At 45.2% G+C, this 54,681-nt stretch carries 72 protein-coding genes and 1 other annotated feature (1 of these 73 only partly in view); of the genes, 69 read left to right on the top strand and 3 right to left on the bottom strand.

The window, feature by feature from the left end:
* The 3 genes from radA to pssA all read left to right on the top strand — a co-directional run.
* Positions 1 to 1,225, top strand: the 3' portion of a protein-coding gene (gene radA / locus ACFQZT_RS09475) for a DNA repair protein RadA (RefSeq protein ID WP_379298980.1). It extends 143 nt beyond the left edge of the window; 1,225 of the gene's 1,368 nt are visible here — the last part of the coding sequence; its start codon lies beyond the left edge, outside the window; its stop codon occupies positions 1,223 to 1,225.
* Positions 1,226 to 1,265: 40 nt separating this feature from the next.
* Complete coding sequence (disA, locus tag ACFQZT_RS09470) at positions 1,266 to 2,345, top strand: DNA integrity scanning diadenylate cyclase DisA (RefSeq protein ID WP_379298978.1); 1,080 nt, start codon at positions 1,266 to 1,268, stop codon at positions 2,343 to 2,345.
* Between the two features lie 85 nt (positions 2,346 to 2,430).
* Entirely contained in the window at positions 2,431 to 3,180 is a 750-nt protein-coding gene (gene pssA / locus ACFQZT_RS09465; RefSeq protein WP_379298976.1) for a CDP-diacylglycerol--serine O-phosphatidyltransferase, read from the top strand.
* A gap of 78 nt (positions 3,181 to 3,258) precedes the next feature.
* Here the strand turns inward: pssA and ACFQZT_RS09460 are convergent, their stop codons facing one another.
* Positions 3,259 to 3,654 (bottom strand): DUF1573 domain-containing protein, encoded by a 396-nt coding sequence (locus tag ACFQZT_RS09460; protein ID WP_379298974.1) that lies wholly within the window; start codon positions 3,652 to 3,654, stop codon positions 3,259 to 3,261.
* Positions 3,655 to 3,808: 154 nt separating this feature from the next.
* Between ACFQZT_RS09460 and ACFQZT_RS09455 the strand changes: the two genes are divergently transcribed.
* From ACFQZT_RS09455 to ACFQZT_RS09145, 63 genes are all read left to right on the top strand, one after another.
* Positions 3,809 to 4,876: a PIN/TRAM domain-containing protein gene (locus tag ACFQZT_RS09455; protein WP_379298972.1), complete on the top strand. Its 1,068-nt coding sequence runs from the start codon at positions 3,809 to 3,811 to the stop codon at positions 4,874 to 4,876.
* A 69-nt stretch (positions 4,877 to 4,945) separates the two neighbouring features.
* On the top strand, positions 4,946 to 5,653 hold the full coding sequence (ispD, locus tag ACFQZT_RS09450; protein ID WP_379298986.1) for a 2-C-methyl-D-erythritol 4-phosphate cytidylyltransferase: 708 nt from the start codon (positions 4,946 to 4,948) through the stop codon (positions 5,651 to 5,653).
* Complete coding sequence (ispF, locus tag ACFQZT_RS09445) at positions 5,650 to 6,135, top strand: 2-C-methyl-D-erythritol 2,4-cyclodiphosphate synthase (protein ID WP_379298970.1); 486 nt, start codon at positions 5,650 to 5,652, stop codon at positions 6,133 to 6,135. The genes ispD and ispF overlap by 4 nt, the downstream gene beginning before the upstream one ends.
* A 44-nt stretch (positions 6,136 to 6,179) precedes the next feature.
* The gene (gltX, locus tag ACFQZT_RS09440) at positions 6,180 to 7,634 is read left to right on the top strand and encodes a glutamate--tRNA ligase (protein WP_379298968.1); all 1,455 of its coding nucleotides are present in this window, start codon (positions 6,180 to 6,182) and stop codon (positions 7,632 to 7,634) included.
* A 334-nt stretch (positions 7,635 to 7,968) separates the two neighbouring features.
* The gene (gene cysE / locus ACFQZT_RS09435) at positions 7,969 to 8,643 is read left to right on the top strand and encodes a serine O-acetyltransferase (RefSeq protein WP_379298965.1); all 675 of its coding nucleotides are present in this window, start codon (positions 7,969 to 7,971) and stop codon (positions 8,641 to 8,643) included.
* Positions 8,624 to 10,024 (top strand): cysteine--tRNA ligase, encoded by a 1,401-nt coding sequence (gene cysS / locus ACFQZT_RS09430; RefSeq protein WP_379298963.1) that lies wholly within the window; start codon positions 8,624 to 8,626, stop codon positions 10,022 to 10,024. The genes cysE and cysS overlap by 20 nt, the downstream gene beginning before the upstream one ends.
* The gene (locus tag ACFQZT_RS09425) at positions 10,021 to 10,443 is read left to right on the top strand and encodes a Mini-ribonuclease 3 (RefSeq protein WP_379298961.1); all 423 of its coding nucleotides are present in this window, start codon (positions 10,021 to 10,023) and stop codon (positions 10,441 to 10,443) included. The genes cysS and ACFQZT_RS09425 overlap by 4 nt, the downstream gene beginning before the upstream one ends.
* Before the next feature lies 1 nt (position 10,444).
* Positions 10,445 to 11,185, top strand: coding sequence for a 23S rRNA (guanosine(2251)-2'-O)-methyltransferase RlmB (gene rlmB / locus ACFQZT_RS09420; RefSeq protein WP_379298959.1), 741 nt, complete (start codon positions 10,445 to 10,447; stop codon positions 11,183 to 11,185).
* Between the two features lie 5 nt (positions 11,186 to 11,190).
* A complete protein-coding gene (locus ACFQZT_RS09415; RefSeq protein WP_379298957.1) occupies positions 11,191 to 11,703 on the top strand; it encodes an NYN domain-containing protein in 513 nt (170 codons plus the stop codon).
* Positions 11,704 to 11,821: 118 nt separating this feature from the next.
* Entirely contained in the window at positions 11,822 to 12,466 is a 645-nt protein-coding gene (sigH, locus tag ACFQZT_RS09410) for an RNA polymerase sporulation sigma factor SigH (protein ID WP_028557511.1), read from the top strand.
* Positions 12,467 to 12,718: 252 nt separating this feature from the next.
* Positions 12,719 to 12,868: a 50S ribosomal protein L33 gene (gene rpmG / locus ACFQZT_RS09405; protein ID WP_134756045.1), complete on the top strand. Its 150-nt coding sequence runs from the start codon at positions 12,719 to 12,721 to the stop codon at positions 12,866 to 12,868.
* Between the two features lie 19 nt (positions 12,869 to 12,887).
* Positions 12,888 to 13,100: a preprotein translocase subunit SecE gene (gene secE / locus ACFQZT_RS09400; RefSeq protein WP_379298955.1), complete on the top strand. Its 213-nt coding sequence runs from the start codon at positions 12,888 to 12,890 to the stop codon at positions 13,098 to 13,100.
* Between the two features lie 24 nt (positions 13,101 to 13,124).
* Positions 13,125 to 13,658 (top strand): transcription termination/antitermination protein NusG, encoded by a 534-nt coding sequence (nusG, locus tag ACFQZT_RS09395; protein WP_188178396.1) that lies wholly within the window; start codon positions 13,125 to 13,127, stop codon positions 13,656 to 13,658.
* Positions 13,659 to 13,766: 108 nt separating this feature from the next.
* Complete coding sequence (rplK, locus tag ACFQZT_RS09390) at positions 13,767 to 14,192, top strand: 50S ribosomal protein L11 (protein WP_188178395.1); 426 nt, start codon at positions 13,767 to 13,769, stop codon at positions 14,190 to 14,192.
* Between the two features lie 113 nt (positions 14,193 to 14,305).
* The gene (gene rplA / locus ACFQZT_RS09385) at positions 14,306 to 14,998 is read left to right on the top strand and encodes a 50S ribosomal protein L1 (RefSeq protein WP_379298952.1); all 693 of its coding nucleotides are present in this window, start codon (positions 14,306 to 14,308) and stop codon (positions 14,996 to 14,998) included.
* Positions 14,999 to 15,052: 54 nt separating this feature from the next.
* Positions 15,053 to 15,208 (top strand) — a sequence feature (ribosomal protein L10 leader region).
* Between the two features lie 69 nt (positions 15,209 to 15,277).
* Positions 15,278 to 15,787 (top strand): 50S ribosomal protein L10, encoded by a 510-nt coding sequence (rplJ, locus tag ACFQZT_RS09380; protein WP_379298950.1) that lies wholly within the window; start codon positions 15,278 to 15,280, stop codon positions 15,785 to 15,787.
* 51 nt (positions 15,788 to 15,838) lie between these two features.
* Complete coding sequence (gene rplL / locus ACFQZT_RS09375; RefSeq protein WP_379298948.1) at positions 15,839 to 16,201, top strand: 50S ribosomal protein L7/L12; 363 nt, start codon at positions 15,839 to 15,841, stop codon at positions 16,199 to 16,201.
* 150 nt (positions 16,202 to 16,351) lie between these two features.
* Positions 16,352 to 16,951 carry a class I SAM-dependent methyltransferase gene (locus tag ACFQZT_RS09370; protein WP_379298946.1) on the top strand — a complete coding sequence of 200 codons (600 nt, stop codon included), beginning with the start codon at positions 16,352 to 16,354 and terminating at the stop codon, positions 16,949 to 16,951.
* Positions 16,952 to 17,305: 354 nt separating this feature from the next.
* On the top strand, positions 17,306 to 20,842 hold the full coding sequence (gene rpoB / locus ACFQZT_RS09365) for a DNA-directed RNA polymerase subunit beta (protein WP_379298944.1): 3,537 nt from the start codon (positions 17,306 to 17,308) through the stop codon (positions 20,840 to 20,842).
* Positions 20,843 to 20,912: 70 nt separating this feature from the next.
* The gene (gene rpoC, locus ACFQZT_RS09360; RefSeq protein ID WP_379298942.1) at positions 20,913 to 24,533 is read left to right on the top strand and encodes a DNA-directed RNA polymerase subunit beta'; all 3,621 of its coding nucleotides are present in this window, start codon (positions 20,913 to 20,915) and stop codon (positions 24,531 to 24,533) included.
* A gap of 179 nt (positions 24,534 to 24,712) precedes the next feature.
* The gene (locus tag ACFQZT_RS09355; RefSeq protein ID WP_379298940.1) at positions 24,713 to 24,964 is read left to right on the top strand and encodes a ribosomal L7Ae/L30e/S12e/Gadd45 family protein; all 252 of its coding nucleotides are present in this window, start codon (positions 24,713 to 24,715) and stop codon (positions 24,962 to 24,964) included.
* Positions 24,965 to 25,123: 159 nt separating this feature from the next.
* Positions 25,124 to 25,543 (top strand): 30S ribosomal protein S12, encoded by a 420-nt coding sequence (gene rpsL, locus ACFQZT_RS09350; RefSeq protein ID WP_379298938.1) that lies wholly within the window; start codon positions 25,124 to 25,126, stop codon positions 25,541 to 25,543.
* Between the two features lie 44 nt (positions 25,544 to 25,587).
* A complete protein-coding gene (rpsG, locus tag ACFQZT_RS09345) occupies positions 25,588 to 26,058 on the top strand; it encodes a 30S ribosomal protein S7 (RefSeq protein ID WP_134756067.1) in 471 nt (156 codons plus the stop codon).
* Between the two features lie 38 nt (positions 26,059 to 26,096).
* Positions 26,097 to 28,172, top strand: coding sequence for an elongation factor G (gene fusA / locus ACFQZT_RS09340; RefSeq protein WP_379298935.1), 2,076 nt, complete (start codon positions 26,097 to 26,099; stop codon positions 28,170 to 28,172).
* A gap of 38 nt (positions 28,173 to 28,210) precedes the next feature.
* On the top strand, positions 28,211 to 29,401 hold the full coding sequence (gene tuf, locus ACFQZT_RS09335) for an elongation factor Tu (RefSeq protein ID WP_379298933.1): 1,191 nt from the start codon (positions 28,211 to 28,213) through the stop codon (positions 29,399 to 29,401).
* A 304-nt stretch (positions 29,402 to 29,705) separates the two neighbouring features.
* Positions 29,706 to 30,014: a 30S ribosomal protein S10 gene (gene rpsJ, locus ACFQZT_RS09330; RefSeq protein WP_028557496.1), complete on the top strand. Its 309-nt coding sequence runs from the start codon at positions 29,706 to 29,708 to the stop codon at positions 30,012 to 30,014.
* A gap of 45 nt (positions 30,015 to 30,059) precedes the next feature.
* Complete coding sequence (gene rplC, locus ACFQZT_RS09325) at positions 30,060 to 30,683, top strand: 50S ribosomal protein L3 (RefSeq protein ID WP_379298931.1); 624 nt, start codon at positions 30,060 to 30,062, stop codon at positions 30,681 to 30,683.
* 16 nt (positions 30,684 to 30,699) lie between these two features.
* Positions 30,700 to 31,326: a 50S ribosomal protein L4 gene (rplD, locus tag ACFQZT_RS09320; protein ID WP_379298929.1), complete on the top strand. Its 627-nt coding sequence runs from the start codon at positions 30,700 to 30,702 to the stop codon at positions 31,324 to 31,326.
* Positions 31,323 to 31,613, top strand: a complete 291-nt coding sequence (gene rplW, locus ACFQZT_RS09315) for a 50S ribosomal protein L23 (RefSeq protein ID WP_188178383.1) — start codon at positions 31,323 to 31,325, stop codon at positions 31,611 to 31,613. The genes rplD and rplW overlap by 4 nt, the downstream gene beginning before the upstream one ends.
* A 30-nt stretch (positions 31,614 to 31,643) precedes the next feature.
* Positions 31,644 to 32,474, top strand: coding sequence for a 50S ribosomal protein L2 (gene rplB, locus ACFQZT_RS09310; RefSeq protein WP_379298928.1), 831 nt, complete (start codon positions 31,644 to 31,646; stop codon positions 32,472 to 32,474).
* A 48-nt stretch (positions 32,475 to 32,522) separates the two neighbouring features.
* A complete protein-coding gene (gene rpsS, locus ACFQZT_RS09305) occupies positions 32,523 to 32,801 on the top strand; it encodes a 30S ribosomal protein S19 (protein WP_188178381.1) in 279 nt (92 codons plus the stop codon).
* A 30-nt stretch (positions 32,802 to 32,831) separates the two neighbouring features.
* Positions 32,832 to 33,164, top strand: coding sequence for a 50S ribosomal protein L22 (gene rplV, locus ACFQZT_RS09300; RefSeq protein ID WP_379298926.1), 333 nt, complete (start codon positions 32,832 to 32,834; stop codon positions 33,162 to 33,164).
* A 13-nt stretch (positions 33,165 to 33,177) separates the two neighbouring features.
* Positions 33,178 to 33,840 (top strand): 30S ribosomal protein S3, encoded by a 663-nt coding sequence (rpsC, locus tag ACFQZT_RS09295; protein ID WP_188178379.1) that lies wholly within the window; start codon positions 33,178 to 33,180, stop codon positions 33,838 to 33,840.
* A 3-nt stretch (positions 33,841 to 33,843) separates the two neighbouring features.
* Positions 33,844 to 34,278: a 50S ribosomal protein L16 gene (gene rplP / locus ACFQZT_RS09290; protein ID WP_188178378.1), complete on the top strand. Its 435-nt coding sequence runs from the start codon at positions 33,844 to 33,846 to the stop codon at positions 34,276 to 34,278.
* Positions 34,268 to 34,465 carry a 50S ribosomal protein L29 gene (rpmC, locus tag ACFQZT_RS09285; protein WP_134756089.1) on the top strand — a complete coding sequence of 66 codons (198 nt, stop codon included), beginning with the start codon at positions 34,268 to 34,270 and terminating at the stop codon, positions 34,463 to 34,465. The genes rplP and rpmC overlap by 11 nt, the downstream gene beginning before the upstream one ends.
* Before the next feature lie 26 nt (positions 34,466 to 34,491).
* Positions 34,492 to 34,755 (top strand): 30S ribosomal protein S17, encoded by a 264-nt coding sequence (gene rpsQ, locus ACFQZT_RS09280; RefSeq protein WP_188178377.1) that lies wholly within the window; start codon positions 34,492 to 34,494, stop codon positions 34,753 to 34,755.
* Between the two features lie 36 nt (positions 34,756 to 34,791).
* Complete coding sequence (gene rplN, locus ACFQZT_RS09275) at positions 34,792 to 35,160, top strand: 50S ribosomal protein L14 (protein WP_188178376.1); 369 nt, start codon at positions 34,792 to 34,794, stop codon at positions 35,158 to 35,160.
* 39 nt (positions 35,161 to 35,199) lie between these two features.
* Complete coding sequence (gene rplX / locus ACFQZT_RS09270; protein WP_223193041.1) at positions 35,200 to 35,553, top strand: 50S ribosomal protein L24; 354 nt, start codon at positions 35,200 to 35,202, stop codon at positions 35,551 to 35,553.
* Positions 35,554 to 35,585: 32 nt separating this feature from the next.
* Positions 35,586 to 36,128, top strand: a complete 543-nt coding sequence (rplE, locus tag ACFQZT_RS09265) for a 50S ribosomal protein L5 (protein ID WP_379298921.1) — start codon at positions 35,586 to 35,588, stop codon at positions 36,126 to 36,128.
* 38 nt (positions 36,129 to 36,166) lie between these two features.
* Positions 36,167 to 36,352 (top strand): type Z 30S ribosomal protein S14, encoded by a 186-nt coding sequence (locus ACFQZT_RS09260; protein WP_113022649.1) that lies wholly within the window; start codon positions 36,167 to 36,169, stop codon positions 36,350 to 36,352.
* Between the two features lie 32 nt (positions 36,353 to 36,384).
* On the top strand, positions 36,385 to 36,783 hold the full coding sequence (rpsH, locus tag ACFQZT_RS09255) for a 30S ribosomal protein S8 (RefSeq protein WP_029196454.1): 399 nt from the start codon (positions 36,385 to 36,387) through the stop codon (positions 36,781 to 36,783).
* A 29-nt stretch (positions 36,784 to 36,812) separates the two neighbouring features.
* Entirely contained in the window at positions 36,813 to 37,355 is a 543-nt protein-coding gene (gene rplF / locus ACFQZT_RS09250; RefSeq protein WP_379298918.1) for a 50S ribosomal protein L6, read from the top strand.
* A 62-nt stretch (positions 37,356 to 37,417) separates the two neighbouring features.
* The gene (rplR, locus tag ACFQZT_RS09245) at positions 37,418 to 37,786 is read left to right on the top strand and encodes a 50S ribosomal protein L18 (protein ID WP_379298916.1); all 369 of its coding nucleotides are present in this window, start codon (positions 37,418 to 37,420) and stop codon (positions 37,784 to 37,786) included.
* A gap of 29 nt (positions 37,787 to 37,815) precedes the next feature.
* A complete protein-coding gene (gene rpsE / locus ACFQZT_RS09240; protein ID WP_235120097.1) occupies positions 37,816 to 38,313 on the top strand; it encodes a 30S ribosomal protein S5 in 498 nt (165 codons plus the stop codon).
* 11 nt (positions 38,314 to 38,324) lie between these two features.
* Positions 38,325 to 38,513 carry a 50S ribosomal protein L30 gene (gene rpmD, locus ACFQZT_RS09235; protein ID WP_163953700.1) on the top strand — a complete coding sequence of 63 codons (189 nt, stop codon included), beginning with the start codon at positions 38,325 to 38,327 and terminating at the stop codon, positions 38,511 to 38,513.
* Between the two features lie 36 nt (positions 38,514 to 38,549).
* Positions 38,550 to 38,990: a 50S ribosomal protein L15 gene (gene rplO, locus ACFQZT_RS09230; RefSeq protein WP_379298913.1), complete on the top strand. Its 441-nt coding sequence runs from the start codon at positions 38,550 to 38,552 to the stop codon at positions 38,988 to 38,990.
* Positions 38,990 to 40,294, top strand: a complete 1,305-nt coding sequence (gene secY, locus ACFQZT_RS09225) for a preprotein translocase subunit SecY (RefSeq protein ID WP_379298911.1) — start codon at positions 38,990 to 38,992, stop codon at positions 40,292 to 40,294. Before rplO ends, secY begins: the two co-directional genes overlap by 1 nt.
* Positions 40,295 to 40,379: 85 nt before the next feature.
* Positions 40,380 to 41,030: an adenylate kinase gene (locus tag ACFQZT_RS09220; RefSeq protein WP_379298909.1), complete on the top strand. Its 651-nt coding sequence runs from the start codon at positions 40,380 to 40,382 to the stop codon at positions 41,028 to 41,030.
* Positions 41,030 to 41,782 (top strand): type I methionyl aminopeptidase, encoded by a 753-nt coding sequence (map, locus tag ACFQZT_RS09215; RefSeq protein ID WP_379298906.1) that lies wholly within the window; start codon positions 41,030 to 41,032, stop codon positions 41,780 to 41,782. Before ACFQZT_RS09220 ends, map begins: the two co-directional genes overlap by 1 nt.
* A 9-nt stretch (positions 41,783 to 41,791) precedes the next feature.
* Positions 41,792 to 42,097: a hypothetical protein gene (locus ACFQZT_RS09210; protein WP_379298904.1), complete on the top strand. Its 306-nt coding sequence runs from the start codon at positions 41,792 to 41,794 to the stop codon at positions 42,095 to 42,097.
* Positions 42,098 to 42,099: 2 nt separating this feature from the next.
* Positions 42,100 to 42,318 (top strand): translation initiation factor IF-1, encoded by a 219-nt coding sequence (infA, locus tag ACFQZT_RS09205; RefSeq protein WP_009676800.1) that lies wholly within the window; start codon positions 42,100 to 42,102, stop codon positions 42,316 to 42,318.
* A gap of 107 nt (positions 42,319 to 42,425) precedes the next feature.
* Complete coding sequence (gene rpmJ, locus ACFQZT_RS09200) at positions 42,426 to 42,539, top strand: 50S ribosomal protein L36 (RefSeq protein ID WP_003333770.1); 114 nt, start codon at positions 42,426 to 42,428, stop codon at positions 42,537 to 42,539.
* Positions 42,540 to 42,557: 18 nt separating this feature from the next.
* A complete protein-coding gene (gene rpsM / locus ACFQZT_RS09195; RefSeq protein ID WP_379298902.1) occupies positions 42,558 to 42,926 on the top strand; it encodes a 30S ribosomal protein S13 in 369 nt (122 codons plus the stop codon).
* Between the two features lie 18 nt (positions 42,927 to 42,944).
* Positions 42,945 to 43,340 carry a 30S ribosomal protein S11 gene (gene rpsK / locus ACFQZT_RS09190; RefSeq protein WP_188178365.1) on the top strand — a complete coding sequence of 132 codons (396 nt, stop codon included), beginning with the start codon at positions 42,945 to 42,947 and terminating at the stop codon, positions 43,338 to 43,340.
* 126 nt (positions 43,341 to 43,466) lie between these two features.
* Positions 43,467 to 44,411, top strand: a complete 945-nt coding sequence (locus tag ACFQZT_RS09185; RefSeq protein WP_379298900.1) for a DNA-directed RNA polymerase subunit alpha — start codon at positions 43,467 to 43,469, stop codon at positions 44,409 to 44,411.
* Positions 44,412 to 44,435: 24 nt separating this feature from the next.
* On the top strand, positions 44,436 to 44,801 hold the full coding sequence (gene rplQ / locus ACFQZT_RS09180; protein ID WP_379298898.1) for a 50S ribosomal protein L17: 366 nt from the start codon (positions 44,436 to 44,438) through the stop codon (positions 44,799 to 44,801).
* A 95-nt stretch (positions 44,802 to 44,896) separates the two neighbouring features.
* Positions 44,897 to 45,658: a tRNA pseudouridine(38-40) synthase TruA gene (truA, locus tag ACFQZT_RS09175; RefSeq protein ID WP_379298896.1), complete on the top strand. Its 762-nt coding sequence runs from the start codon at positions 44,897 to 44,899 to the stop codon at positions 45,656 to 45,658.
* A 171-nt stretch (positions 45,659 to 45,829) separates the two neighbouring features.
* On the top strand, positions 45,830 to 46,267 hold the full coding sequence (rplM, locus tag ACFQZT_RS09170; RefSeq protein WP_379298894.1) for a 50S ribosomal protein L13: 438 nt from the start codon (positions 45,830 to 45,832) through the stop codon (positions 46,265 to 46,267).
* Positions 46,268 to 46,288: 21 nt separating this feature from the next.
* Positions 46,289 to 46,681: a 30S ribosomal protein S9 gene (gene rpsI / locus ACFQZT_RS09165; protein ID WP_379298892.1), complete on the top strand. Its 393-nt coding sequence runs from the start codon at positions 46,289 to 46,291 to the stop codon at positions 46,679 to 46,681.
* A 261-nt stretch (positions 46,682 to 46,942) separates the two neighbouring features.
* Positions 46,943 to 47,635 carry a phosphoadenylyl-sulfate reductase gene (locus ACFQZT_RS09160; protein WP_379298890.1) on the top strand — a complete coding sequence of 231 codons (693 nt, stop codon included), beginning with the start codon at positions 46,943 to 46,945 and terminating at the stop codon, positions 47,633 to 47,635.
* Positions 47,636 to 47,673: 38 nt separating this feature from the next.
* Entirely contained in the window at positions 47,674 to 48,846 is a 1,173-nt protein-coding gene (gene sat / locus ACFQZT_RS09155) for a sulfate adenylyltransferase (RefSeq protein WP_379298888.1), read from the top strand.
* A gap of 71 nt (positions 48,847 to 48,917) precedes the next feature.
* Positions 48,918 to 49,673, top strand: coding sequence for an N-acetylmuramoyl-L-alanine amidase CwlD (cwlD, locus tag ACFQZT_RS09150; protein WP_379298886.1), 756 nt, complete (start codon positions 48,918 to 48,920; stop codon positions 49,671 to 49,673).
* A gap of 62 nt (positions 49,674 to 49,735) precedes the next feature.
* Positions 49,736 to 50,827, top strand: a complete 1,092-nt coding sequence (locus ACFQZT_RS09145) for an Mrp/NBP35 family ATP-binding protein (protein WP_379298884.1) — start codon at positions 49,736 to 49,738, stop codon at positions 50,825 to 50,827.
* 41 nt (positions 50,828 to 50,868) lie between these two features.
* Here ACFQZT_RS09145 and gerD read toward each other — a convergent pair whose 3' ends face one another.
* Positions 50,869 to 51,618, bottom strand: a complete 750-nt coding sequence (gene gerD, locus ACFQZT_RS09140; protein ID WP_379298882.1) for a spore germination lipoprotein GerD — start codon at positions 51,616 to 51,618, stop codon at positions 50,869 to 50,871.
* A 136-nt stretch (positions 51,619 to 51,754) separates the two neighbouring features.
* On the opposite strand from gerD, the gene ACFQZT_RS09135 reads away from it, so the two are divergent.
* Complete coding sequence (locus tag ACFQZT_RS09135) at positions 51,755 to 52,351, top strand: KinB-signaling pathway activation protein (protein WP_379298880.1); 597 nt, start codon at positions 51,755 to 51,757, stop codon at positions 52,349 to 52,351.
* Positions 52,352 to 52,377: 26 nt separating this feature from the next.
* On the opposite strand, the gene pdaB is transcribed toward ACFQZT_RS09135, so the two are convergent.
* Positions 52,378 to 53,160, bottom strand: coding sequence for a polysaccharide deacetylase family sporulation protein PdaB (pdaB, locus tag ACFQZT_RS09130; protein ID WP_379298878.1), 783 nt, complete (start codon positions 53,158 to 53,160; stop codon positions 52,378 to 52,380).
* A gap of 110 nt (positions 53,161 to 53,270) precedes the next feature.
* Between pdaB and ACFQZT_RS09125 the strand changes: the two genes are divergently transcribed.
* Positions 53,271 to 53,882 carry a stage II sporulation protein M gene (locus ACFQZT_RS09125; protein ID WP_379298876.1) on the top strand — a complete coding sequence of 204 codons (612 nt, stop codon included), beginning with the start codon at positions 53,271 to 53,273 and terminating at the stop codon, positions 53,880 to 53,882.
* Positions 53,883 to 54,083: 201 nt separating this feature from the next.
* Positions 54,084 to 54,314: a hypothetical protein gene (locus ACFQZT_RS09120; protein ID WP_270881330.1), complete on the top strand. Its 231-nt coding sequence runs from the start codon at positions 54,084 to 54,086 to the stop codon at positions 54,312 to 54,314.
* Positions 54,315 to 54,681 lie beyond the last annotated feature (367 nt).

Raw genomic sequence — 54,681 nt, 5'->3', positions numbered from 1 at the left:
TTCCATAGCCCGAACGAAAGAAAAACCGACATCCATCATACATATAGAAAGTAGCCCTGAACCTAGGGTGTTAACGAATAATAAGGAATTAAATCGTGTTTTGGGTGGAGGCATTGTCCCTGGTTCATTGATCCTGGTTGGAGGCGATCCGGGGATCGGAAAATCAACCCTTTTGCTCCAAACCTCCTTTGCGCTCACACAAGCACAGCAAAAAGTGCTTTATATATCTGGCGAAGAATCTGTTAAACAAACGAAGCTTCGTGCGGACCGTTTGAACGCTTCATCACCGCTGCTTTATGTGCTTTGCGAAACGAATCTAGAGCTTATTGAGGAAGCCATTCAAGAAATTAACCCGGATTTTTTGGTGATTGACTCCATTCAAACCGTGTATCATCCGGCTATCGCTTCTGCACCGGGTACGGTTGGTCAGGTTCGAGAATGCACGGGACATTTTATGAGAATAGCTAAAGGTAAAGGGATTGCAACGGTTCTCGTCGGGCACGTCACCAAGGAGGGCGCTATCGCAGGTCCACGCATGCTGGAGCATATGGTGGATTGTGTGCTCTATTTCGAAGGCGAGCGGCATCATTCCTATCGCTTGCTTCGAGCCGTGAAGAACCGCTTTGGTTCGACGAATGAAATCGGTATTTTTGAAATGCAAGAAGGCGGTTTGGTTGAAGTCAACAATCCGTCGGAATTGTTCTTGTCTGAAAGGCCGTTGGGTGTGGCGGGTTCCACGGTTGTGGCCAGTATGGAAGGAACGCGTCCTGTTCTGGTGGAGATTCAAGCCCTTGTTTCAACGACGAATTTTCCATCCCCCCGCAGAATGGCTACCGGCATTGATCATAACCGGTTATCGTTAATTATGGCCGTACTTGAGAAGCGAATGGGACTGTTCCTGCAAAATCAAGACGCTTATCTCAATGTAGCCGGAGGCGTCAAGTTGGATGAACCGGCCGTTGATTTGGCCGTAGCGATAAGTATCGCATCCAGTTTCAAGGATCAACCCACTCGCCCCTATGATGTAGTGTTCGGTGAAATCGGGCTGACCGGGGAAGTGCGAGGCGTCTCGCGGATCGACCAGCGAGTGAAGGAAGCGGAGAAACTTGGTTTCCGCAGAGTGATTATGCCTGAGAAAAGTCTCAAAGGGTGGACCCATCCGCCAGGCATGGAAATTATCGGAGTGAACACGGTGTCAGAAGCTCTCCAAGCTGCGCTGAGTTAACTCATGCACCATTCAACCTGCAAGCTTCAGGAGGAAAATAATGAGTAAAGAAGAGACAAAGCGCGACGTGATGAGTCAATTGCTGCAAATGGTGGCACCAGGTACCGCGTTCCGCGACGGTTTGGAGAATGTTTTGCGTGCTAAGACGGGAGGACTCATCGTAGTCGGATATAGTCCGGAAGTCATGGAAATTGTCGACGGCGGGTTCTCCATTGACTGCGATTTCTCCCCCAATTATTTGTACGAGTTAGCCAAAATGGACGGAGCTATCATACTCAGTGAAGATATGAAGCGAATTCTATATGCGAACACACAGTTAATTCCGGATTCCTCGATTTCATCATCGGAAACGGGAATCAGGCATCGGACGGCTGAGCGCGTCGCGAAGCAAACGAATAAGCTTGTTGTCTCGATTTCGCAGCGCCGGAACGTGATTACGCTGTATCAAGGCAATTTGCGGTATGCGCTGAAAGATATCGGTGTGATCCTGACTAAAGCGAATCAAGCCATTCAGACGCTGGAAAGATACAAGGTTGTTTTGGACCAATCCATGACCAATCTTAGCGCCTCTGAGTTTGAGGAGTTAGTTACTTTGCATGATGTGACCAATGTCATTGCCCGTGTAGAGATGGTGCTTCGCATCAAATCCGAAATCAACCGCTATATTAACGAGCTTGGCAACGAAGGTCGCCTGATCAGCATGCAGTTGGAGGAATTGGTCGGCAATTCCGAACTGGAAGCCCGTCTTCTTGTGAAGGACTACGTCCGCGACTTGTCTGAGGAGAAAGTCAAAGATATGCTGGCCGGCTTGAAAAGGCTCTCTTCCGATGAACTGCTTGAACCCCAACAAATCATTCGTTTGCTGGGCTATCCGCATACGAATGCAATCGCCGAAGAACCAGTATCGCCGCGTGGTTTCCGGATGTTGGGCAAAATTCCGCGTCTCCCATCGATCATTATCGCTAATCTCGTGGAGAAGTTTGGTTACTTGCCGCATATGATGATGGCGACCATTGAGGAGTTAGACGAAGTGGATGGGATTGGCGAGGTCAGAGCCCGCGCAATAAAAGAAGGTCTTAAGCGCATCCAGGAACAAGTCTTCATTGACAGACATATTTAAAGTGGATACAATCATAAAGTATCATTGTTGAGGTTTTATTAAGGTAGAATTAGGGTATAGTAAATCCAGAGGTGGACAAAAACATATGTTAACGAAATCAATTCCCAGCCTTTTTACAGTAGGGAACTTATTCCTTGGTGTTCTGTCGATTATTCTCGTCTTTAATGGTGAACCCGGACGCGCTGCCGTGCTCGTTATCGTTGCCATGCTGCTCGATGGACTTGACGGACGTGTGGCAAGAGCTCTGAATGCGCAAAGTGAGTTTGGTAAAGAACTGGATTCGCTGTCCGATGTTATTTCTTTCGGTGTAGCGCCAGCCTTCATTATGTACGTGGTTGCATTTAATGACCCTACAGTCATCAGCCCTGCGTTTGCATGGATTGTAACAGCTCTCTTCCCGATCTGTGGAGCACTTCGTCTCGCTCGTTTCAATGTTGTTGCCGGTATTCCAGGATATTTTATCGGCTTGCCGATTCCAGCAGCGGGCGGCGTACTTTGTACGCTTGCATTATTTAATAACGAAATTAACGTTTACGTACTGTTGGTCAGCACAGTTCTCTTATCGTACTTGATGGTAAGTACAGTGAAATATCCGAATTTCAAAAAGGCTGGCATTCCTAAAGCGGCAATTTGGATCACACCAATTATTGTTGCCGTTGCGGTGCTTATTGCGATTAAGTGGCCAGAGTCTATTTCCAAAATGATTTTCGTACCGCTGCTTCTTTATGCGCTCTATGGCTTAAAAAAAAACGTTGATGGCATCTTCATCAGATTGCGCAGAAAGAACAAAAGACGTACACACGAGGAAAATCACTCGGTGAAATCCGATCTGTAAACCACTCCAATGAAAATGAAAAGCATTTATTTTCTCTTGATGATTCAGAGAAAATAAATGCTTTTTTTCTTTTCATTTTCATGACATGTTGAATAGTCCTAATGTCGAGCATTTCTTTGATTCATTCTCAACGACTTTCTCCAAATCTACATCCAAAAGATTGCTAAGCGCCGACATGTAGAAAAGGTTTCTTCCGAGCTCTGCGCTGACGACCTCTGCACAATGCTCGCATAAATGACCTGTAACATGGGTGCCGAGTACATCTTTCGCCTCATCTAGCGTCATCTCCGGATGATACTCCTGTTTGGCTGCATGGACTCCAATACATCCACATTCCGTAATGGACTTAATTACAGAACGATTGGCTGCTGCGTTCGTTTGTTGAAATTTGGACAAGACATCGAGCAAACTTCGGTGACGGAGTAACAATTCAGACACTTGATCTTGAAACTGCTTTAAAGTCAAGGAGCTCATTCCATCCACCTCGAGTGTGTTTGTAAACTTCCAATCTCATTATAAAGGAAGCTTCCTAATATTTCAATTTTCCATGAGGAATCGTGATTAGCGATGGATAAATTGGAACATAATTGTAATATGGCATAAACATTGTTGATATGGAGGTGAATCTATGATGAGGAAATGGGTACAAATCATTTTTGCAATCATGGGTGGAAGTTTAGGTTATCAATGGAGTGATTCCATACTTCGTATGGCAGGTGTAACGAGTGAGGCCGGACAAGCATTCTGGATCAAGAGCTTATGTGCGGCGACGATGTTCTTGATAGCGGCGTGGGTGGCTAACACGGGTATGAAACTGCTTCTAAGAGGCGAAAGGAATGTAGAGAATATTCCTGTATCTGATTTGCTTGCTGGAACCGTCGGACTGGTTATCGGACTACTGATATCGGTATTGGCGTTTCCCGTGCTGGAAAAAGCGACATGGGCCGGTCCTTTTTTACCTGTAGTCGTTGCAGGTATTCTTGCGGTTATGGGCTTTCGCATCGGTTACAGTAAACGAGATGAGCTCATTCAGTTGTTTAAGAACGTACGTTCTGGTTCTCAGGACAAGCAGACACATCGTCCCTATGAAGAGCATAAGATTCTGGATACTAGTGTGATTATTGACGGCCGGATTGCGGACATTTGCAAAACCGGGTTTATCGAAGGCACGCTTGTCATCCCGGAATTTGTCCTGGAAGAGCTGCAGCATATTGCCGATTCTTCGGATTTGCTCAAGCGGAACCGCGGTCGTCGAGGACTCGACATTTTAAACAAAATTCAAAAGGAATTAGAAGTGAAAGTACTCATCTACGAAGGGGATTTCGAAGAAATTTCCGAAGTGGACAGCAAGTTGGTCCGTTTGGCGAAAGTGCTGCAGGGCAAAGTGATTACGAACGATTTTAATCTTAACAAAGTATGTGAGCTACAAGGGGTTTCGGTATTGAATATTAACGATCTTGCTAATGCCGTGAAGCCAGTCGTATTGCCGGGAGAAGAAATTATTGTTCAAGTCATTAAAGACGGCAAGGAGCATGGGCAAGGCGTCGCTTATTTGGACGATGGCACGATGATTGTCGTTGAAGGCGGACGCGACTTTATCGGGGCGACACTGGAAGTCATGGTCACGAGTGTGCTGCAGACTTCGGCGGGACGAATGATTTTTGCCAAACCGAAATTATTGGAAAAAGCGCAGTAAAACCAGTATGATAGGGGGAGGTTGTTTAACACTTACGGAAAGCGCATATAGCGTTTACGAAGAGGGGACATTATGGGGAAGCTAGGGGTTGTCATCGTAGCTGCGGGTAAAGGCTCGCGTATGCGAACGGCTGAAAGTAAGCAATATTTACAGCTCGGTCAGAAGCCAATTCTGGTACATACCTTGCAATTATTTCAAAACATACATGAAGTGGATGAAATCATTTTGGTTGTTGGGGAAGCGGACGTTGAACGTTGTAGTAGTTACATAAAGAACTACGCGTTGTCGAAGGTCACGAGCGTACAAGCCGGCGGTGCAGAGCGTCAAGAATCGGTGAAAAAAGGACTGGATGCGCTCCAGCCAGGAACCGAATGGGTGCTTGTACATGATGGAGTCAGACCTTTTGCTGCTGTCGAACATGTGTTGGCATGTTTCCGCAAGGCACAAGAGAGCGATGCTGCTGTTCTGGCCGTTCCCGTCAAAGACACGATCAAGATCGTGAATGAAGCAAAACAAATTCAATCAACGCCAGATAGACGAAGCTTGTGGGCGATCCAAACGCCGCAAGCTTTTCGGCTTTCCGTTCTGCAGGATGCGCATGAACAAGCTCTGAATGAAGGATTTCTGGGGACGGACGATGCCATGCTGGTAGAACGTTTGGGGACAACCGTCCATGTGGTCGAAGGGGACTATTATAACATTAAAATAACAACGCCGGAGGATCTGCCTTGGGCGGAATGGATTTTAGAACATGTAAGGGGAGAGGTTCAACGATGATTCGAGTGGGACAAGGGTTTGATGTGCATCAGTTAGTGGAAGGACGCAAGTGCATAATTGGGGGCGTAACGATACCGTATGATAAAGGATTGCTTGGACATTCAGACGCGGATGTACTGCTGCACGCGATTAGCGATGCGATTTTGGGCGCCTTGGGTCTAGGGGACATTGGCAAGCATTTTCCGGATACCGCAGCGGAATTCAAAGATGCAGACAGCCTGGTGCTGCTTAAGCGTGTGTGGCAACTGGCAAAGGAAAAAGGCTATCGTTTGGGCAACTCGGACTCAACGATCATTGCTCAGAAACCGAAAATGGCGCCCTACATTCCGCAAATGGTTGAAATTATTGCAGATGCGCTGGAAGCGAAGCCGGATCAAGTGAACGTGAAAGCGACGACCACCGAGCAGCTCGGTTTCACCGGAAGAGGCGAAGGTATCGCGGCGCAATCGGTTGTTTGTTTAATTCGAGATATGCTAGAATAGCAGATATTATAGCAGGTATTCAGGGGAAAAGAGGGATTCCAAACATGAATCAGCCATTACGTGTGCGCTATGCGCCAAGTCCGACCGGACATTTACATATTGGCGGTGCGCGTACCGCTTTATTCGATTATTTATTGGCACGCCGTCATGGTGGAGCATTTGTCGTTCGTTTTGAAGATACGGATCAGACTCGTCATAAGGAATCCGGTATTGCTGATCAATTAAACGGCCTGAAATGGCTTGGTTTAGAGTGGGATGAAAGCGTGGATATCGGAGGTCCATACGGTCCGTACCGTCAAATGGAACGTCTGGATATCTATGAGAAGTATGTAGATCAAATGATTCGCGGCGGTCATGCTTACCACTGCTACTGTTCCGAAGAAGAGCTGGAACAAGAGCGTGCGGAGCAGGAAGCTCGCGGCGAGATGGGTGGTTATTCCGGAAAATGCCGTACCCTTACGCCCGAGCAGGTGGCTGCTTATCAGGCTGAGGGTCGTAAACCATCAACGCGTTTTCGAGTACCTGAAGATCGCATTATCGCCTTTGAAGATAAAGTGCGCGAGCATGTAGAATTCGACTCCAATGGCATCGGCGATTTCATTATTGCCCGTCCGGACGGTATTCCTACGTACAATTTTGCGGTTATCATTGATGACCATATGATGAAGATTAATCTCGTCATTCGCGGTGAGGAGCATTTGTCCAACACGCCGAGACAAATTTTGATGTACGAGGCACTTGGGCTTCCAATTCCTGATTTTGCCCATTTGGCGCTGATTCTCAACCCGGACCGCAAGAAAATGAGTAAACGCGATGAGTCCATTATCCAGTTTATCGAGCAATATAGAGAGCTGGGTTACCTGCCTGAAGCCGTAGTAAACTTTATCGCGCTGTTAGGCTGGTCGCCGGGCGGGGAAGAAGAGATTTTCACCAAGGAAGAGCTTATTGCCCAGTTTGATCTGGATCGCGTGTCCAAGAGTCCTGCCGTATTTGATATGGATAAATTGAATTGGATGAATAACCACTACTTGAAAAAGGCCCCGCTTTCCCGAGTTGTTGAGTTGTGTGTGCCTCATTTGCAAAAAGCAGGCTATATCCAAGGCACGCTGGATGAAGCATCCCAGGAATGGGTGTCCGCATTAGTCGGTCTCAATCAAGAGAGAATGCGCTTCGCTGCAGAAATCGTCGAATTATCCAGTCTCTTCTTCCAGAAAGAGCTGGTTATCGATGAAGAAGCGTCAGCCGTCTTAAAAGAGGAGCACGTGCCTGCAGTGTTGAGCAGCTTCCTTGGGCAAGTAGAACAAGCTGAGGCGTTCACGGTGGAAGCGATCCCCGCACTGCTGAAGCAAGTGCAGAAAGATACGGGCTACAAGGGTAAGCAACTCTTCATGCCGATCCGTTCCGCTTGTACGGGACAGGTTCATGGACCTGATCTGAACGTGTCGCTTTATCTGCTTGGCAAAGAAAAAGTCATTTCCCGCCTTCGGAACTTATTGTAAAGCGAGGATCTTTTCGCTATACTTAATTCAATATCAAATGCAACGATCAGGAGAGTACGTTTAACTAGGGATTTTCAGAGAGGATAATCGGGGTGTTTTCACTTCGGCTGTGAGTTATCCAATCCCTGTAACCGGAAATGCACCTGGGAGCTGCCGCGCCGAAATCTCGTGAGAGTATCGTAGGCGCAGCCGGATCACCCACGTTACGGGTTTTGAGTTGGGAGACTTCCGAGTCACCAAGCAGAGTGGAACCGCGATAGTACGCCTCTGCAGCCATATAGGCTGCAGGGGCTTTTTTGCATTTACTCCGACTTCCTACTAAGAAGGTGAAAACATGTGGAAAACGATTAAATCCGATATTTCTGCCGTATTCGATAACGACCCGGCTGCGCGCAACTGGTTTGAAGTCGCGTTTACGTATTCCGGCCTTCATGCCATATGGGCGCATCGGATCGGGCACTGGTTTTACAAACGACGCATGTACACGATAGCCCGGATCATTTCCCAGTGGAGCCGTTTCATGACCGGCATCGAGATTCATCCTGGGGCAGTAATTGGCAATCGCTTGTTTATCGACCATGGCATGGGCGTCGTGATCGGGGAAACCTGCGAGATTGGTGACGATGTCATTCTATACCAGGGTGTTACATTAGGAGGTACCGGTAAAGAGAAAGGTAAAAGACACCCGACTATTGGCAATAATGTGGTTATCGGCTCCGGTGCGAAAATTCTGGGTTCCTTTACCGTTGGTGAAAATTCACGCGTTGGTTCCAACGCGGTTGTCATCCAGGAAGTGCCGCCGAACAGCACAGTTGTCTGCATACCAGGTAAATTAGTGAAGCGGGATGGCGTTCGCGTGAATCGTTTGGATCATGCTAACCTGCCAGACCCCGTTATCGATATGTTTGAAGGACTGCAGCAGCAGATCAATGAGCTGAAAAATCAGCTTGAATTAGAAAGGCAAAAGAAGAATGGGGGAGTTAGAGAGCATGACGCTCAGAGTGTATAATACGCTAACGCGCAAGAAGGAAGAGTTCGTACCGATCGAACCGAATAAGGTCAAGATGTATGTTTGCGGACCAACCGTATACAACTATATTCATATTGGCAACGGCAGACCCGTTATTTTCTTTGATGTGGTGCGCCGCTACCTGGAATCACAGAAATACGAAGTCACGTATATTACAAACTTTACGGATGTTGACGATAAAATGATTCGCAAAGCCGAGGAAATGGGAGAGACCGTACCGCACCTCGCGGAAACGTTCATTGGGGCATTTCTGGAGGATACCAAAGCGCTTGGCGTTCATGATGCTACACTCAATCCGCGTGTAACGGAGAACATCCAAGAGATCATCGATTTCATTGCGACGCTTGTGAATACGGATTATGCTTACGAAAGCGGCGGTGACGTATACTACAGAACGAGCAAGTTTGCCGATTATGGCAAGTTGTCTCATCAAAATCTAGAAGAACTTCAATACGGCATCCGTATTGAGGTGGACGACCGCAAAGAGAATCCGCAGGATTTCGTGCTGTGGAAAGCCGCAAAACCAGGAGAGATTTACTGGGAAAGTCCATGGGGCCAAGGCCGTCCCGGCTGGCATATCGAATGCTCGGCCATGGTGCGCAAATATTTGGGCGAAACGATCGATATTCACGGCGGCGGGCAAGACTTGACGTTTCCGCACCATGAGTGCGAGATTGCCCAGACGGAAGCCGCAACCGGCCATCCAATGGCGAATTACTGGATGCATAATGCATTCCTCAACATCGATAATGAAAAAATGTCCAAGTCGCTCGGTAACGGTATTTTGATCCGCGATCTGATTAAACAAATCAAGCCGCAAGTATTCCGCTTTTTTATGCTTTCCGCACATTACCGCAATCCGCTTAATTTCAGCGATGAAAGCTTGAAGCAAGCGGCTAACGGGCTTGAGCGCATTCAGAATGCTTTCGATAATCTGAAGCATCGTCTGGCCACAGCCTCACAGGCAAGTGAGATCGAAGGAGCGCTGCAAGAGCGCATTGCTGAGATCGCTCGCCAATTCGATGACAAGATGAACGACGACTTCAACACGCCGGATGCTATTACCGCCGTATTCGATCTTGTCGCTGAAGCGAATTTATACTTGCAGCAGGAGCGGGTAAACGCTGCCGCGCTGCAGCTTTTCCTCGAACAGCTGCAAGCTTTTGATCAAGTTCTCGGCCTCCTCTCTCATGAAGCCGATGAACTGCTGGACGAAGAAATCGAGCAGTTGATCGTCGAGCGCACGGAAGCGCGCAAGTCCAAAAATTGGGCGCGTGCCGACGAGATTCGCGACTTGCTCACAGAGAAAGGGATATTCCTCGAGGATACGCCTCAAGGAATACGTTGGCGCCGCAAATGAGTCACCCCTTTTCCGAACAAGCGAATCTGTTTCATTTTCCGCCATCCAAAAGCCCGAATTTGCTCAACCCGCTCGTGCTGGCATATATCGGAGATGCGGTTTATGAAGTGTATATCCGTCAGTATGTGATTTCCGGTACGAATCATCGGCCGAATTACCTGCATAAAGCGGCAACTGGATATGTGTCCGCCAAAGCGCAGTCGAAGCTGTTGGAGAAGCTCATGCCGATCTTAACGGAAGAAGAAGTCGACATCGTCAAGCGGGGCCGCAATGCCAAATCAGGAACCACAGCCAAAAACGCGGACGTGCTGGAGTACCGGCACAGTACCGCGTTCGAATGCTTAATCGGATATTTGTATTACCAACAATCCTTTGAGAGACTGAAGGAAATTTTAGATTTCGCCCTGAAGGAGAAATGATATGGAAGAAGAATATATCGGCGGGAAACACTCTGTTTTAGAAGCGCTTCGCTCCGGGCGGACGATCAACAAAATATGGGTAGCCGAAAATGCGCAGAAGCAATTTGCCGGCCCTATTGTCGCAGAGGCTAAAAATCACGGAATTATCGTGCAGTTTACCGATAAGCGCAAACTTGACCAAATGGCCGAAGGACTTGTCCATCAAGGCGTTGTAGCACAAGTTGCAGCATACGAGTATGTTGAAATTGAGGATATTCTGGCTGGCGCCAAAGCTAAGGGCGAAGAGCCGTTCATTCTCATCCTCGATGAGATCGAAGATCCACACAATCTTGGTTCCATCCTGCGAACAGCCGACTGTACGGGCGTGCATGGGGTTATCATCCCTAAACGACGCTCGGTTGGACTCACCGCTACAGTATCCAAAACATCAGCTGGAGCTGTTGAGTATGTTCCAGTCGCTCGGGTAACGAACATTGCTCAAACGATCGAACAGTTGAAAGAAGAAGGCGTATGGGTAGCGGGAACCGACGTATCCGCGGCACAAGACGTTTATAAAGCGAATTTCAAAATTCCGATTGCCCTGGTTATCGGAAACGAAGGCAAGGGCGTCGGCCGGTTGATTAAAGAAAAGTGTGATTTCTTGGTCAAACTTCCGATGGCAGGGCGGATAAATTCGCTAAATGCTTCCGTTGCAGCAGGCGTACTCATGTATGAAGTGGTCAGACAGCGAATTCTGAGTTAAATGGTATGGAAGAGTTTCTGATCGTAGACGGGTACAATATCATAGGAGCCTGGCCTCAGCTAAGCAAGCTGAAGGACACCGATCTGGAGCAAGCGCGGGACAAGCTCATTCATATGTTGGCCGAATATCAGTCTTACTCCGGGATGAAAGTATATCTCGTATTCGATGCTTACATGGTCCCTGGCCTTGGAAAAAAATATACACAGAGCAAACTCGCCGTCCTCTACACCAAGGAAAAAGAAACGGCTGATGAGCTTATCGAGAGGTTGGTCACCAATTTAATGGGTCGACGTAAGCAAATTTACGTGGCCACTTCCGATATGATCGAGCAGCATGTCATCTTCGGTAAAGGCGCGCTGCGCCTGCCTGCAGGCGAACTTTTGGTCAAGATCAATCAAAGCCGTAAAGAAGTACGAGAACGAATCCGACCTGAGTCATCAAGCAAACGAAATCCTTTTGACGGCAAACTGAATGAAGATCTTAAAGCACTGTTTGAGCGGTGGCGACGAGGTGAGTGAAACTCTCCAAATGCTAGAAATGACGCGGTTCCCCGTTGACGGTGTCAGAATTCATCATGTATACTTAACCTAACCTTAAAGTGAAATTGGGTAGTCCTGCAGGCCGGAGGGATTGTTGGTGAGTGTCGACCTCAAAGAACTGAGAATGTACGATTATGATCTCAAGCCAGACGAAGACATAGTCGAAGCAGTCCGTGAAGGCAGTAGTGAAGCGCTGGAGTACCTGATCAATAAATATAAGAATTTCGTGCGTGCTAAGGCGCGTTCTTATTTCTTGATTGGCGCAGATCGTGAAGACATTGTGCAAGAAGGCATGATAGGTTTATATAAATCGATTCGTGACTTTCGAGGGGACAAGCTGGCTTCATTCAAAGCCTTTGCTGAACTGTGCATTACCAGGCAGATCATCACGGCCATTAAGACAGCGACTCGCCAGAAGCACATACCTCTGAATTCCTACGTTTCATTGGACAAGCCTATTTATGATGAAGATTCTGATCGGACGTTGCTTGACGTTATAAGCGGTTCACGGGTGACCGATCCGGAAGAACTGGTCATTAATCAAGAAGAGTTTACGGGTCTTGAAGATAAGATGGGTGAGATCTTAAGCGATCTGGAACGTCGAGTGCTTATGCTTTATCTTGATGGCAGATCGTACCAAGAGATTGCAGTGGATCTTGATCGTCATGTGAAATCCATTGATAATGCGCTTCAACGTGTCAAACGTAAGCTTGAACGCTATTTGGAAGTAAGAGATTTATAGAAAGTAAGTACAACATCCGCGGAGCGGGTGTTTTTCTTTTGCGCACGTTTAATAATTCCAAGCGTAGTCTATAATGATGATACTCTTGCAATGCATGTCTAGACACATAGAATAGAGGTAAACTGAGATAGTTCTTCCTTGACACCCCATTGTGGATTGTGATAAAGTATTTCAGGTAGCCCTAAAAGTCGCTTTCTTTTTGATGCGCTTCGAAGGGCTTTAATTAGAAAGTGTCTGTAGGAGGTGTACATCATGCGGGTTATCATCACATTAGCGTGCACAAATTGCAAACAAAGAAACTATGCATCCACTAAAAATAAGCGCAACAATCCCGACCGTATTGAGTTGAAGAAATATTGCAGATTCTGCAATGAACATACTGCTCATCGCGAGACTAGGTAGTTCTTTGGAGGTGTAGTTTGTGGCGTTCTTGGCTAGAATGAAACAAAGCTTCGGATCCACGTTTTCCTTCTTCACCGACAGTTGGTCAGAACTCAAAAAGGTCAAGTGGCCAAGCCGCAAAGAAATGATCACCTATACGCTTGTTGTTATCGGTACGGTAGCTTTCGTTGCCGTTTACTTCTTTGTGCTGGATCTTGGAATCTCAGAGTTGCTGCGCCTTGTTTTTAAATAAACAGGACTATAGGTGAATTTATTCATGGAAAAAAGATGGTACGTCGTACATACCTATTCAGGGTATGAAAACAAAGTAAAAGCCAACCTAGAGAAACGCGTTGAATCTATGGAAATGCAGGACAAGATCTTCCGTGTGCTCGTGCCTATGGAAGAAGAACTGGTGAACAAAGACGGCAAGAAGAAAACCGTCATGCGTAAAGTTTACCCGGGCTACGTCCTCGTTGAGATGATTCAAACAGACGACTCTTGGTACGTTGTGCGCAATACGCCGGGAGTTACAGGATTCGTAGGTTCTACGGGGTCTGGCTCTAAACCGACTGCACTACTACCTGAGGAAGTGGAAGCCATCCTGAAGCATATGGGTATGGAAGAGCCGAAGGCGAAAATTGACTTCGAACTCAAAGAAACCGTACGCGTCAAGGTGGGACCTTTTGCGAACTTTGTTGGCTCGGTTGAAGAAATCGTGGCGGATAAAGGCAAGCTTAAGGTACACGTCAACATGTTTGGTAGAGAAACCCCGCTTGAGTTGGATTTCAACCAAGTGGAAAAGCTATAAAACAAGACAACCAAGGGTTTCTGCCAGGTCTATTCCTCGGGATAGACCTTCGTTAGTGGGAGGGTTTTGTGCCCGTCTAACCACACTAAGAGCAAGGAGGTGTCCAACATGGCAAAAAAGGTTATTAAAATCGTGAAGCTGCAAGTTCCAGCTGCGAAAGCAAATCCAGCGCCACCGATCGGTCCAGCATTGGGTCAAGCAGGTGTGAACATCATGGCTTTCTGTAAAGAGTTTAACGCTCGTACTGCAGATCAAGCGGGTCTTATCATTCCGGTTGAAATTACAGTATTCGAAGACCGTTCCTTTACATTTATCACGAAAACGCCTCCGGCTGCAGTTCTTCTTCGCGTCGTTGCTGGTATCGAAAAAGGATCCGGTGAACCGAACAAAAAGAAAGTTGCAACTGTGAAGCGCGCGAAAGTTCGCGAAATCGCTGAACAAAAAATGCCTGACCTGAATGCTGCATCCGTTGAGGCTGCAATGCGTATGGTCGAAGGTACTGCTCGCAGCATGGGTATCGTCATCGAAGACTAATTCCGTATGGAATGCGGTGAGTAAGCGAATGCTTACGAAGAAAGTTTTCTAAGAAAACTCTTAGCCGCTCGGTGGGAGGATTATCCGCTAATACCACTAAGGAGGATTTTAAAATGCCTAAACACGGTAAAAAATACCGCGAAGTCGCTCAGCTTGTAAATGCTGAAACTTTGTATGATCCGTCAGAAGCAATCGAGCTTGTTAAAAAGACAGCTCCTGCTAAATTCGATGAGACTGTGGATATCGCAGTTCGTCTGGGTGTAGACCCAAGAAAACAAGACCAGGCTGTTCGTGGCGTAGTTGTACTTCCACACGGTACTGGTAAAACAAAACGTGTACTCGTTTTTGCCAAAGGTGAAAAAGCGAAAGAAGCTGAAGCGGCTGGCGCGGATTTTGTTGGCGATCAAGACATGATCAACAAAATTCAACAAGGCTGGTTCGAATTCGACGTTTGCGTAGCCACTCCTGATATGATGAGCGAAGTTGGTAAACTGGGTCGTATTCTCGGGGGTAAAGGTTTAATGCCGAACCCTAAAGCCGGTACAGTTACATTTGACGTAGCGAAAGCTGTTCAAGAGATCAAAGCTGGTAAAATCGAATACCGCCTCGATAAAGCAGGTCAAATCCATGCTCCACTCGGTAAAGTATCCTTCGATGCTGACAAGTTGAATGAAAACTTCAAAGCATTGGTTGATGCGCTTCTCAGAGCGAAGCCTGCAGCTGCTAAAGGTGTTTACCTGAAAAGCATCGCTGTATCTTCTACTATGGGACCAAGTGTTCGTGTGAACCTGCAATCCTTTAGATAAGAAAAACCATCCAGTTGACTTCGGTTGCTGGTCGTGATAATCTATCTAAGGTCTTAAAAGTGAATATGCAAACCGTAGACAGTAGGTGCCGCCTTGGCTTAATTTCCTACCGAGGTGTTATGATATATATTGCGATTCTTTTGTACATCAAGAGAAAAGTGAACACATCATGCCTTCGTAGTGTCTACGAAGGCATTTCTTATTTTCGGAATAAGAAATGCTGATGCTCCTACTGTTTGCGAAATCGAAGATACAAATGCAAAAGAAGTGAGGTGTACTATGGCAAACGCGAAAATTCTTGCAGAGAAAGAACAGGCTGTCGCTGAAGTAACAGAGAAGCTGAAAGCTAGCTCTTGCACAATCGTAGCTGACTACCGCGGTTTGAACGTAGCTCAAGTAACTCAGTTGCGTAAATCCTTGCGCGAAGCTGGTATCGAATTTACAGTTCTCAAGAATACTTTGGCAAGACGTGCAACAGCTAACGCTGAGCTAAGCGCGCTGGATGAGTTCTTAACTGGACCTACAGCGATTGCTTTCAGCAAAGACGATGTTGTGTCTCCTGCTAAAATCTTGACTGAATTTGCGAAAAAGAACGATAAATTGAGCGTAAAAGCTGGCGTGGTCGAAGGCCGTGTAGTTGGATACGATCAAATCAAAGCACTTGCAGAACTTCCTTCCAAAGAAGGTCTTCTCTCTATGTTGCTTAGCGTTCTTCAAGCTCCTGTTCGTAACTTTGCACTTGCTGTTAAAGCAGTTGCTGAGAAAAAAGAAGCTGAAGGTCAAGCTTAATCTAGCTTTACTACAACAAACAAATCTATTAATGATAACGGAGGTTTAACCATGAGTAACGCACAAATCTTGGAAGCCATCAAAGGCATGACTATTTTGGAATTGAACGATCTGGTTAAAGCAATTGAAGAAGAATTCGGCGTAACTGCGGCAGCTCCAGTAGCTGTAGTAGCAGGCGGCGCAGCAGCAGTTGAAGAAGCTCAAACTGAGTTTGACGTAATCTTGACTAACGCTGGCGCATCCAAAATCAACGTAATTAAAGTTGTTCGCGAAATCACAGGTCTTGGCCTGAAAGAAGCGAAAGACCTGGTTGACGGCGCTCCTAAGCCAATCAAAGAAAAAATTGGCCAAGAAGAAGCAGAAGCTATCAAAGCAAAACTTACAGAAGCTGGCGCTACTGTAGAAGTGAAGTAATCTTGTCATATAGAGAACCTCTTGAAGCTAAACTTCAAGAGGTTCTTTTAACGAATTTGAGATTTTACCTCATAGGAAAGCTTACCGAGTTGTTAATTCATTCTGGTCGGTGGTTTTCCTAGTGGTAAAAGTGAAGGAGGAGTGCATAACGTGTCAGAGCACTATTACACACAGCGTCCTACTGTGCAGCGGGATCTCCATACGATGAAAGAGAAGTTGCGCGGTCGGGAGATGACGTTTACAACGGATGCCGGCGTCTTTTCGAAGAAAGGTGTCGATTATGGGAGCAAGCATTTAATTGAAACGATGGAGTTTCAAGAGGATGCAAATGTATTAGATGTGGGATGCGGCTACGGTCCCATTGGCCTTAGTGCTGCGCTAATGTGCCCGAAAGGTCATGTGACTATGGTAGATATCAACGAGAGAGCGATTGAACTCTCAATTGATAATGCAAAGCGCAATGGAATTTCTAATGTAACGATATTGCAAAGTGATTTGCTGGAGCAAGTGCAAGAACACAAATTCGATGTGGTATTAACGAATCCGCCTATTCGAGCCGGTAAGGAAGTAGTGCATCGCATTTTTGCGGATGCCTATGATTGCTTGAATGAAGGCGGATCGATTTGGGTTGTTATTCAGAAAAAACAAGGGGCTCCTTCCGCGATGGCGAAGCTTGAAGCGATTTATGGAGATGTTGTTGAGGTCTCCAAAGATAAAGGGTACAGAATCCTTAAAGCAACAAAGAGGTAATGAATGATTTTCGAGGAAATTTGTTTGACTTGACATTTTATATGTGGTATCATTGAAAAATGTCAGTATTAAGATGGGACACATGTCTTTAGTTAACAAAAATGTCAAGTCTTTTTTTCATCCGAGATGCATAAAATTTTAAACTGTAACGTATAATGTTTGAATTTTGGGCAACTCTAACAGGATGAGAAGAAATATATGGAAAAGTCTTGTCGATCAACAGAGAAAAACCTCCATCCATACAGTCGCTTGATTCGGACGGGCTCCAATATCGGAGGCGTCCTGAGTGTACGTCGGTAGAAGTTTTTCTTCTTTCTTTTTATTTATTGAGTAGACTTGAGGGGTGAATGAAAGTTGGCGGGACATCTTGTTCAATTTGGACGACGTAAACGCAGGACTTATGCACGTATTAATGAGGTGCTGGGTATTCCAAACCTGATTGAGATCCAGCAAAAATCGTATGAGTGGTTTTTGGAAGAGGGCCTCAGAGAGATGTTTCAGGATATCTCCCCGATTCAGGATTTTACGGGTAACCTGGTACTGGAGTTTATTGACTACAGCTTGGGTGAGCCTAAGTATTCGGTTGATGAATCCAAAGAACGCGACGTAACCTATGCGGCGCCGTTAAGAGTCAAAGTCCGTTTGATTAATAAAGAAACCGGTGAGGTCAAAGAACAAGAAGTGTTCATGGGGGATTTCCCTATTATGACCGATACGGGAACTTTCATTATCAACGGTGCGGAGCGTGTAATCGTCTCCCAGCTCGTTCGTTCACCCAGTGTTTATTATAGCACGAAAGTGGATAAAAACGGCAAAAAAACTTATACAGCTACTGTCATTCCGAACCGCGGCGCATGGTTGGAACTTGAGACGGATGCGAAGGATATCATTTATGTTCGTATCGATCGTACGCGCAAAATCCCAGTCACCGTACTGCTTCGTTCATTAGGTTTCGGTACAGATGCTGAGATTCTCGATCTGCTTGGCGATGATGAATATATCCGCAACACGCTCGACAAAGACAACACGGATTCTACGGAAAAAGCGTTGATCGAAATCTATGAGCGTCTTCGTCCGGGTGAGCCGCCTACGCTTGATAATGCTAGAAGCTTGCTTGTAGCTCGCTTCTTCGATCCAAAGCGTTATGATTTGGCGAATGTCGGCCGTTACAAAATCAATAAGAAACTTCATATCAAGAATAGATTGTTCAATCAACGTCTGGCTGAAACATTAGCAGATGCGGAAACAGGTGAAATTATCGCTGAAGCCGGTCAATTGCTTGACCGTCGTACGCTGGATGAAATCCTGCCTTATATTGAGAAGGGTGCTGGATTTAAAGAGTTCTCCATCCCGAATGGCGTGACAGAAGCGGATAGCATCCCGGTTCAGTGCATTAATGTATACTCACCAAATGAAGACGGCAAAGTCGTGAAGGTTATCTCCAACGGTGTTATTGATAAATCCGTGAAAAACATCACGCCTGCCGATATTATTTCATCCATTAACTATTTCATTAATCTATTGCATGGTATTGGAAATACAGACGATATCGATCACTTGGGTAACCGTCGTCTTCGTTCTGTCGGCGAATTGCTGCAAAACCAATTCCGTATCGGTTTATCCCGTATGGAGCGCGTTGTGCGTGAACGGATGTCCATCCAAGACGCGAACGTGATTACGCCGCAGGCTTTGATCAACATTCGTCCTGTGATTGCGTCGATTAAAGAGTTCTTCGGTAGTTCCCAGCTCTCGCAATTTATGGACCAAACGAATCCGCTTGCTGAGCTGACGCACAAACGTCGTCTGTCCGCACTCGGACCCGGCGGTTTGACGCGTGAGCGCGCAGGTATGGAAGTTCGTGACGTGCATCACTCTCACTATGGCCGTATGTGTCCGATTGAGACTCCGGAGGGTCCGAACATTGGTTTGATCAACTCCTTGTCGACATTCGCCCGCATCAACGAGTATGGCTTTATTGAAGCTCCGTATCGTTGGGTGGATCCGAAGACGGGTATCGTAACCGATCAAATCGCTTACCTTACTGCCGACGAAGAGGATAACTACGTTATCGCTCAGGCGAATGCCGAGTTAACCGAAGAAGGTAAATTCGTTGAGGATTCAATTATCGTTCGTTACAAAGATGATAACTTAACGTTACCGGTTGAACGTGTCGATTACATGGACGTATCTCCGAAGCAAGTTGTTTCCGTCGCGACGGCGCTCATTCCGTTCCTTGAGAACGATGACTCCAACCGTGCACTTATGGGATCCAACATGCAGCGTCAAGCGGTTCCTCTCCTTATCCCTAAAGCACCTCTTGTAGGTACTGGTATGGAGCATAAGGTTGCTAAGGACTCAGGAGTATGTATTGTATCCAAATTTGACGGAATTATTGAAAAAGCGGCTGCGAATGAAATCTGGCTGCGCCGTCAAGAGATGGTAGATGGTAAGCTTGTTAACGGAAATATCGTGAAATATAAATTGCATAAATTCATGCGTTCCAACCAAGGTACTTGCATTAACCAACGTCCGATTGTGAAAAAAGGTCAACTGGTTAAAGTGGGCGACATTCTTGCTGATGGTCCTTCCACTGAGCAAGGCGAATTGGCGCTTGGTCGTAACGTTGTCGTTGCCTTCATGACTTGGGAAGGTTACAACTACGAGGATGCGATCCTGCTAAGCCAAAAACTGGTTAAAGAAGACGTATATACTTCGATTCATATCGAGGAATATGAGTCCGAAGCTCGTGATACGAAACTCGGACCTGAAGAGATCACTCGTGATATTCCTAACGTCGGGGAAGACGCTTTGAAAAATCTTGACGAGCGTGGAATTATCCGCGTCGGTGCCGAAATCGGTGCAGGCGACATCCTTGTCGGTAAAGTAACACCTAAAGGTGTAACCGAACTGACTGCGGAAGAAAGATTGCTACATGCGATCTTTGGTGAGAAGGCTCGTGAGGTTCGTGACACATCCCTTCGCGTGCCGCATGGTACTGACGGTATCGTTGTCGACGTTAAAGTATTTACTCGTGAGAACGGCGATGAGCTGCCTCCTGGTGTGAACCAACTCGTTCGTGTCTATATCGCTCAAAAACGGAAAATTTCCGAGGGTGATAAAATGGCCGGACGTCACGGTAACAAAGGGGTCGTAGCACGTATCCTTCCTGAGGAAGATATGCCGTTCATGCCGGATGGTACGCCGGTTGAAGTCGTACTGAATCCTCTCGGGGTTCCATCGCGTATGAACATCGGTCAAGTGCTTGAAGTTCACTTAGGTATGGCATCCAGATTCTTGGGTATTCACGCAGCAACTCCGGTATTCGACGGTGCGCGTGAGTATGACGTCTTCGACACGATGGAAGAAGCAGGTATGCAGCGAAACGGTAAGACACTTCTGTACGATGGTCGTACAGGCGAATCGTTCGAACGTGAAGTTACGGTTGGTGTCATGTACATGATCAAACTGGCGCACATGGTCGACGATAAAATCCATGCCCGTTCCACAGGTCCTTACTCGCTCGTTACACAGCAGCCGCTGGGTGGTAAAGCGCAGTTCGGTGGACAACGTTTCGGGGAGATGGAGGTATGGGCACTTGAAGCTTATGGAGCTGCCTATACACTGCAAGAAATCCTTACCGTTAAGTCTGATGACGTTGTGGGTCGTGTGAAAACTTACGAATCCATCGTTAAAGGCGAGAACGTTCCGGAGCCTGGTGTACCAGAGTCATTCAAAGTTTTGATCAAAGAGCTTCAAAGCTTGGGAATGGACGTCAAAATCCTTTCCGGCAACGAAGAAGAGATCGAAATGAAAGAAATGGATGACGACGATGAAGTCACCAGCGATAAATTGAACTTGAATTTAGAAGGATCCGAATTAGGAGTCGAATAATCTTAGTCGTTATAGATCGAGCACGATTCAATGCACAGTATGGTTTAAATTCTTAAAGGAGGGTTGCTCCTTGATGGACGTTAACAACTTCGAGTTTATGAAAATCGGCTTGGCATCACCCGATAAAATTCGCTCTTGGTCCCGTGGGGAAGTAAAGAAGCCGGAAACGATTAACTACAGAACTTTAAAGCCTGAGAAAGAAGGTCTTTTCTGTGAAAAGATCTTCGGACCTACGAAAGATTGGGAATGTCATTGCGGTAAATACAAGCGCGTCCGTTATAAAGGCGTCGTTTGTGACCGATGCGGCGTAGAAGTAACCCGTCAAAAGGTTCGTCGTGAACGCATGGGTCACATTGAGCTGGCTGCTCCTGTATCCCATATTTGGTACTTTAAAGGTATTCCGAGCCGTATGGGTCTAGCGCTCGATATGTCTCCAAGATCCTTGGAAGAAATCATCTACTTTGCCTCCTACGTTGTAACGGATCCAGGGGATACGCCTCTGGAAAAGAAACAGCTGTTGTCGGAAAAAGAATACCGCAGCTACCGTGAGAAATACGGTTATGCGTTCCAAGCCGGTATGGGTGCAGAAGCAGTGAAAAAACTGTTGATGGATATCGATATCGATCGTGAAGTGGATACGCTCAAAGAAGAGTTGAAAACTGCGCAAGGTCAGCGTCGTAACCGCGCCATCAAACGTCTTGAAGTTATGGAAGCATTCCGTAACTCCAAGAATTTGCCGGGTTGGATGGTCTTGGATGTACTTCCGGTTATCCCGCCTGAGCTTCGTCCGATGGTTCAACTTGACGGCGGTCGTTTCGCGACTTCCGACTTGAACGATCTGTACCGCCGCGTTATCAACCGTAACAACCGTCTCAAAAGATTGCTCGATCTGGGAGCACCAGACATCATCGTGCAAAACGAGAAACGGATGCTGCAAGAAGCGGTTGATGCGTTAATCGACAACGGCCGTCGCGGCCGTCCGGTTACAGGTCCTGGTAACCGTCCTTTGAAATCCCTCAGCCATATGCTGAAAGGTAAACAAGGACGCTTCCGTCAAAACTTGCTCGGTAAACGTGTAGACTACTCTGGTCGTTCCGTTATCGTTGTAGGTCCTAACCTGAAGATGTACCAATGTGGTCTTCCTAAGGAAATGGCATTAGAACTGTTCAAACCTTTCGTAATGAAAGAGCTTGTGAATAAAGGATTGGCTCATAACATCAAAAGCGCCAAACGTAAAGTTGAACGCGTAAGTCCGGATGTATGGGATGTTCTCGAAGAAGTAATTAAGGAGCACCCAGTTCTCTTGAACCGTGCCCCCACACTGCATAGACTCGGGATTCAAGCGTTTGAGCCGATTCTCGTTGAAGGCCGCGCCATCAAATTGCATCCGCTCGTTTGTACGGCGTACAACGCCGACTTCGACGGTGACCAAATGGCCGTCCACGTACCGCTTTCATCCGAAGCGCAAGCTGAAGCACGCGTGCTGATGCTGGCTTCCGGGAACATTTTGAACCCTAAAGACGGTAAACCGGTCGTTACGCCTTCACAGGACATGGTCTTGGGAAGCTTCTACCTAACGACTGATAACAAATTTGCTAAAGGCGCAGGCTCTATTATTAGAACTGTGAATGAAGCAGTTTCATCTTACCAGTCCGGGAAAATGGCCCTGCATGCAAGAGTTGCAATTCCTGCTAGAGCTTTGAATAAAACGAGCTTTACAGAAGCGCAGCAAAATGCAGTGCTGATTACTACAATCGGGAAAATTATCTTCAATGAAATCTTCCCAAGTGATTTCCCATTCATCAATGAACCGACAAAGACGAACCTGTTGAACGGTATTCCAGACTCTCACTTTGTTTTCGAAAAAGGTGCAGATCTAAGAGCAATTATGTTAGATCGCAGTGAGAACAAAGCGGTTGGTAAAGAGTACTTGGGTTCCATCATTGCTGAATGCTTCCGTAAATATCATACAACGCAAACTTCGATGATTCTTGATAAAATCAAGGAACTCGGGTTTACGTATTCGACTAAAGCGGGTATCACCGTTGCGGTCTCTGACGTTGTTGTTCCTACGGAAAAAGAAGCAATTCTCAAGGATTGCGAAGAAAAAGTGCGCGTTGTTACCAACCAATACCGTCGCGGTTTGATTACCGATGAAGAGCGTTATGACCGTGTTATTGCGATCTGGAGTAAAGCGAAGGATGAAATCACTGAGATCTTGATGAAGTCCCTCGATAAATACAACTCGATCAACATGATGGTGGAGTCCAAAGCACGGGGTAACAAATCGCAGATTACACAGCTTGGCGGTATGCGTGGTCTGATGGCCAATCCATCCGGTAAAATCATGGAGTTGCCGATTAAATCGAACTTCCGTGAAGGTCTGACGATCTTGGAATACTTTATTTCCACGCACGGTGCCCGTAAAGGTCTTGCCGATACGGCGCTTCGTACAGCGGATTCCGGTTACTTGACTCGTCGTCTCGTTGACGTTGCACAGGATGTCATTGTCCGCGATGAAGATTGCGGTACAGATAAAGGCTTTACGGTTAGCAAAATTCAAGATGGTAAAGAGGTTATTGAAGATCTCTACGACCGTATTGAAGGTCGCTACGCATTTGAAACGCTCCGTCATCCGAAAACAGGCGAAGTGATTGTACAGCGCAATGAACTCATTGAAGCTGGCATTGCTGACGCTATTATCGATGCAGGTATTGAAAAACTGCAAATTCGTTCGGTCTTAAGCTGCCGTTCCCGCCATGGTGTTTGCAAAAAATGCTACGGCCGTAACTTGGCTACAGGTCAGTTCGTAGAAATCGGGGAAGCTGTAGGTATTATCGCGGCTCAATCCATCGGTGAGCCAGGAACGCAGCTGACGATGCGTACGTTCCATACCGGTGGTGTTGCCGGAGACGATATCACGCAAGGTTTGCCGCGTATTCAGGAGCTCTTCGAAGCCCGGAATCCGAAAGGTCAGGCCATCATTTCCGAAATCGACGGTGTAATCAAAGAAATTCGCGAAGCTAAGGACCGTCGTGAAATCGAAGTCCAAGGCGAAGCCGAGTCCAAAGTATATGCTGTTCCTTACGGTTCCCGCGTACGTGTGTCCGTGAACCAGCACATTGAAGCCGGTGACGAGCTGACAGACGGATCTATCGATCCGAAGGATATGCTTCGCATTAAAGGTATTCGCGGCGTGCAGAACTACATTCTGCAAGAAGTGCAGCGCGTTTACCGTAACCAAGGGGTAGAAATCAACGATAAGCATATCGAAGTTATGGTTCGCCAAATGCTTCGTAAAATCCGTATCGTTGACGCAGGAGATACAACGCTGCTTCCAGGTTCCTTTGTTGACATTCATGAATATGAAGAAGCTAACAAAGTAGCTCTGTTCGCAGGTAACGAGCCTGCGGTCGCAAGACCTATCTTGCTCGGTATCACTAAGGCTTCTCTTGAAACAGATTCCTTCCTTTCCGCTGCGTCCTTCCAAGAGACTACACGTGTCTTGACCGATGCTGCTATTAAAGGTAAGGTAGACCAATTGCTAGGTCTTAAAGAGAATGTCATTATCGGTAAGCTGATTCCTGCTGGTACGGGGATGCCGCGATACCGGAACATCCGTATTACGGATCCTAATGAGGAATTGGTAGCGGATGAAGATTTGGAAAAAGAGACCGTTGCTGTAGAATAATGAATAAATAAGTCGTACGGGAAAGCCACTTCGATGAATGTGCGCTTTCCCGTTCACTTGTTGTTTATGAAGTTTTGATGAAGGTGCAAGTAATTTCTTGACACTCTATATTCAAAATGCTAATATATCGTAGTGTGCCTAAGTTACTATTCTTTCCTGCGCTTTGGAGGATGAGCTTTATGTCTTATGATAAAGTCAAACAGGCGAAGAATATAAGTGTTGGCGCGAAGAAAGCAACGAAGACGGTTGAACAAGGTAAGGCCGTCGAAGTTTTTGTTGCCAAAGATGCAGATCCGCGATTAACGATAAAGCTGGTAAGCCTCTGTAAGAAGATGGACACACCGGTCACCTATGTGGATTCTATGAAGATGCTAGGTAAAGCTTGTGGAATTGAAGTTGGAGCTGCGGTAGCAGCTGTTGTAAATGAATAAACTCAAAGACGTTTTTGTTACCGGACATTGAGGCATAAGTTCTTTGAAACTTGGTTCGTGTTCGTGGCAAAGACTTTTCATTTGCTCATTTACGACTCGCCTGGATCTGTGGGCTTGCAAGAAGCAATAAGGTTATACATGTAGGGAGGAGGTGGCGATATGCCAACAATTAACCAACTAGTACGTAAAGGTCGTCAAGCGAAGGTGGATAAATCCAAATCCCCAGCTTTGCAAAAAGGTTTTAACGCTTTGAAAAGAGAAGCAACGGATTTGAGCGCTCCTCAAAAACGTGGTGTCTGCACTCGTGTAGGTACAATGACTCCTAAGAAGCCTAACTCCGCACTTCGTAAATATGCTCGTGTTCGTTTAACGAACCGCGTTGAGGTGACAGCTTACATTCCAGGTATCGGTCACAACCTGCAAGAACACAGCGTTGTATTGATTCGTGGGGGTAGGGTAAAAGACCTTCCGGGGGTACGTTATCACATCGTTCGTGGCGCCCTGGATACTTCCGGTGTTAACAACCGCAAGCAATCCCGTTCCAAATACGGTACGAAACGTCCTAAAGTTAAAAAATAAGACATCACCAATAGGGATGATCCTTTCAAGAAAGGGGGATAACTATGCCTCGTAAAGGTCCAGTTACTCGCAGAGACGTATTGCCAGATCCGATTTATAATAGCAAACTTGTTACTCGTCTAATCAATCGCATCATGATCGACGGAAAAAGAGGGGTAGCACAGTCCATTTTATACAACGCTTTTAACCTCGTGAAAGATCGTACAGGTAAAGAGCCGATGGAAGTGTTCGAACAAGCGATCAAAAACATCATGCCGGTATTGGAAGTTAAAGCTCGCCGTGTAGGTGGAGCGAACTACCAAGTTCCGATTGAAGTTAAACCTGAGCGCCGTACGACATTAGGACTGCGTTGGTTGGTCAACTACTCCCGTCTTCGCGGTGAGAAGACGATGGAAGAAAGATTGGCTTTCGAAATTATCGATGCTAGCAACAACACGGGTTCTTCTGTTAAGAAACGTGAAGATACACACAAAATGGCTGAAGCGAACAAAGCGTTTGCTCACTATCGTTGGTAGAATTAAGATTCAAATACTGAAAGGAGACATAACGACCTATGGCTAGAGAGTTCTCCTTAAAAAACACACGTAATATCGGGATTATGGCTCATATTGATGCCGGTAAAACGACTACGACAGAGCGCATCCTGTACTATACAGGTAAAGTTCACAAAATCGGAGAGGTGCACGAAGGTGCGGCTACGATGGACTGGATGGAGCAAGAGCAAGAGCGCGGAATCACGATTACTTCCGCCGCTACGACTGCGCAATGGGATGGTCACCGCATCAATATTATCGATACCCCGGGGCACGTTGACTTTACCGTTGAGGTAGAGCGTTCCCTTCGCGTGTTGGATGGAGCGGTTGGCGTATTTAGTGCGAAAGAAGGCGTTGAGCCGCAATCGGAGACAGTTTGGAGACAAGCTGACCGTTACGGCGTTCCGCGGATCGCATACGTAAACAAAATGGATATCATCGGCGCTGATTTCTTGGGTGTTGTTGACTCCATGCGTCAGAAGCTTGGTGCAAATGCAGTTGCTATTCAACTTCCGATCGGTGCTGAGAACGAGTTCAAAGGTATCATCGACTTAGTTGAAGAAGTAGCTTATATGTACAAAGACGATCTTGGTAAGGACATCGAGAAAGTCGAAGTGCCTGCTGAGTTCAAAGACAAAGTCGCAGAATTGAGATTGGAACTGATCGAGAAAGTTGCTGAGCTTGATGAAGAGCTTACAATGAAATATCTCGAAGGTGAAGAACTCACAATCGACGAAATTAAAGCAGCTCTGCGTAAAGGTGTCTGCGAAGTGAAAATCTTCCCAGTTATCGTAGGGTCTTCTTACAGAAACAAAGGTGTTCAATTGATGTTGGATGCAGTTATTAACTACCTGCCATCCCCAATTGATGTACCAGATATTAAAGGTGTACTTGACGATGGTACTGAAGTGATCCGTAAGTCTGCTGACGATCAACCGTTCTCAGCGCTTGCTTTCAAAATCATGACAGATCCTTTCGTTGGTCGTCTTACATTCTTCCGCGTATACTCTGGTGTATTGAGTTCAGGTTCTTACGTACTTAATGCTACTAAAGGTAAACGTGAGCGCGTTGGTCGTATTCTGCAAATGCATGCGAACAGCCGTCAAGAAATTAGCGATGTTTACGCAGGTGACATTGCAGCAGCAGTTGGATTGAAAGATACAACTACTGGCGATACACTTTGTGATGAGAAAAACCCAGTTATCCTTGAGTCCATGAACTTCCCTGAACCGGTTATCCAGCTTGCTGTTGAACCGAAAACGAAGGCTGACCAAGATAAAATGGGTATCGCTCTTCAAAAGCTTGCTGAAGAAGATCCTACTTTCCGTGCTCACACAGACGAAGAAACAGGACAAACGATTATCGCAGGTATGGGTGAGCTTCACCTTGAGATCCTCGTTGACCGTATGCTTCGCGAGTTCAAAGTAGAAACCAACGTAGGTAAACCGCAAGTTGCTTACCGTGAAACGTTCCGTGCAGCAGCTAAAGTTGAAGGTAAATTCGTTCGCCAATCCGGTGGCCGTGGTCAATACGGACATTGTTGGGTTGAGTTCGAACCTCAAGAAGCTGGCGTAGGCTTCGTCTTCGAAAGCAAAATCGTGGGTGGATCGATTCCTAGAGAGTATATCGCTCCGATTCAAGCGGGTATCGAAGAATCCATGAAGAACGGGGTTCTTGCAGGATTCCCTCTCGTGGACATCAAAGCAACAGTTGTCGATGGATCTTACCATGATGTTGACTCCAATGAAATGGCGTTCAAAATCGCAGGTTCCATGGCGCTTAAAGCTGCGAAAGAAAAATGTAAACCGGTTCTTCTTGAGCCAATCATGAAAGTGGAAGTTACTGTGCCTGAAGAGTACATGGGCGATGTTATGGGTGACCTTAACTCCCGTCGTGGACGCATCGAAGGTATGGATAACCGTCATGGAGCACAAATCATCCGTGCCAAAGTACCTCTGTCCGAAATGTTTGGATACTCCACAACACTTCGTTCCAGAACACAAGGCCGTGGTGTTTACTCCATGGAAATCTCCCACTATGAAGAAGTACCTAAGTCGATTGCGGAAGAAATTATCGCAAAAGGCAAAGGCGCTTAATATAAACTAATAGTCACTCTAAGGAGGAATCGTTTAAAATGGCAAAGGCTAAATTTGAACGTAACAAACCGCATGTTAACATCGGTACTATCGGTCACGTTGACCACGGTAAAACAACTTTGACTGCTGCTATTACAACTGTATTGTCCAAAAGATACGGTGGTGCTGCAGTAGCATTCGACCAAATCGATAAAGCACCAGAAGAGCGCGAGCGCGGTATCACAATCTCCACAGCTCACGTTGAGTACGAAACACCTAACCGTCACTACGCACACGTAGACTGCCCAGGCCATGCTGACTATGTTAAAAACATGATCACTGGTGCTGCACAAATGGACGGAGCGATCCTGGTTGTATCCGCAGCTGACGGCCCTATGCCACAAACTCGCGAGCACATCCTGCTCTCCCGCCAAGTAGGCGTTCCTTACATCGTAGTATTCTTGAACAAATGCGACATGGTTGAAGACGATGAGTTGCTTGAACTGGTTGAGATGGAAGTTCGCGACCTTCTTAACGAGTACGAGTTCCCAGGCGATGATACTCCAATCATCCGCGGCGCAGCTCGTGAAGCTCTTCAAAACCCAGATGGTCCTTGGGCTGACAAAATCGTTGAACTGTTCGAGCAAGTTGATACTTACATCCCAACTCCTGAGCGCGAAACAGACAAACCTTTCCTTATGCCGGTTGAGGATGTATTCTCCATCACAGGCCGCGGAACTGTTGCAACTGGTCGTGTAGAGCGTGGAACAGTTAAAGTACAAGACGAAGTTGAAATCGTAGGTATTGCTGAAGAAACTCGTAAATGCGTTGTAACTGGCGTAGAGATGTTCCGCAAATTGCTCGATTCCGCTCAAGCTGGTGACAACATCGGTGCCCTTCTTCGTGGTGTAGACCGCAAAGATATCGAGCGTGGTCAAGTACTTGCAAAACCAGGTTCAGTTAAACCACACACGAACTTCACAGCACAAATCTACGTACTGACTAAAGAAGAGGGTGGCCGTCACAAGCCTTTCTTCACTGGTTACCGTCCACAGTTCTACTTCCGTACAACTGACGTAACTGGTATCATCACTCTTCCAGAAGGTACTGAGATGGTTATGCCTGGTGATAACATCACTGTTACAGTTGAACTGATCAACCCAATCGCAATCGAAGAAGGAACTCGCTTCGCGATTCGTGAAGGCGGACGTACTGTTGGTGCGGGCGCGGTTGCTACAATTCAAAAGTAATCTCTATATAATAGAAGAAACACTCACCGTTTAGGCGGTGGGTGTTTTTTTAGGTGGGCTTTGGGGCTCCCCACAAAGTAATAGGTATATGCTGCGGAGGTTGACTTCACTTTGTGGGGATGAGCCTAAACTTTTGCTTGCATTTGCTTTTCATATTTTATATAATATTAAACGTTGGTCTGTGACGTTGCGATGATGTGAGAGGTTGCCGACACACCCGGATCCTTTGCCATGGTGAAGGCAGTCGGAGAATTTTCACGGAGTATGTCCGATACTAAATTGGGCGATAGAAGGAGGGACTTATATGGCAAAGCAAAAAATTCGTATCCGTTTGAAAGCTTATGATCACAGAATCATTGATCAATCAGCTGAGAAAATCGTGGAAACTGCCAAGCGTTCCGGTGCAGGTGTATCCGGTCCGATTCCGCTTCCAACTGAGAAGCAAATCATCACGATTCTTCGTGCGGTGCACAAGTACAAGGATTCGCGCGAGCAATTCGAAATGCGTACGCATAAGCGTCTTATCGATATTGTGAATCCTACACCACAAACAGTAGATGCTTTGATGAGACTGGACTTGCCGTCTGGTGTAGACATCGAGATCAAACTGTAAAACAACTATAGAATACACGTTTAGGAAGGAAAAGAGGTGTCAACGATGAAAGGTATCTTAGGAAAAAAACTTGGGATGACACAAGTGTTTACCGCGGAAGGTAACGTAGTTCCGGTAACTGTCATTCAAGCGGGACCATGTGTGGTTCTCCAAAAGAAAGATGTGGATAACGACGGTTATGAGTCGATCCAAATCGGTTTTGATGATGTAAAAGCTAGCCGTATCATTAAGCCAGAGCTTGGCCATGCGAAAAAAGCAGGGGCAACGCCTAAGCGCTACGTAAAAGAAATTCGCGGCGTTCAGTTGGCTGATTATGAAGTTGGCCAGGAATTGAAGGCAGATCTGTTTACAGAAGGCGAATTCGTTGACGTTACAGGTACTTCCAAAGGTAAAGGTTTCCAAGGTAACATCAAAAGACATAACCAATCCCGCGGACCAATGGCTCACGGCTCCCGTTATCACAGAGGACCAGGTTCCATGGGTTCCATTCAAGCGAACCGCGTTCCTAAAGGTAAAAACCTGCCAGGACATATGGGTAACGAAACTGTAACTTTGCAAAACTTGCAAATCATCAAAGTAGATGCTGAGCGTAACGTATTGCTTGTAAAAGGCTCCATTCCGGGTCCTACTAACAGCTACGTAAGCGTGAAATCTGCTGTTAAAAAGTAAGAAAGGAGGAAGACTGATGCCAAAAGTAGCTTTATATAACGTAACAGGCGCGCAAGTGGGCGAAGTTGAATTGTCTGATGCTGTTTTCGGAATCGAGCCTCACGTGCATGCGATTCATGAAATGGTTCTGCTTCAACAAGCAGCTGTTCGTCAAGGTACTCATAAAACAAAAGGTCGTTCTGAAGTTCGCGGCGGCGGACGTAAACCTTGGAAACAAAAAGGTACAGGACGTGCCCGTCAAGGTAGTATCCGTGCTCCACAATGGAAAGGCGGCGGTACAGTATTTGGACCGACTCCTCGCAGCTATGGCTACAAACTGCCTAGAAAAGTTCGTCGTTTGGCGATTAAATCCGCTTTGTCTTCGAAAGTCATTGATAATGAATTGATCGTTTTGGATCAACTTCAATTAGATGCTCCTAAGACTAAAGAATTCGCAGCAATCTTGAACAACCTGAAAGTTGAAAGAAAAGCATTAGTAGTTGGTCTTGATACCGATTCTAACGCAGCTCTTTCCGCTCGTAACATTCCAGGTGTGAAATTTATCGCTGCTGACGGAATCAATGTTCTGGATGTCATGTTGTATGACAAACTGATCATTACGAAAGATGCTGTACAGAAAGTAGAGGAGGTGCTTGCACAATGAAAAATCCACGCGACATTATCAAGCGCCCGATCATCACTGAGCGTACTAGCGACCTGATGGCTAACAAAAAGTACGTTTTCGAAGTTGATCTTCGCGCAAACAAAACGGAAATTAAACAAGCTATCGAAGCTATCTTCAAAGTGAAAGTTACAAATGTAAACACACTCAGAATGCCTGCTAAGCCTAAACGCTACGGTCGTCACTTTGGTTACACTTCCGAATGGAAGAAAGCAATTGTGTCCCTGAGCGCTGAAAGCAAAGAGCTGGAGTTCTTTGAATCCGTATAACACATTTCTTAAAGTAAGGAGGGAATCGGAGTGCCAGTAAAAAAATATAAACCAACCTCCCCGGCTAGACGTGCCATGTCGGTTTCTACTTTTGAAGAAATCACAACATCTACACCGGAGAAGTCCTTGCTCGCTCCTTTGAGCAAAACAGCTGGACGTAACAACCAAGGTAAAATTACAGTTCGTCATCACGGTGGCGGTCATAAACGTAAATACCGGATTATCGATTTCAAACGTACAAAAGATGGAATACCAGGACGCGTTGCTACAATCGAGTACGATCCTAACCGTTCCGCAAACATTGCATTGATCAACTATGCAGATGGTGAGAAAAGATACATCATTGCTCCTAAAGGCTTGAAAGTAGGAGATCAAATCGTATCCGGACCACAATCCGACATTAAAGTAGGTAACGCACTGCCTTTGGAAAACATTCCAGTTGGTACAGTTATCCACAACATCGAGTTGAAACCAGGTAAAGGTGCACAACTAGTGCGTGCCGCTGGAACAGAAGCTCAACTTCTTGGTAAAGAAGAAACTTACGTAACGATTCGCCTTTCTTCCGGTGAAGTTCGTAAAGTCCTTAAAGTTTGCCGCGCGACTATCGGATCTGTAGGTAACGAAGATCACGAGCTCGTGAAAATCGGTAAAGCTGGTCGTAACCGTTGGAAAGGCAATCGCCCTCAAGTCCGCGGGGTTGTAATGAACCCTAACGATCACCCACACGGTGGTGGTGAAGGACGCGCGCCAATCGGTCGTAAATCACCTATGTCTCCATGGGGTAAACCGACACTTGGTTACAAAACTCGTAAGAAAAACAAAGCATCCAACAAATACATTGTACGTCGTCGTACGAAGTAATCTAGGATACATTAATTATCGTGAGGTTCAAGGAAGGGAGGAACACCCATGGGTCGCAGCTTAAAGAAAGGTCCATTTATCGATGGATACTTACTGAAAAAAGTGGAAGACTTGAACACTTCCGGCAAGAAAGTCGTTGTTAAGACTTGGTCCCGTCGTTCTACAATTTTCCCACAATTCGTTGGTCACACTTTCGGCGTATATGATGGCAGAAAACACGTGCCTGTTTATGTAACTGAAGATATGGTAGGACATAAACTTGGTGAATTCGCGCCAACTCGTACTTACAAAGGTCATGACGACGATAAGAAAACCGGAAAACGCTAATCGCATTTTTAACCGAGAGGAGGTACTACCATGCAAGCTAAAGCAATTTTGAACCACGCTCGGATTGCTCCTCGTAAAGCACAATTAGTGATTGACTTGATTCGGGGAAAAGCGGTAGGTGAAGCGATCGCGATTCTGCGTCACACACCTAAAGCAGCTTCTCCAATTCTGGAGAAACTTCTGAACTCCGCAATTGCCAATGCAGAGCATAACTATTCGTTAGATCCTAATAAATTAGTGATCTCTCAAGCGTTTGTTAACCAAGGGCCGACAATGAAAAGGTTCCAACAACGTGCGATGGGTCGCGCAAGCGCAATTAGAAAACGTACCAGCCACATTACATTAGTGGTATCTGAGAAATAAGGAGGGATAACGTGTGGGTCAGAAAGTAAACCCGGTAGGTCTTAGAATCGGTATTATTCGCGATTGGGAGTCCAAATGGTTCGCAGAAAAAGATTTCGGAACTCTGCTGCTTGAAGACGTCAAAATCCGTGAATACTTGAAAAATAAATTAAAAGATTCTGCAGTATCCCACATCGATATCGAGCGCGCGGCTAACCGTGTGAACGTAACGATTCATACTGCGAAACCAGGAATGGTTATCGGTAAAGGCGGAGCGGAAGTTGAAGTAATTCGCAACTACATCGCTGGTTTGTCCGGTAAAAAAGTTCACATCAACATTTCTGAAATCAAAAACCCTGATCTGGATGCAATCCTCGTTGCTGAAGCAATTGCTCTTCAACTGGAACGCCGCGTATCATTCCGTCGTGCAATGAAACAAGCGATCCAAAGAACAATGAGATCCGGAGCAAAAGGTATTAAAGTTGCAACTAGCGGACGTCTTGGCGGCGCTGAGATCGCTCGTACGGAAGGATATAGCGAAGGAACAGTTCCACTTCATACACTTCGCGCGGATATCGACTACGGTACTGCAGAAGCACACACTACTTACGGACGTATTGGTGTTAAAGTATGGATTTATCGTGGAGAGGTTCTTCCGACAGCTAAGAAAAAGGCTCAGCCGGAAGGAGGAAACTAAATCATGTTAGTACCTAAACGTGTAAAACACCGTAAAGAACACCGCGGTAACATGAAAGGTCGCGCTAAAGGCGGAACGGAAGTGGCTTTTGGCGAATACGGTCTGCAAGCGATGGAACCGGCTTGGGTAACCAACCGTCAAATCGAATCTGCTCGTATTGCCATGACACGTTACATCAAACGTGGTGGTAAAGTATGGATTAAAATTTTCCCATCCAAACCAATTACACAAAAACCGCTTGAAGTTCGTATGGGTAGCGGTAAAGGTAACGTGGAGAAATGGGTTTCCGTAGTAAAACCAGGTAAAATTTTGTTTGAACTTGCTGGCGTTAGCGAAGAGATTGCTCGCGAAGCAATGCGCCTTGCAGCTCACAAGCTTCCAATCAAAACGAAGTTCGTGAAGAGAGACGAAGTGGGTGGTGAAGCAAATGAAGGCTAGTGAATTCCGCAACTTAACCACTGCTGAGATCGAGCAAAAAGTCAATGGTTTTAAAGAAGAACTCTTTAACCTCCGTTTTCAACTAGCTACAGGTCAATTGGACAACCCGACTCAAATCCGCGATTTGCGTAAAGAGATCGCTCGTGCCAAAACTGTTTTGCGTGAAAGAGAATTGGGGATTGGGTAACCAAATCTAGAAGGGAGGGTTCCTAGATGGCTGAACGCAATGAGCGTAAAGTACAGATCGGTAAAGTAGTCAGCGATAAAATGGATAAAACCATCGTTGTTGCTGTTGAAACTTACAAAAAACATGATCTCTATCACAAGAGAATCAAATATACGAAGAAATTCAAGGCTCACGACGAAAACAACCAAGCTAAAATTGGTGATACCGTGAAAATCATGGAAACAAGACCAATTTCCAAAGATAAACGTTGGAGACTGGTTGAAGTCGTGGAAGTAGCAGTAATCATCTAACAAATCCAGGCATGAACCCCGAAAGGAGGGAATACGATGATTCAACCATTTACTCGTTTGACGGTTGCTGACAACTCCGGTGCAAAGCAATTGATGTGTATCCGTGTTTTGGGTGGTACAGGTCGTCGCGTAGGTCACATTGGTGATTTGATCATCTGTTCGGTAAAAGAAGCAACACCAGGCGGCGTTGTCAAAAAAGGTGACGTTGTTAAAGCAGTTATCGTTCGTACGAAGAGCGGTGCTCGCCGTAAAGACGGTTCTTACATCTCTTTCGATGAGAACGCAGCTGTAATCGTGAAGGAAGATAAAAGTCCTCGCGGAACTCGTATCTTTGGACCAGTTGCACGTGAACTTCGTGACAGAGACTTCATGAAGATCGTATCCTTGGCTCCAGAAGTTATCTAATAGAGCTTTGAAGTAAGTTTTCAGGAGGTGTAGAACACAATGCCAAGAACCAAAAAGAGACTTGAGTCTCATAACAATAAACTGCACGTGAAAAAAGACGATACGGTTTTTGTAATCACTGGTAAAGACAAAGGTAAGAAAGGCCGCGTAATCGCTGCTTACCCTCGTGAAAACCGTGTACTGGTTGAAGGTGTAAACATGGTTAAGAAACATGCAAAACCTTCCCAACAAAATCCGCAAGGCGGCATCTTGAATCAAGAAGCTCCAATCCACGTTTCCAACGTGATGCTGATTGATCCTAAGAGCGGCAAGCCTACTCGCGTAGGTTACAAAGTATTAGATAACGGAACTAAAGTTCGCGTAGCGAAAAAATCCGGTGAAGTCATCGACTAATACAAGAAGCACGGAAAGGAGGCAACTGAAAGATGTCAGCAAGAATGAAAGATCGTTATTTGAATGAAATTACACCTGCGTTGATCCAAAAGTTCAACTACACAACAGTTATGCAAGTACCTAAAATCGACAAAATCGTCATCAACATGGGTGTTGGTGAAGCTGTTTCGAACTCAAAAGTACTGGACGCTGCTGTTGAAGATCTGCAAAAGATCGCAGGACAAAAGCCGGTTGTAACAAGAGCGAAAAAATCCATTGCGGGTTTCAAACTTCGTGAAAATATGCCTATCGGTGTGAAAGTGACACTTCGCGGCGAGCGTATGTATCACTTCTTGGATAAACTCTTCAACGTAACGCTTCCACGCGTACGTGACTTCCGTGGTATTTCCAACAAAGCCTTTGACGGCCGTGGTAACTACACACTGGGTCTGAAAGAGCAATTGATCTTCCCAGAGATCGAGTATGATAAAATTGATAAAGTTCGTGGTATGGACATCGTTATCGTTACAACGGCTAAGTCCGACGAAGAAGCTCGCGAGCTTTTAACACAACTCGGCGCTCCTTTCGTTAAATAGTTAACGAGCCGTACCTACCTCAGGAGGTGGAATATTAAGTGGCAAAAACTTCGATGAAAATCAAGCAACAACGTGCTCCGAAGTTTAAAGTGCAAGCATACACACGTTGCGAGCGTTGCGGTCGTCCGCATTCCGTTCTTCGCAAGTTTAAAATTTGCAGAATTTGTTTCCGCGAATTAGCATACAAAGGTCAGATTCCAGGTGTTAAAAAAGCAAGCTGGTAATCACCCTATTTTCGGGAAGGAGGTTTACACAAATGGTCATGTCAGATCCAATTGCAGATATGCTTACACGCATCCGTAATGCGAATATCGTACGTCATGAAACAGTTGAAATTCCTGCATCTAAAGTGAAAAGGGAAATCGCTGAAATCCTCAAAAAAGAAGGATTTATCCGTGACGCTGAATACGTTGAAGATAGCAAACAAGGTATCATCCGTTTGTTCCTGAAATACGGTTCAAACAATGAGCGTGTTATCTCCGGTTTGAAAAGAATTTCCAAACCAGGACTGCGCGTATATACAAAATCACAAGAAATCCCTCGTGTACTGGGCGGATTAGGGATTGCCATCATCTCCACATCCAAAGGAGTAATGACGGATAAAGATGCTCGTCAATCCAAAGCTGGCGGAGAGGTTATCTGCTACGTTTGGTAATACAATTGTAATTGAATGGAGGTGCAAACATGTCTCGTATTGGTCGTAAGCCGATCACCATTCCAAGTGGTGTCAATGTAACACTGGACAATACCGTAATCACAGTTAAAGGCCCTAAAGGCACTTTATCTCGTGAACTTCATAAAGATATGAAAGTTAACGTTGTCGAGAACGAGATTTCCGTTGAGCGCCCTTCCGATAACAAACTTCACCGTTCCTTGCATGGTACAACACGTTCTGTTGTTGCCAACATGGTCAGCGGTGTAACGGAAGGTTTCTCGAAATCTTTGGATCTGGTAGGCGTAGGTTACCGTGCTAATAAAAGTGGTGACAAACTGGTTCTTAACGTTGGATACTCCCATCCCGTTGAAATCACTCCTGAGAGCGGAATCGAGTTCGAAGTTCCTTCGAACACTAAGATCATCGTTAAAGGAATTGATAAAGAATTAGTAGGTGCTACTGCAGCTAAAGTTCGCGCAGTTCGTGAACCAGAACCTTATAAAGGTAAAGGTATCAAGTATGAAGGCGAACGTATCCTTCGTAAAGAAGGTAAAGCTGGTAAGAAGAAGTAAGTTAGATAGATCGCGGGTAATGGCTCTCGCATCATAAGATGATGAAAGGAGTGTAAGTATTCATGATTACTAAAGGCGATAAAAATAAAGCCCGTCTGAAAAGACACCTTCGCGTTCGTAAGAAAATCGAAGGAACAACTGCTCGTCCACGGTTGAACATTTTCCGTTCTTCCAAACACATGTACGCTCAATTGATCGATGATACGACTGGCGTCACTGTAGTATCCGCTTCGACTCAGGACAAAGAACTGAAAGCAGAAGTTGGTAACGGTGGTAACGTAGAAGCTGCTCGTAAAGTTGGCGAATTGATTGCAAAACGTGCAAAAGAAAAAGGTTTTGACAAAGTGGTTTTCGACCGCGGCGGATACCTTTATCACGGACGCGTTCAAGCTTTGGCTGACGCAGCTCGTGAAGCAGGATTAGAATTCTAGGAAAAAACATATATAAGGAGGTAAAAGACTTGCGTGTAGATCCGAATACTTTAGAACTTACTGAAAAAGTTGTTAACATTAACCGCGTAGCTAAAGTAGTAAAAGGCGGACGTCGTTTCAGCTTCAGCGCACTTGTTGTCGTAGGCGACGGCAATGGCTGGGTTGGTGCAGGGATCGGTAAAGCATCCGAAGTTCCAGACGCGATTCGCAAAGGCATTGAAGATGCGAAAAAGAACTTGATCCACGTTCCAATCGTAGGAACTTCCATTCCTCACCTTGTCACTGGCCGCTTTGGCGCAGGCCGCGTTTTATTGAAGCCAGCTTCCCAAGGTACTGGAGTTATCGCAGGCGGACCGGTTCGTGCGGTTCTTGAACTTGCCGGTATCGGCGACATTTTGACAAAATCCCTTGGCTCTTCCAACTCCATTAACATGGTTAACGCAACGCTTGAAGGCTTAAGCCGTTTGAAAAAAGCGGAAGAAGTTGCTAAGCTTCGCGGTAAAACAGTTGAAGAGTTATTAGGATAGGAGGGGTAAACATGGCGAAACAATTACAAATTACCCTGAAACGCTCTCTGATTGGCCGCCCTGAGACTCAACGTGTTACAGTGAAAACATTAGGTCTGCGTAAGCTGCACCAAACTGTTGTTCACCAAGACAACGCTGCGATCAGAGGCATGGTGAATCAAGTTAGTCACTTGGTAGAAGTTAAAGAAATCGAAGCATAGAAACAAGATATTAAGATCTAGAGGAGGTGTGCAACGATGAAGTTACATGAACTAAGTTCTGCAACTGGTGCTCGTCACACTCGCAAGCGTGTTGGTCGTGGTACAGGTAGCGGTATGGGTAAAACATCGACTCGCGGACATAAAGGTCAAAATGCACGTTCCGGTGGAGGCGTTCGTCCTGGATTCGAGGGTGGACAAAATCCATTGTACCGTCGTTTGCCTAAGCGTGGTTTCAACAACCGCTTCCGCACTGAGTTCGCTATCGTGAACCTTGAAGACTTGAACAATTTCGCAGCTGGTACCGAAGTTACTCCAGAAGTTTTGATGGAAACAGGTATTGTAAAAGCTCCTAAAGACGGCATCAAGATTTTAGGAAACGGTGAAATCACAGTAAAATTAACCGTTAAAGCGAATAAGTTCTCTCAATCCGCAATTGAGAAAATCCAAGCTGCCGGCGGTCAAACCGAGGTGATTTAATGTTCAATACCATATCCAACATCTTCAAAGTAGAAGATCTGCGCAGAAGAATTTTATTTACGCTGGTTTTGCTGATCGTCTACAGAGTAGGTGCCTTCATCCCGGTGCCGAACATTAATACAAGTGTTTTGAAACTTCAAGACCAGGCGAATCAAAGCGATGTCTTTGGTTTGCTTAACACGTTCTCCGGTGGGGCGCTGTTTCAATTCTCCATCTTTGCGATGGGGATTATGCCTTACATCACGGCTTCCATTATCGTTCAGCTTTTGTCTATGGATGTAATCCCGCGCTTTGCGCAGTGGGCAAAAGAAGGCGAAGTCGGAAGAAAGAAGATGACACAGGTTACTCGTTACGGTACGATCGTATTAGGTTTGATTCAGGCTTTCGGTCTTTCAATCGGGTTCAACCGTTTATATAACGGACTCGTGATCGATGCAGGTTTTACAACTTATGCGCTGATCGCTATCGTGCTGACAGCAGGTACAGCTTTCTTGATGTGGCTTGGAGAGCAAATCACGGAGTATGGGATTGGAAACGGTATTTCCATTATCATCTTTGCCGGGATCGTCGCGGCGATTCCTACAGGCATCCAGCAAATATATAAAACGCTTTTTGCGACTGAAGGAGCATTGTTCCTGAACATCGTGAAACTCGTCATTATTGCAGTAGTTGTGATACTGATTATTGCCGGAGTCATATTCGTCCAACAGGGTGTTCGCAAGATACCTGTTCAATATGCCAAACGCGTAGTAGGTCGTAAAATGTATGGTGGTCAAACCACGCACATTCCGCTTAAAGTGAATGCTGCTGGTGTTATCCCTGTAATCTTTGCATTATCGCTTTTGATGTTCCCTCCAACAATAGCTAGCTATTGGAGAGGTAACGTGGTTGCGGAATGGATCATTACGAACTTAAGTTTGAATCAAACCGCACCTCTGGCGATTGTACTCTATGTACTGCTGATTATCGGTTTCACTTACTTCTACACCTTCGTACAAATTAATCCAGTTCAAATGGCTGATCAGATGAAAAAGAATGGTGGCTACATTCCAGGTATCAGACCTGGTAAGACAACATCCGTTTATCTGACTCGTGTAATGACTAGAATTACATTGTCTGGTGCTTTGTTCTTGTCAGCAATCTCGATTCTTCCGATGCTTTTCGGTGGACTTGCAGGATTGCCGAACTCAGTTAAAATTGGTGGAACATCCTTACTTATCGTAGTAGGCGTTGGTCTTGAGACGATGAAACAAATCGAGAGCCAATTGATCAAGCGTCATTACAAAGGTTTTATCAATAAATAGCTAATAGGTTCTGATGGGCGTTTTTCTGCGACATCGGCACCTATTGTGCTGTTCGTATTGCCGAGTGCGATGGGAGGGAGTCAAAGTGAACGTAATTTTTATGGGTCCTCCTGGTGCAGGCAAAGGTACACAGGCGGAAAAAATCGTGAGTGAATTTCAAATTCCTCATATCTCTACGGGTGATGCATTTCGTTTGGCCATGAGCCAAGGAACTGCGCTCGGTATCGAGGCCAAAGGATATGTAGATAAGGGGCTTTTAGTTCCCGATGAAATCACGAACGGTATTGTGAGAGAACGGCTTGCACAGCCGGATTGCGATAAGGGCTTCTTGCTTGACGGGTTCCCAAGAACCGTTGCTCAAGCAGATGCATTAAACGATATCGTTCAATCCTTGGGTAAGAAGATTGAGTTAGTTATCAATCTTTCCGTTGATCGCAGTTTCCTGCTTGCTAGGTTGACTGGCCGAAGAATCTGTAAATCCTGTGGCGCTACGTATCATGTGATCTTCAATCCACCAAAGCAAGAAGGCGTATGTGATAAATGTTCTGGTGAATTGTATCAACGATCCGATGATACGGAAGAAAAAGTCGGAACCCGTTTGGATGAGTACACAAACAAGACGGCTCCACTGCTGGATTACTACCAAAAGAGGGAATTATTGCGTGAGGTTAACGGGGAACAAGACATTCATGCGGTAACCGAACAAATTAGCTCACTGCTACGAGGTCTAGCGTAATGATCATTTGTAAGTCCGAGGTTGAACTGGACCTAATGCGAGAAGCAGGTCGAATCGTAGCTGAAACGCACCGCTTGCTGGCAAGGGCGATTCGTCCGAACATTACAACGAAAGAACTTGATCAGATCGCAGAGGAATTCATTCGCAGTCAGGGAGCAATTCCATCTTTTAAAGGCTACAACGGTTTTCCGGGCAGCATCTGTGCTTCAGTCAACGAAGAATTAGTTCATGGTATTCCTGGTCCAAGAAAGCTTGCTGAAGGTGATATCATCAGTATTGATATCGGCGCTCAGTATAAAGGTTATCATGGAGACTCCGCATGGACCTACCCGGTAGGTGAGATTTCTGAGACCGCCAAGCGTTTGCTGGAGGTTACTGAAAAATCGCTCTACCAAGGACTTGCAGAGGCTAAACCGGATGCTAGGCTCTACACGTTGTCGCATGCAATCCAAACCTGTATTGAAGATGCAGGCTTCTCCGTGGTTAGAGAGTACGTCGGACACGGCATCGGAACGGAACTTCACGAAGAACCGCAAATTCCGAATTACGGTGTTCCGAATAAAGGCCCTCGATTGAAACCGGGCATGGTCTTAGCCATTGAACCGATGGTGGTTGTTGGCGAAAGGTTTGTCAAAACACTCGAAGACGACTGGACCGTAGTAACGGCGGATGGAACGCTATGTGCTCACTTCGAACATACGATTGCAATAACGGCAACCGGTTATGAAATTTTAACTTTGCCTAAAGCGTAGGTGATGTGAGTGGATAGTCTAACACCCCAGCTGGGCCAGATCGTAAAGGTGCTTCGCGGTAAAGATCCCGGAGAATATGCGGTCGTCATCGGAATTGTTGATACTCGCTTTGTTTTGCTTGCAGACGGTGATAAACGCAAATTCGATCAGCCGAAGAAGAAGAACCTGAATCATCTTCAATTACTAAGAGCGATCAGCAGCGAAGTTGAGTCCAGCATTAGGGAAACAGGTCGTGTTACTAATGGGAAGTTGCGTCATGCAATTGCCAAATTCGTCGAAGAACTGCAAGTTGAAGCACATGAGAAAGGAGAATGACTGTGGCCAAAGAAGATGTGATTGAAGTAGAAGGTACAGTGATTGAACCTCTTCCGAATGCAATGTTTAAGGTTGAATTGGAAAATGGTCATAAAATCCTAGCCCATGTTTCCGGCAAGATCAGAATGCATTTTATCCGCATTTTGCCTGGAGACAAGGTTACCGTAGAATTATCGCCTTATGATTTAACAAGAGGCCGTATAACCTACCGTTTTAAATAAATGTTCGGCTTACATGTAAGTTACTCTCTCAAGGCGTATGCTTACGAAGCAAGTTTTCTAACGAAAACGCAACATGGTGCTTACGAATCTTTAAGGAGGGGTTATCAATGAAGGTTAGACCATCGGTTAAACCAATTTGTGAAAAATGTAAAGTCATTCGCCGTAAAGGCAATGTCATGGTTATTTGCGAAAATCCGAAACACAAACAAAAACAAGGATAAAAGGAGGTGCAGCATTAGATGGCACGTTTAGCTGGAGTTGACTTACCTCGTGATAAGCGAGTAGTTATCGCTTTGACTTACATTTTCGGTATCGGCACTACAACAGCTCAAAAAATCGTCGCTTCGACTGGTATCAACCCTGATACTCGCGTTCGTGATTTGACTGAAGATGAAGTGAGCAAAATCCGTGATGTTATCGACAAAACGCTTAAAGTAGAAGGCGACTTGCGTCGTGAGATTTCCCTGAACATCAAACGTCTGATTGAGATCGGATCCTACCGTGGTCTTCGTCACCGCCGTGGTCTTCCTGTTCGCGGACAACGTACTAAAACTAACGCTCGTACACGTAAAGGTCCTCGTCGTACAGTAGCTAATAAGAAGAAATAATAAAGGGGGTTAGAGCTAATGGCAAAACCTAAAAAAGTAGTCCGTACGAAACGTCGTGACCGTAAAAATATTGAGTCCGGAGTGGCACACATTCGTTCAACGTTTAACAACACGATCGTGACCATCACGGATCCGCATGGCAATGCAATTTCCTGGGCAAGTTCAGGAAACCTTGGTTTCAAAGGATCCCGTAAAAGCACGCCTTTTGCAGCGCAAATGGCAGCTGAGTCCGCAGCGAAAGCAGCTATGGAGCACGGTTTGAAAACTGTTGAAGTTATGGTTAAAGGTCCAGGCGCTGGCCGCGAAGCAGCAATTCGTTCTTTGCAAGCAGCTGGTCTTGAAGTAAACCTGATTAAAGACGTGACTCCGGTTCCTCACAATGGCTGCCGTCCTCCAAAACGTCGTCGCGTATAATTCAGGATCACTTTGTAGTATAAATATCTTAAAATCGTGAATAATGGTTTTGAAGGATAGGCATACTATGAAATTTTCACCGAAGTATCCAGAGGGAAACGACGTTTTGAATGGAGGGTACATTTCATGATCGAAATCGAAAAGCCAAAAATAGAAACTGTAGCATTAAGTGAAGACGGCGCCTATGGCAAATTTGTCGTAGAGCCGTTGGAGCGTGGCTACGGTACAACCTTAGGTAACTCACTACGTCGTATCTTACTGTCCTCTTTACCGGGCGCAGCAGTAACCTCTGTCCAAATCGATGGCGTTTTGCATGAGTTTTCAACGATTCCTGGCGTGCTTGAGGATGTTACGGAAATTATCCTCAATCTGAAAGGTCTCTCCTTGAAAATTCACTCCGATGAGGAGAAAGTGCTTGAAATTGATGCTGAAGGAGAAGGTAGCATTACCGCTGCGGATATTCGCGGCGATAGCGATGTGGAGATTCTTAACCCGGATCTGCATATTGCAACCTTATCTCCCGATGCACGTCTTCATATGAGGATTCATGCGGGCAGAGGTCGCGGTTATGTCCAATCGGACAAAAATAAGCGCGAAGATCAACCGATTGGTGTCATTCCAATCGACTCGATTTACACGCCTATTACCCGAGTAAACTACAGTGTAGAAAATACTCGCGTCGGCCAAGTGACTAACTATGATAAATTGACCCTCGAAGTGTGGACCGATGGAAGTATTCGACCTGAAGAAGCAGTTAGTTTGGGCGCCAAAATCTTAACGGAGCACTTGATGCTGTTCGTTGGTTTAACTGACGAAGCAAAAGATGCTGAGATTATGGTGGAGAAGGAAGAAGACAAGAAAGAGAAAGTTCTGGAGATGACTATCGAAGAGCTTGATCTATCTGTTCGTTCCTATAACTGCCTCAAACGTGCGGGTATTAATACCGTGCAAGAGCTGATTACCAAGACAGAAGAAGACATGATGAAAGTGCGTAACTTAGGACGCAAATCCCTTGAAGAAGTTCAAGAGAAGCTCGAAGAGCTGGGTCTAGGCTTACGTACCGAGGAATAATCCAGTCAGAAGGAGGTTAATTCAATGAACTACAGGAAATTGAACCGCGATTCCAGTAATCGTAAAGCATTATTCCGCGATCTGGTTACAGATCTGTTCATACATGAACGCATTCAAACAACCGAAGCAAAAGCAAAAGAAATTCGTTCCATCGCTGAGAAGCTTATCACTTTAGCGAAACGCGGAGATCTTGCTGCACGCCGTCAGGTGGCTGCTTTTGTTCGCAGAGAAGCTGCTAACGAGAACCAAGATGCTATTCAAAAGCTCTTCTCCGAATTGGCTACTCGCTACTCCGAGCGTCCAGGCGGATACACTCGTATCCTTAAACTGGGACCACGCCGCGGTGACGCAGCACCAATGGTATATTTAGAGCTTGTAGATCGAGCATAAGACGGATGGGAAAGGGTGGACGGAATCATTGATTCTGGTGAAGCCCTTTTTTTGCAGTCTTAGCTTGGGAACGATGACTCACGGAGGATCACGCAGTGAGAAATCTTCGTTTTACAATTAGCTATGATGGGACGGCATACTCAGGGTTTCAGATACAGCCCAATGCTGATACGATTCAATACCGTTTAGAGCAAGCTATTTATATGCTTACAGGCGAAACGGTGAAAGTCATCTCTTCTGGGCGTACGGATGCAGGGGTACACGCTAAGGCTCAAGTGATTAATTTTACTACCGACTCTAAGATCCCGGTGGAACGCTGGTGTCTAGCTTTGAACACTAGATTACCCAAGGATATCGTTGCACACACCGCTGAAGAAGTGCCTCTTTCCTTCCATTCTCGCAAAGCCGCGAAACGAAAAACATATTGCTTTACGATTCGCTCGGCGCGCTTCCCTGATGTTTTTCACCGGAATTATGAATACCATCATCCTACGGCCTTGAATGTGGAGGCCATGAGAGAGGCGCTCCCTTGCTTATTGGGTGAGCATGATTTCACTTCGTTTTGTACGGTGAGAACGGATAAGGAGATTAAGGTGAGAACGCTCTACGAGGCTCGCCTGGAGACGGAAGTCGATGAATTATCTTTGGATGGGAAAATCGCCAGAATGCGGCTTATCGTGACCGGAAATGGCTTTCTTTACAACATGGTAAGAATCATAGCCGGTACACTGCTGCAGATCGGTGAAGGCAAGCGTCCAAGCAGTGACATGCAGCGAATTCTTGAGGTTATGGACCGCAGCCAAGCAGGTCCTACCGCCGAAGCAATGGGTCTGACGCTTTGGAAAGTTGAGTATTAAACAGTAAAAACTTAACTTGATTCCAATCGGGTTTTCGTGTAGAATATTACTTGGCGTTTCGTGATCGGCTATCCCACAGCCCCTGATCATTGAAGTGGCCACAACCATCCATCGCTAATGTAATTTACTAATGACGAACATGTATTGAGATATATTTTAGGAGGATTAAGCATGCGCACCACATATATGGCTAAGCCAAATGAAGTTGAGCGTAAATGGTACATCGTTGACGCTGCTGGCCAAACTCTTGGCCGTCTGGCAAGTGAAGTTGCTAGCATTATCCGCGGAAAGCACAAGCCGGAGTTCACTCCGCATGTAGATACTGGGGATTTCGTAGTCGTGATCAATGCGTCCCAAATCAAGTTGACAGGTAAGAAAATGCAAAACAAAATGTACTACCGTCACTCCTTGTATCCAGGTGGATTGAAAGTGACTTCTGCACAGGACCTGCTGAACAGCAAGCCTGATCGCATGATTGAGTTTGCAGTACATGGTATGCTTCCTAAAAACCGTCTTGGCGACAGCTTGAAAACAAAGCTGAAAGTATACGGTGGAGCAGAGCATCCACATCAAGCACAACAACCAGAAGTTTGGAATCTTCGCGGATAATTATAAGGGAGGACTGTTTTCGTGGCACAAGTTCAATATTATGGAACGGGTCGTCGTAAACACTCGGTAGCGCGTGTGCGCCTTGTACCGGGTGAAGGACGCATCATTATCAATAAACGTAATCTGGACGAATATTTCGGTCTGGAAACATTGAAACTGATCGTTAAACAACCTTTGACATTGACAGAAACACTCGGTAAATACGATGTTCTGGTTCTTGCCAATGGTGGTGGCATCAGCGGACAAGCAGGAGCGATTCGTCACGGTATTTCCCGTGCGTTGCTCAAAGCTGATCCTGAATACCGTGGATCTTTGAAAAAAGCAGGCTTCCTGACTCGTGATCCTCGTATGAAAGAGCGTAAAAAGTACGGCTTGAAAGCAGCTCGTCGCGCTCCTCAATTCTCCAAACGTTAATATCGGCGTCTCATGGACGCTCAAGACAACCTTTTTGGCAATTTGCCAAAAAGGTTTTTTCTTTTTCACGAACTCAAGCGTCTATTCATATAATGACTTTAGCCTAGTCATGGAGTTAATACCAAAATGATAAAAAGTCATTGACATCAACCGGAACTCCGATATAATAAGTATTAATTCATATAATAATAGTCGGGATTAAGGCCGGGAGCGAGCCTAAAGTAGCTAGTTACTAGCGAAAATACTAAGGAGGAATTATCGATGAACCTTTTTGAAAAAGAAGCGTTTGTTACGAAAGTTGCTGCAGAATTTGAAAATCAAACACCTGAAGCTTTGCTTAAGCTTGCAGTTGAAACATTCCCTAGCCTGACACTTGCATGCAGCTTCGGTGCAGAAGATGTAGTGCTCGTGGATATGCTGCAAAAAATCAATCCGAATGTCGATATTTTTTACTTGGATACTAATGTTCATTTTGCTGAAACCTATGAAACAAGAGATCGTCTTGAGAAGCACTATAATACGAAGTTCGTACAAGTTTTGCCTAAACTTACCCTTGAAGAACAGGCAGCTCAATTTGGCGATGAGCTCTGGAAAAGTGATGCGAATCAGTGCTGCAACATTCGTAAAGTTGATCCGTTAACCGACATTCTCAAAAACTACGATGCATGGATTACCGGTATCCGCCGCGATCAAGCTCCTACACGTGCCAATGCTAAGAAAGCTGAATATGATGTAAAGTTTGGATTAATCAAATTCAATCCTCTCGCGAGCTGGACTTCCGAAGATGTATGGAATTATATTCGTGAGAATGACGTGATCTATAATCCGCTGCACGACCGCAACTATCCAAGTATCGGATGTGAACACTGCACACGCCCAGTTGCTGCAGGGGAAGATCCTCGCGCTGGCCGTTGGGCAAACATTGACAAAACAGAGTGCGGATTGCATAAATAAGCTGTAACCCTAACATCCATCAGGGGAGGTATAACGGAATGACAACGATTCTACCTCATGGCGAGCAATTAATTAACCGCTTAGTTGCGGAAGCAGATAAAGCTCGCGCTCTTGATCAAGTGGCAGGCATGAAACAAATCCGCGTCAATACATGGACCATTTCGGATTTAGATTTGATCGGAGTAGGCGCCTTTTCTCCATTAACAGGTTTTCTGGATGAAAGCGACTATGTGTCTGTCGTAGAAAATATGAGACTTGCTAACGGTACAGTATGGAGTATACCCATCACTTTGTCTGTAAATCCGGAAATTGCTTCAACACTAAGCATTGGGGAACAAATTTCTCTTGTTGGCGAAGAAGATAATGTTGTTTATGCCATTATGGATGTAACTAGCATCTATACGGCAGATCAGCAAAATGAGGCTGTAAAGGTGTTTAAAACAGATGATACAGCGCATCCCGGCGTAGAGAAGTTGTATTCTCGTCCATCCACAAATATCGGTGGCCCTATTCAATTATTAAATCGACCTAAACCGAAGAAATTCGAAGAATTTTACTTTGACCCTTCTGAAACTCGCCGTATTTTCGCCGAAAAAGGCTGGAGAACCGTAGTTGGCTTCCAAACCCGCAACCCGGTTCACCGTGCCCATGAATACATTCAAAAATCGGCGATGGAAATCGTGGATGCCTTATTCCTTAATCCGCTTGTAGGTGAAACGAAATCTGATGATATTTCGGCTGAAGTTCGGATGAAGAGCTACCTGGTACTTCTCGAGAACTATTATCCTAAAGATCGTACTTTCTTAGGGGTTTATCCAGCAGCAATGAGATATGCAGGTCCTCGAGAGGCCATTCTTCACGCTATCGTTCGCAGAAATTATGGCTGTACCCATTTCATCGTAGGACGCGACCACGCGGGCGTAGGCGATTATTATGGTACGTATGAAGCCCAAGAAGTCTTTAGTAACTTTACCCCTGAAGAAATCGGTATTACACCGCTTTTCTTCGAGCATAGTTTCTTTTGTACGAAATGCGGTAACATGGCTTCAAGCAAGACTTGCCCGCACGATAAATCGGCACATTTGCACTTGTCCGGCACCAAAGTTCGCGGCTTGCTTAGAGGGGGTCAATGCCCGCCTCCGGAGTTTACTCGTCCTGAGGTAGCTCAAGTGTTGATTGAAGGTCTTAGAGACCCTGAATATCAAGTTTAAGTAAGGTATATTTGTCCACCCTGTCCCATATAGATGATACAGAGTCTATGGGGAACAGAGGTGGATTTTTTATGCGCAAACGAAAGAAGAGGCTGATTGTCTGGCTTACCTTTCACAGCAGTCTGAAGCTCGCGCTTTCGGCCTTGCTGCTGGCTTTGGTCGTTTTCATTTATACTTATGAGCTGCCGGCAACGAAAACGTGGTCAGAGTGGACCCTGCCTTTATCGGGAAAAACCATTGCACTGGATGCGGGCCATGGGGGACCGGATGGTGGTGCTTCAAGCAAAGAAGGTGTCATTGAGAAAGATATTAATCTGGCCATCACGCTGCAGTTGCGGGATTATTTACAGCAGGCTGGGGCGATAGTCGTGATGACAAGAGAAACCGATACAGACTTAGCAGCACCGGGGACGAAAGGTTATAGCAAAAGGAAAACAGAAGATCTGCATAATCGCGCGGATATAACGAACGACAAGAAAGCCGATATGTTTCTTAGTGTTCACTTAAACAGTATTCCTTCTCAAAAGTGGAGAGGCGCACAAACGTTCTATTATCCTAATAACCCCAATAACCCGACATTGGCAGCACTTATCCAAAATGAATTGAAAAAGAACCTGGAAAATACCGATCGTGTAGCGAAGCAAGCAGATAAATCCGTTTATTTGTTGAAAACCTTAACCATTCCGAGTGTGTTGGTGGAAGTCGGCTTTCTTTCCAACCCGGATGAAGCGAGATTGTTGGCAAGTGAAAAGTATCAAAAAATGGTGGCAGCATCGATCTATCAAGGCGTTTTACGATATTACTCGGGTGAAAAAGTTGGTTCTTAACCGATTTATGATATAATTAAAGCCGCATAAATACTTTGTCCTAATAAAGGTGTGGTGTGGTTATGATAAACAAGGACCAATTATTAGAAGCTTTGAAACCTCTTATCGATCCTGGGTACAACAGGAGTATTACTGATCTTAATTTAGTAAGAGACATTATGATCAAAGAAGACAGTGTCTCCCTCAGCTTTATAACAACAACAGAAGACGAGGCATATAAGAATCAAGCAAAAGTAGCTATTCAACAAAGTTTAAAGGCTCTTGGCATTGACCAGGTACATATTCGGATACGGTCTATAACGGACTATGAACGCAACCAATTGAATGAAGTGCTGCAGCCCTCAGAAGAAGTTTCTTCACAGCAGTCTAAAGATCAAGCACCCAAAACAATTCTAGGTGAAGATTCTAAGGTGAAGTTCATAGCAGTAGCCAGCGGAAAGGGTGGAGTTGGAAAGTCAACTGTCACCGTGAATTTAGCTGTAGCACTTGCGCGGCAAGGTAAGAAAGTCGGCATTGTTGACGCAGATATTTATGGATTCAGCATTCCAGATATGATGGGAATTGAAGAGCAGCCGCAGCTTGTTAATAACTCTATCATTCCTGTTGAGAGACACGGGGTCAAAGTCATTTCGATGGGATTCTTCGTTCAAGACAACGCTCCTGTCATTTGGAGAGGCCCAATGCTTGGCAAAATGCTTCGGAATTTCTTCCATGAAGTGAGCTGGGGAGATGTCGAGTACATTTTGCTTGACTTACCTCCTGGTACAGGAGACGTGGCACTGGACGTGCATCAAATGATTCCGCAAAGCAAAGAAATTATTGTAACCACTCCCCATGCTACGGCAGCTTTTGTAGCGGCTAGAGCAGGTGCGATGGCTGTGTCTACCAATCACGAAATTCTCGGTATCGTTGAGAATATGTCTTACTATGAGTGCAAAACTTGTGGCAGTAAAGATTATATATTTGGAAAAGGTGGAGGCGCTAAGCTTGCAGAAGACTTGCATAGTGAACTGTTAGCCCAAGTTCCACTAGGTGCGCCTGATAATCACATTTCCGAGATCGATTATTCGCCATCTGTATATAAGCGTGATACAAGTGCAGGACAAATCTATTTAGATGTAGCTGCACAAATTATTGCTAAACTAGAAAATTAAGAAAAGGACTAGCGGTCAGCATGCCGTTAGTCCTTTTTAAATTATGATTCGCTGCTTGAACCGGAATCGTCTTTCTTTTGATCGCTGTCTTTCTTTTGATCGCCGGAATCACTTTTCTTTTTGTCCCCGCCTTGACCTGACTTTTGACCTTGCTGTCCACTCGTAGATAGCTGTTCGGGCTTGCTTTGTTGTACAATTGCTGATTTCAACAAGTCGATCATTTGGGATTTGAACAAAGGACTTTGAAGTGCTTCTTGCATGACCGTCATCATTTGTTGTCGATAAGGTGCAGTTTTCATAACATCAAGAACCATTTTCTCGTAATCTGGATTTTTCATCACATCGACGAGCGATTTTTGATATTCAGGATCTTTCAACAAATCTTTGTGCATTTGCTTAGTATCCTTTTGGATAGCTTTGGCGAAATCACCCGCAAACTTCGGGTCTTTCATCATATCTTGAAGAAACTTATTATTCTCCTGCGCAGTAAGAACATCTTTAACGGCCATCTGCAGCTGTAAAGATTCGTTTGCAGAGAGAAGTTTGATTTGTGATTGCCCCGCAACTCCAGCCGCGCCAACATCGCCATTCATAATGCTCCGGTTTGCGGCACTGATCGCTTTTTTCCCATCATCGGATTTCAAAATATCCATGACCATCGACTTTGTGTCTTTATACGTATTACCCTGGGATTGACTTTGCGAAGAGCCATCCGTTCCACATGAAGAGAGAAGAACAGCAAACAGGATAAACATTAGGACTTGCAGCTTTCTCAGCCTTTTCATCAACATGAAAGCATACTCCCTTCCCTAGCTTAATACCGTTAGTATGCGTGCTTAAGGGCAATTTATAACGACCATTCATTGGCTTTTTATCGAAAACGTTGGTACAATTAGCAATTAGAGTTCAAGTATGGAGGTTTTAGTTTTGACTTTACGCAAATGGTTTCATTTATTTTGGACGACATTAGTTTTAGGTATGATTGTATCGATCGTAATTGGTCTCATATTGCAATACTCTGATCAAGAGTTCTCGGTTATGGGGCTTTCAGCCGTAGGATTTAACGTAGTGAATATGCTCTTGGGTGGGGCGACGATTAGTGTGCTCAGCCAAATGGGATTTTTCGCTTATCTGATTGTTAGGTTTATTGCCGCAGGAATTATACGCTCTAGGAAGATTTGGGATCTTTTGCAATTGACCCTAGTTATTGTCACCTTATTTGATCTTGCGTATCTCCGAACGACGAATTTCGAAGGATCGGGGACTTTTATTAGCTATTCGATTTTGCCGGTGATCATCTTGATCATCTCATTAGGCATAGCATATTGGAAAATGAAAATGACCAATCGCAATGCATTCATTCCGACCTTGTTCTTCATGTCAGCCGTTACCATCCTTGAAGCTGTACCGGCTCTCAAACTTGATAATGCGGCCTCCACCTTTTTTATGGTGGCCCCACTGCTAGTATGTAATGCATGGCAAATTCTGATATTACACAAAATCCTGGAAAACAAAAAGAGCTAATTGACTTAGCTCTTTTTCATTCATAATTAATGGATATGTTTCATTGCCTGATCTTCGACTGGTTTAGTCTCGACTTGAGTTTGCTTTATTAGTTTTCCAACCGTAACGAACTCATAACCTTTAGCTCGTAATTGATCAATGATAACGGGCAGAGCTTCGTGTGTTTGTTGACAGGAATCGCTAGCGTGCATCAGTATGATATCTCCAGGATGTGCTTTGGAGACGACGCGATCAATGATTTTATCGGTACCAATATTCATCCAATCCAAGGAGTCAGTGTCCCATTGCACTACAGAATACCCGAGATCATTTGCGATCCGTAAAACTCTTTTATCAAAATCGCCATTCGGCATACGGATCAAATTCGGCTCTTTTCCGACCAATTCCGTCAAAATTCCGTGAGCTGTAGAAATTTGCTTGCGAATTTCCTCGTCGCTGAACGTACTGTAATTATCGTGTTTATTCCCATGGCTGCCGATTTCAAAGCCATCTTTTTTGATATGATCTACGATCTCAGGATGACTCTTGCTCCAAGGTGAAGAAAGGAAGAAGGTTGCATCTTTCACGCCTTTATCTTCAAGAATTTTCAGAATGGGCTCTGCTCGTTTATCTCCCCAGCTAATGTCGAAGGTGAGCGCTATCACTTTTTTTTCAGTTTGCACGCTATAAATAGCTGCTGGTTCTCCAGTAGAGAAGACGGAAATATTGCTCTGTTCCGAATACACAATAGCTGCCGCGAAAACGATGGCGACGGCGATAAAGATGAATTGCTTTAATTTTCGAGCATTCATTACAAAAAAATAGTTCACTTTAGCCGGAACCTCCTTCTTGCCCTACTAAGGTAAGGCTTGTATCACTTTATTGACAATGTATGCTCGTACACACGCTACTTATTCTCAAATATTGGAGGATGATCAAGATGAATTTTAAAGAACTACAAGTTCATCTCAAAGAGATGAAACATTATTTTATTGTTGTCCTACTGGTATTTAGTTTCAGTTTCTATTTAGGTTGGGCGAATTCGGATCAATTCTCGAATTTTCTTCACAATCAAATGCAAGGCTTGAAATCGTTAAGTCAATCGCTAAGCAGTAAAGACAATCCGCAACTATGGTTTTTCGTTATTATCTTCCTAAACAATGCAGTTAAATCCGTCGTTATCATATTTCTTGGGCTCATTTTCGGTATATTACCGCTATTTATGCTGATCGCGAACGGGATGATACTCGGTTATGTCCTCTCCTTGCAAACCCATGAAAATACTGTTGCTATTGTACTCAAAGGGATTTTGCCTCATGGGATCATAGAAATTCCAGTCATTTTAATTGCGTGCGCGTATGGACTTAAGTTGGGAATGCTTGTATCTAAAGCGATTTTGCAGTTGTTTGTACCTATCCAATCAAGAACAGCGCGAGCAGAACTGACAAGGGTACTGCGTATAACCAAACCTCTAACTGTGTCCATTGTGGTGCTTTTATTGTTTGCAGCAATTATTGAAAGTACTTTGACATATTGGCTGGTTCATCTGTAAAAAAATTTCAAAACGGTTGTCATAAAAATGGGAAAATCTGAGCATAACAGTAAAGCAATAAGGTGAAGCGGACGAAACAGTTCAATCCTCTATGCCAAATTGTTTGGAAAGCCATAAATCCTTGTTTTGGGACATGTTCTGCAATTAAATTGCCGGCATGCCTTTTCTGTATCTACAGTCGAGAGGGGTTTGAATGGATGTATGCTCGGATTTTTATTCAATGATCGGGAATGCAGAGAATTAGATTATGTACTTCGCAAAGAATTAGATGAAATGCTGTTCGATCTGAATGACAAAAGAATTGATCAAGAGATTAAAGGTGCAATTGAATCCAGATACAAAGTGATATTCCGCATGTATGCTCGTTTAGCTACACCCAAGGAAATTTCAAAGTATGCCAGAAATCGCAATTACCAAGTTGAAAAAAAATAGAGGGTATAGGCTTGACTTACCCTCTTTCTATGTGTTATTTTATATTTCGCCCCTTCGATAAGAAGAGTTGGTAGGCAAGCATCGAACAACTTCGAAAATAAAGTTTTTAAAAAATGCTTGCAATCAGATGGGTGAATGTGATATATTTAAAAAGTCGCCGCTAAAACGGTGGCGAGAATGAAAGAAGAGAAATTGTTCTTTGAAAACTGAACAACGAGTGAAGAAGCAAGTCGAGCAATCGACTCTAAACTTTAAGAGATTGCAAAATCTCGTCAGCTTTGAAATTGAGCTATTCAGCTTAACAATAAGGTTTACCTTTTTGGAGAGTTTGATCCTGGCTCAGGACGAACGCTGGCGGCGTGCCTAA

It is taken from the genome of Paenibacillus sp. GCM10027628 (genome assembly GCF_042676385.1).
Taxonomy (GTDB): Bacteria; Bacillota; Bacilli; order Paenibacillales; family NBRC-103111; genus Paenibacillus_E.
Note: the sequence above shows the minus strand (reverse complement) of the source record. Positions and strands in the feature narration are given on the sequence as shown.

What these genes read in the sequence shown, in the direction of transcription:
- disA (WP_379298978.1), top strand. Translation starts at nt 1,266, where the DNA reads ATGAGTAAAGAAGAGACAAAGCGCGACGTGATGAGTCAATTGCTGCAA.
- pssA (WP_379298976.1), top strand. Translation starts at nt 2,431, where the DNA reads ATGTTAACGAAATCAATTCCCAGCCTTTTTACAGTAGGGAACTTATTC.
- ACFQZT_RS09460 (WP_379298974.1), bottom strand. Translation starts at nt 3,654, where the DNA reads ATGAGCTCCTTGACTTTAAAGCAGTTTCAAGATCAAGTGTCTGAATTG.
- ACFQZT_RS09455 (WP_379298972.1), top strand. Translation starts at nt 3,809, where the DNA reads ATGATGAGGAAATGGGTACAAATCATTTTTGCAATCATGGGTGGAAGT.
- ispF (WP_379298970.1), top strand. Translation starts at nt 5,650, where the DNA reads ATGATTCGAGTGGGACAAGGGTTTGATGTGCATCAGTTAGTGGAAGGA.
- gltX (WP_379298968.1), top strand. Translation starts at nt 6,180, where the DNA reads ATGAATCAGCCATTACGTGTGCGCTATGCGCCAAGTCCGACCGGACAT.
- cysE (WP_379298965.1), top strand. Translation starts at nt 7,969, where the DNA reads ATGTGGAAAACGATTAAATCCGATATTTCTGCCGTATTCGATAACGAC.
- cysS (WP_379298963.1), top strand. Translation starts at nt 8,624, where the DNA reads ATGACGCTCAGAGTGTATAATACGCTAACGCGCAAGAAGGAAGAGTTC.
- ACFQZT_RS09425 (WP_379298961.1), top strand. Translation starts at nt 10,021, where the DNA reads ATGAGTCACCCCTTTTCCGAACAAGCGAATCTGTTTCATTTTCCGCCA.
- rlmB (WP_379298959.1), top strand. Translation starts at nt 10,445, where the DNA reads ATGGAAGAAGAATATATCGGCGGGAAACACTCTGTTTTAGAAGCGCTT.
- ACFQZT_RS09415 (WP_379298957.1), top strand. Translation starts at nt 11,191, where the DNA reads ATGGAAGAGTTTCTGATCGTAGACGGGTACAATATCATAGGAGCCTGG.
- rpmG (WP_134756045.1), top strand. Translation starts at nt 12,719, where the DNA reads ATGCGGGTTATCATCACATTAGCGTGCACAAATTGCAAACAAAGAAAC.
- nusG (WP_188178396.1), top strand. Translation starts at nt 13,125, where the DNA reads ATGGAAAAAAGATGGTACGTCGTACATACCTATTCAGGGTATGAAAAC.
- rplK (WP_188178395.1), top strand. Translation starts at nt 13,767, where the DNA reads ATGGCAAAAAAGGTTATTAAAATCGTGAAGCTGCAAGTTCCAGCTGCG.
- rplA (WP_379298952.1), top strand. Translation starts at nt 14,306, where the DNA reads ATGCCTAAACACGGTAAAAAATACCGCGAAGTCGCTCAGCTTGTAAAT.
- rplJ (WP_379298950.1), top strand. Translation starts at nt 15,278, where the DNA reads ATGGCAAACGCGAAAATTCTTGCAGAGAAAGAACAGGCTGTCGCTGAA.
- rplL (WP_379298948.1), top strand. Translation starts at nt 15,839, where the DNA reads ATGAGTAACGCACAAATCTTGGAAGCCATCAAAGGCATGACTATTTTG.
- ACFQZT_RS09355 (WP_379298940.1), top strand. Translation starts at nt 24,713, where the DNA reads ATGTCTTATGATAAAGTCAAACAGGCGAAGAATATAAGTGTTGGCGCG.
- rpsL (WP_379298938.1), top strand. Translation starts at nt 25,124, where the DNA reads ATGCCAACAATTAACCAACTAGTACGTAAAGGTCGTCAAGCGAAGGTG.
- rpsG (WP_134756067.1), top strand. Translation starts at nt 25,588, where the DNA reads ATGCCTCGTAAAGGTCCAGTTACTCGCAGAGACGTATTGCCAGATCCG.
- fusA (WP_379298935.1), top strand. Translation starts at nt 26,097, where the DNA reads ATGGCTAGAGAGTTCTCCTTAAAAAACACACGTAATATCGGGATTATG.
- tuf (WP_379298933.1), top strand. Translation starts at nt 28,211, where the DNA reads ATGGCAAAGGCTAAATTTGAACGTAACAAACCGCATGTTAACATCGGT.
- rpsJ (WP_028557496.1), top strand. Translation starts at nt 29,706, where the DNA reads ATGGCAAAGCAAAAAATTCGTATCCGTTTGAAAGCTTATGATCACAGA.
- rplC (WP_379298931.1), top strand. Translation starts at nt 30,060, where the DNA reads ATGAAAGGTATCTTAGGAAAAAAACTTGGGATGACACAAGTGTTTACC.
- rplD (WP_379298929.1), top strand. Translation starts at nt 30,700, where the DNA reads ATGCCAAAAGTAGCTTTATATAACGTAACAGGCGCGCAAGTGGGCGAA.
- rplW (WP_188178383.1), top strand. Translation starts at nt 31,323, where the DNA reads ATGAAAAATCCACGCGACATTATCAAGCGCCCGATCATCACTGAGCGT.
- rpsS (WP_188178381.1), top strand. Translation starts at nt 32,523, where the DNA reads ATGGGTCGCAGCTTAAAGAAAGGTCCATTTATCGATGGATACTTACTG.
- rplV (WP_379298926.1), top strand. Translation starts at nt 32,832, where the DNA reads ATGCAAGCTAAAGCAATTTTGAACCACGCTCGGATTGCTCCTCGTAAA.
- rplP (WP_188178378.1), top strand. Translation starts at nt 33,844, where the DNA reads ATGTTAGTACCTAAACGTGTAAAACACCGTAAAGAACACCGCGGTAAC.
- rpmC (WP_134756089.1), top strand. Translation starts at nt 34,268, where the DNA reads ATGAAGGCTAGTGAATTCCGCAACTTAACCACTGCTGAGATCGAGCAA.
- rpsQ (WP_188178377.1), top strand. Translation starts at nt 34,492, where the DNA reads ATGGCTGAACGCAATGAGCGTAAAGTACAGATCGGTAAAGTAGTCAGC.
- rplN (WP_188178376.1), top strand. Translation starts at nt 34,792, where the DNA reads ATGATTCAACCATTTACTCGTTTGACGGTTGCTGACAACTCCGGTGCA.
- rplX (WP_223193041.1), top strand. Translation starts at nt 35,200, where the DNA reads ATGCCAAGAACCAAAAAGAGACTTGAGTCTCATAACAATAAACTGCAC.
- rplE (WP_379298921.1), top strand. Translation starts at nt 35,586, where the DNA reads ATGTCAGCAAGAATGAAAGATCGTTATTTGAATGAAATTACACCTGCG.
- rpsH (WP_029196454.1), top strand. Translation starts at nt 36,385, where the DNA reads ATGGTCATGTCAGATCCAATTGCAGATATGCTTACACGCATCCGTAAT.
- rplF (WP_379298918.1), top strand. Translation starts at nt 36,813, where the DNA reads ATGTCTCGTATTGGTCGTAAGCCGATCACCATTCCAAGTGGTGTCAAT.
- rplR (WP_379298916.1), top strand. Translation starts at nt 37,418, where the DNA reads ATGATTACTAAAGGCGATAAAAATAAAGCCCGTCTGAAAAGACACCTT.
- rpmD (WP_163953700.1), top strand. Translation starts at nt 38,325, where the DNA reads ATGGCGAAACAATTACAAATTACCCTGAAACGCTCTCTGATTGGCCGC.
- rplO (WP_379298913.1), top strand. Translation starts at nt 38,550, where the DNA reads ATGAAGTTACATGAACTAAGTTCTGCAACTGGTGCTCGTCACACTCGC.
- secY (WP_379298911.1), top strand. Translation starts at nt 38,990, where the DNA reads ATGTTCAATACCATATCCAACATCTTCAAAGTAGAAGATCTGCGCAGA.
- map (WP_379298906.1), top strand. Translation starts at nt 41,030, where the DNA reads ATGATCATTTGTAAGTCCGAGGTTGAACTGGACCTAATGCGAGAAGCA.
- rpmJ (WP_003333770.1), top strand. Translation starts at nt 42,426, where the DNA reads ATGAAGGTTAGACCATCGGTTAAACCAATTTGTGAAAAATGTAAAGTC.
- rpsM (WP_379298902.1), top strand. Translation starts at nt 42,558, where the DNA reads ATGGCACGTTTAGCTGGAGTTGACTTACCTCGTGATAAGCGAGTAGTT.
- rpsK (WP_188178365.1), top strand. Translation starts at nt 42,945, where the DNA reads ATGGCAAAACCTAAAAAAGTAGTCCGTACGAAACGTCGTGACCGTAAA.
- ACFQZT_RS09185 (WP_379298900.1), top strand. Translation starts at nt 43,467, where the DNA reads ATGATCGAAATCGAAAAGCCAAAAATAGAAACTGTAGCATTAAGTGAA.
- rplQ (WP_379298898.1), top strand. Translation starts at nt 44,436, where the DNA reads ATGAACTACAGGAAATTGAACCGCGATTCCAGTAATCGTAAAGCATTA.
- rplM (WP_379298894.1), top strand. Translation starts at nt 45,830, where the DNA reads ATGCGCACCACATATATGGCTAAGCCAAATGAAGTTGAGCGTAAATGG.
- ACFQZT_RS09160 (WP_379298890.1), top strand. Translation starts at nt 46,943, where the DNA reads ATGAACCTTTTTGAAAAAGAAGCGTTTGTTACGAAAGTTGCTGCAGAA.
- sat (WP_379298888.1), top strand. Translation starts at nt 47,674, where the DNA reads ATGACAACGATTCTACCTCATGGCGAGCAATTAATTAACCGCTTAGTT.
- cwlD (WP_379298886.1), top strand. Translation starts at nt 48,918, where the DNA reads ATGCGCAAACGAAAGAAGAGGCTGATTGTCTGGCTTACCTTTCACAGC.
- ACFQZT_RS09145 (WP_379298884.1), top strand. Translation starts at nt 49,736, where the DNA reads ATGATAAACAAGGACCAATTATTAGAAGCTTTGAAACCTCTTATCGAT.
- gerD (WP_379298882.1), bottom strand. Translation starts at nt 51,618, where the DNA reads ATGTTGATGAAAAGGCTGAGAAAGCTGCAAGTCCTAATGTTTATCCTG.
- ACFQZT_RS09125 (WP_379298876.1), top strand. Translation starts at nt 53,271, where the DNA reads ATGAATTTTAAAGAACTACAAGTTCATCTCAAAGAGATGAAACATTAT.
- ACFQZT_RS09120 (WP_270881330.1), top strand. Translation starts at nt 54,084, where the DNA reads ATGCTCGGATTTTTATTCAATGATCGGGAATGCAGAGAATTAGATTAT.